The following is a 57,671-nucleotide window of genomic DNA, read 5'->3' on the forward strand; positions in this document are numbered from 1 at the left end:
CCGCGAGCACGGCCTGCGCCTGGTCATCGAGATCAAGAACGGCTTCAACCCGGAAGCCGTCCTGGAGCAGCTCTACAAGCTCACGGCCATGGAGGAGTCCTTCGGCATCAACAACGTCGCGCTGGTGGACGGCCAGCCGCTGACGCTGGGCCTCAAGGAGCTGCTGGAGGTCTACGTCGACCACCGCTTCGACGTGGTGCGCCGGCGCAGCGAGTTCCGGCGCGGCAAGAAGCGCGACCGCCTCCACCTGGTCGAGGGGCTGCTGACGGCCCTGATCGACATCGACGAGGTGATCCGCCTCATCCGCTCCAGCGAGAACAGCGCCCAGGCCAAGGAGCGGCTGATGGACCGCTTCGCGCTGAGCGACGTCCAGACGCAGTACATCCTCGACACGCCGCTGCGCCGCCTGACCAAGTTCGACCGCATCGAGCTGGAGTCGGAGCGCGACAAGCTCAAGGCGGAGATCGAGGAGCTGACCAAGATCCTCGAATCGGACGCCGAGCTGCGCAAGCTCGTCTCCGGCGAGCTGGCCGCGGTGGCCAAGAAGTACGGCACGGACCGCCGCACCGTCCTGCTGGAGTCGGCAGGCGCCCCGGTGGCCGCGCCGCTGGAGGTCGCCGACGACCCGTGCCGGGTACTGCTGTCCTCCACGGGCCTGCTGGCCCGTACGGCCAACGGCGAGGTGAACTTCGACGCGGAGGCCAAGCGCGTCAAGCACGACGTGATCGTCTCGGCGGTGCCGGCCACCACCCGCGGCGAGGTGGGCGCGGTGACCTCCGCAGGCCGGCTGCTGCGCCTCCAGGTGGTCGACCTGCCGCAGCTCCCGGACACCATCTCGGCGCCGACTTTGTCCGGCGGGGCGCCGGTCTCGGAGTTCCTCAGCCTCCAGGACGGCGAGCAGCTGATCTGCCTGATGACGCTCGACGAGTCCTCGCCGGGCCTGGCGCTCGGCACCCAGCAGGGCATCGTCAAGCGCGTGGTGCCGGACTACCCGTCCAACAAGGAGGAGTTGGAGGTCATCACCCTCAAGGAGGGCGACCGCATCGTGGGCGCCGCCGAGCTGCGTACGGGCGAGGAGGACCTGGTCTTCATCACCGACGAGGCCCAGCTGCTGCGCTACCCGGCGGGGCAGGTACGGCCGCAGGGCCGCCCCGCGGGCGGCATGACGGGCATCAAGCTGGGCCCGGACGCGAAGGTCATCTTCTTCTCGGCCGTCGACCCGGGCGCCGACGCCATGGTCTTCACCGTCTCCGGCTCGCACGGCACGCTCGACGACTCGGTCTCCACGGCCAAGCTCACCCCCTTCGACCAGTACCCGCGCAAGGGCCGGGCGACCGGCGGCGTGCGCTGCCAGCGGTTCCTGAAGGGCGAGGACTCCCTGTCCCTGGCCTGGGCCGGCGCCGCTCCGGTACGGGCGGCCGACGCCAAGGGCGCCCCGGTCGGCCTGCCGGAACCGGACCCGCGCCGGGACGGCTCGGGCGTACCGCTGACGAAGCGGGTCGCGGCGCTGGCGGGGCCGGTGTAGCGGGCCCGGTTCCACGCTGAGGACGACGACGCCCCCGGGACGGCTGCGGCCGGGCCGGGGGCGGTGTTGTGCTGGTGGAGGGCGGTGTCGTGCTGTCGGAGGGTGACGTCCTCGGAGGGCACGGTGCCGGGGACGGTTACTGGTCGTCGGGCTCTCCCGGCTGCTGCGGCTCCTCCGAAGCTGCGAAGCCACCGGGCTCACCGGGCTCACCGGGCTCACCGGGCTCACCGGTGGACGGTACGTACCGAAGCACGCCCCACATGCTGTTCACGTCACCGCGCTCCGGGCCCGTCTCCCGGCAGTCCGTCAGCTCCTTGCGTACCGCCGCCGCGTCGACCCCGCGGCCGATCAGGACGAGCTGGGTGCGGCGCCCCTCGTCCGGCTGCCACGGCGAGGGATAGAAGCGCAGGAAGTCGCCGACCGCGTGCACGGCGAACTTCTGGCGGTTCTCCGGTACGTCGAAGTGGACGAAGCCCTTGATCCGGTAGAGACCGGCGGGCCTGCTGTCCAGGAAGGCCATCAGCCGGCGCGGATTCATCGGATCGTCCGAGACGAACTCGACACTCTCGTACGCGGCGTGCAGGTGGCGGCCGGGCCCATGGCCGTGGCACCCCGGCCCGTGCTCGTCACACACGTGCTCCCCGGACACCTCCCCGCCCGCTTCGGCCTCCGCGTCCGCCTCCTCGCGGAACAGGTCCTCGAAGGACAGCTGACGGACCGCCTCGTCGTCCGCGTCGCGCGGTTTGCGGTCGAAGAACAGCTCCGGGTCGATCCGCCCGTACGTGGCGGGCACGACGGGCGTCCCCGGGCTCAGCTCGGCGAGGGTGCCCAGGAGCGAGCGCTGTTCCGCCTCCCCGATGCGGTCGGCCTTGTTGAGGACCACCAGGTCGGCGATGGCCACATGCCGGTCGATCTCCGGATGCCGGGCCCGGGTGGCCCCGAACTCCGCCGCGTCGACGACCTCGGCCAGCCCGCCGTAGACGATGCGGTCGTTCTCGCTGGCCAGGATCATGCGGATGAGTTCCTGCGGCTCGGCCAGCCCGCTCGCCTCGATGACGATGACGTCGATACGGGCCGACGGCCGGGCCAGCCGTTCCAGGTACTCGTCCAGTTCGCTGGTGTCGACGGCGCAGCACAAACAGCCGTTGCCCAGCGAGACCATCGAGTCGACCTGGCCGGCCACCGTCATGGCGTCAATCTCGATGCTGCCGAAGTCGTTGACGACCGCTCCGACACGGCTGCCGCCGCTGCGGCCCAGCAGATGGTTGAGCAGGGTCGTCTTGCCGGAACCGAGGAATCCGGCGAGCACGATGACCGGGATCTGTCGCGGGGCCTGCGGGGCCAAGGGGGCGCCTCCATCGTCGTACGTCGGTGCGGCGGCGCGCCGTCGGTCCGGCACGCCGTCAGTTCAGCGCGGCGGGCACCGGCTGCGGCGGGGGCGGACCCACATAGCGGGCCGCCGGGCGGATGATCTTCGAGTCGTCCGCCTGCTCCAGGATATTGGCGCTCCAGCCGACCACCCGGGCCGCGCAGAAGGTGGGGGTGAACATCTCACGCGGCAGGCCGCACAGCTCCATCACCACGCCCGCGTAGAACTCGACGTTGGTGTGCAGCTCCCGGCCGGGTTTGAGCTCGGCGAGCAGGGCCTCGACGCGCTCCTCCACCTGCACCGCGAAGTCCACGAGCGGTCCGCCGAAACCCCGGGCGATGTCGCGCAGCATCCGCGAACGCGGGTCCTCGGTCCGGTAGACGGGGTGTCCGAAGCCCATGATCCGCTCACCTGAGCGGACACGCTCGCGGATCCAGGCGTCGATACGGTCCGGGCCACCGATGGCGTCGAGGGCGTCCAGGGCCCGGCTGGGCGCGCCGCCGTGCAGCGGCCCGGAGAGCGCGCCGAGCGCGCCCGCCAGACAGGCCGCGAGGTCCGCGCCCGTGGAGGCGATGACGCGCGCGGTGAACGTCGAGGCGTTGAAGCCGTGGTCGATGGTGGAGATCAGATACCGCTCGATGGCACGGGTGCGCGCGGGGTCGGGCTCCTCACCGGTGAGCATGTACAGGTAATTGGCGGCGTACGGAAGGTCGTCCCGCGGCTCGACCGGCGCCAGACCGCGGCCGATACGGTGCAGCGCGGTGAGTACGGTGGGCACCGCGGCGCTCGCGGTGAGCGCGTCGGCGCCGCGCTGCCGGGAGTCGATGTCGTACAGAGGCTGGAAGCCCGCTGCGGCGCCGAGCAGGGAGAGCGCGGTGCGCAGGCCGGCGAGCGGGCCGCTGCGGGCGCTCGCGCGGGCGATACCGGGCAGCGCGTCCCGCACGGCATCGGGCAGGTGGCGCAGCGCCACGGTCTCCGCCTCGAAGGCCGCGCGCTGCTCCATGTCCGGCAGGCTGCCGCGAAGCATCAGGTGCCAGACATCTTCGAAGGTACGGCTCTGTGCGAGCTCCACGGCGGAGTACTGCCGGTAGTGGTAGAAACCCTCCCCACCCCGTACGTCCCCCAGCTCGGTCTCGGTGACGATCACTCCCGCGAGCCCGCGGGGCGCGTCGAACGTCGCGCCTGCCCCGGCAATCGACATGACGGTCCTCCCTCTCTCCCGAGCACTCACCATTGACTCGACTGTCTATTCTGGATGACTTAGCTGTCAATATTGATTGAATCAATGTGCAGGCAGGGTCAATCGATACGGTGGGCGTCATGGCAGATCACGAAACGGGTGGCGACGGGCACGGCGACGTCGGCTACGGCTACGGGGGTGGGACCGGCGGTGTTGGGGCCGACGGCGGCGAGGGCGGCGGGCGGCGGCTCACCACGCGGGAAGTGGCCGAACGGCTCGGCGTGAAACCCGAGACGATCTACGCCTACGTCAGCCGCGGCCAGCTGACCAGCCGACGGGCCCCGGGCGGCCGGGGCAGCACCTTCGACGCCACGGAAGTGGACGCCCTCGCCCGCCGCGGCGCCCGCCGCGAGCCGTCCCCTGCCGGCAGCGGTGACCTGGCACTCCGTACCGGCATCACCCTCATCGACGCAGACCGCTGCTACTTCCGTGGCGTGGACACGACCGAGCTGGCCGCCCATCACGGCTACGAAGAGGTCGCCGAGTGGCTCTGGACCGGCGTGCTGAGCCCCGGCGTCCGCTTCACCGCCCCGGCGGAAGCCCTCGCGGCCGCCCGCCGTGCCGTCGACGCGCTGCCCGCGCACAGCAGCCCGATGGACCGGCTGCGCGTCGCGGTGGTAGCGGCGGCCGCCGCCGACCCGCTGCGCTTCGACCTGTCCGAGGACGCCGTCCTGGGCACGGCACGCGCCCTGATCCCCGTCCTCGTGGACGCCCTGCCCCGCCTGGAGAGCGGCACCGACCCCGCCTCGGCTCCGATCCCCCGCCGCCTGTGGTCACGCCTCACGGAGCAGCCACCCGACGAGGCGTCACTGCGCGTACTGGACGCGGCACTTGTCCTCCTCATCGACCACGACCTCGCCGCCTCCACCCTGGCCGCCCGGGTGGCCGCCTCCGCGCGGGCCCATCCCTACACCGTCGTGTCGGCCGGTTTCGGCGCCCTGGACGGCCCCCTGCACGGCGCCGCGAGCAGCCTCACGCACCGCATGCTGCAAGAGGTACTGGAACGGGGCAGCGCGGCGGCCGTCGTGGCGGACCACCTGCGCGCCGGCCGCCGGGTACCCGGCCTCGGCCACCGGATCTACCGAGGCGAGGACCCGCGCGCCCGCGCCCTGTTCCGCCTCCTGGAGGACGTACCGCAGGCCGGCCCGGCGCTGCAGGCAGCACGCGAGGTGGCCGCGACGACCGCCCGCCACACCGCACTGCACGCCAACGTCGACCTCGCCCTGGGCGTACTGACCGTCACGGCAGACATGACCCCCGAGGCCGGCGAAACCGTCTTCGCGGTCGCCCGCACCGCCGGCTGGATCGCCCACGCCCTGGAGGAGTACGAGGAACGCCCCATGCGTCTGCGCCCCACCGGCCACTACACAGGCCTACGCCCGCCACAGCCCCTACCGTGAACCCACGGCCGGGGGCAGCCCCGGGGCGGCGCGCGCCGTGGCCCGCGTTCCCGTCGAGCCCCCACCACAGCCCTACCGTGAACCCGCGGGCGGGGATTCAGGCACCCCGGGGCGGCGCGTCAGACCCCACGTTCCCACCGAGCGGATGTCACTGAGCCCCAGTCGCCTCCCGACTGCCGCCCCAGCCCTCCCGAAGAGCCTCCTTTTCCCTCCCCCCACCCCCACCCCCTCCCCCTCCCTCTCCCTCCTCCTCCCGGATGCACTGCTCACCTCCCCGCACATGCACCGCTCGCCCCTCACCACCAAGCGCTCGGGCCTCCGAATGCCGATGGCGGCTCAGCGCGGGTCCCGGACGGCCCCCGGCCTTCGCGGCGCCATGAGCGGGCCGCTGACCTCCGAGCCCGGCATGGCCGTGTCCGTTCTGTCGAACGGGTGACCTGGGCGTGTCGCCGGTCCCGGGAAGTGTCGTCGGAGACGCCGATGAGAGGTCTGCCCGGTACCCACAACACCGCCGGAAGAGCGCGGTGTTCGCCCCTGGAGACGTGGGCGTGTTCTTCGGCCTGGAGGTCAGCCACACCACTCATTCACGGCCATGAACTCCCCCAGTCGGAAAGGCGCTCCTCAACAAGCTGCTGCTCAACAGCGAGCCGAACGCCACCTACCGGCCAGTCAAAGCGCCGGATCGCCGACCTGCGTGGGGCTCAACGAGGCCAGACCGACGCCAAGAACACCGCGGCGATCACGGACGCCGCCCGCACCACGCCGCACCCCCTGCGCTCGTTGAACACTGACCGCCAAGATCACCACCGTACTGGCCGTACTGGCCGTACTGGGCGGCTTCAACCAGTCCTCGCGGCCGACACAGCCCTCACCTCCAACTCGATACACGGCCTGCTCGCCCGATTCCCTCCTCACCGTGACGCGCCCCGGGGCCCGCGCCTGCATCACCCCTGGTCACGTGACTGCTGGGAGACCACCGCTCCCCGGCGGCCGCACTGCGGAAAGCCGGCCTGCGCAGACCCGTCGAAGCCATTCGGCCCAAGCCCCGCCAGAGGGCCACCCGCTTTCCCGTGCCCTTGACCTCGATGTCAGGGGGCGCGTTCAGGACCTCCGCAGTCCTGCCGTTCACCGCCGACGATGCCACCAGCTTCTCCAGCGCCGCTCACCTCACCTCCCATGTCCCATGCCAGGTTCACCCCGGCCACGAAGCCCCTCCTCGCCCACCAGCGCATCAGCGTCCTGTCCACGCCCAGATATCTGCGGCACCTCGCCGGACAGCTTCTTCCGGATCGCAGGCGAGCTTCCCGCAGGCCGCCGCAACGCCCAGCGCACCGCCCGGCTCCACGAAGGAGACAACGCCTCAGCCAAGGCCGCCTCCAACCCACTCGTCATCTCTGGCACGGCCAGACCGTCTCACTGCCCACGAAGAAGACCGGCCCCGGGGCGAGGCGGGCTTCACGGGCGCCCCCCGCGGGCCACCACGACAGGCGGTCCGGTGGCACCGTCAACCAGCCCTCCAATTCGGCTGCACACCCTCCCCGTTCGGCTCCGAGCCCTCCCTGTCAGCCTCCGCATCCGTACGTTTTCGGCCCCCGATTCGTGCGATTTCGGTTCGGGATTCCGGTCGCTCCGCGGCAGGTTAGGGTTACCTATGTGAGCACGTGCGCAACCGCTTCCCGCGATGCCGCCGAGCCCGTCGCGGGCACTTCGGCCACCGCCCGGACCTGGCTGCTCGTCGAGCAGACCGGCCCCTGGGGCACTGAAGCGCTGACCGAGAGCCGTCTCGATCCCCGCATCGGCCGGGCCTTGGAAGCGGCGGCGGACGGCACCGGCGTACGGGTGGCTCTCGTCCGCCGACCGGGCCGGCACCCGGACTGCCACGGAGCCCCTGCCCGCCGGGCCTTTCTCGCCCACACCGCGCCGAACCGCTCCTGGATCCGGACCTCCTCCGTCACCGACCCGGAAACACTGCTGCGCCTCGGCTTCGCCCGACTGGGCACAGGTGAGCACGACGGGCTCTGGGAGCCGTATGACGGCGAGCCGCTGGTCTTCGTCTGCACCAACGGCAGGCGGGACCGCTGTTGCGCCGTCCTCGGGCGTCCGCTGGCCGCCGAGCTCGCCGACAGTGGTGCCGAGGCGTGGGAGGTCACCCACATCGGCGGTCACCGCTTCTCCCCCACCCTCTTCGTCCTTCCGTACGGCTATGCCTACGGGCGGGCTTCCGCTCCGCTGGTCAAGGAGGCCGTGGCGTCGGCGCGGGACGGGCGGATCTTGCTGGACCACTGCCGCGGCCGTTCGGCCTGGGAGCGCCCGGCGCAGGCCGCCGACCTCGCCGTGCGCGAGCTGATCCGCGAGGACCGGGCGGACGCGATCGACGTGGTGGACAGCGCGTCCGTGCCGCCACCCGAGGACCGCGGACACGACGCGCCGGAGGGACCCGGAAGCAGCCCGTACCGCGAAGCCTCGACCTCGGCGCCCCCGGCGGCCGGCCATCGCGACGCTCCCGCCCCCGCCTGGGCCGTCACCGTCGCACACCGTGACGGCCGGTCCTGGCGGGTCACGGTCCAGCAGCGCACCGACGGTACTCCCGCGCCGGTCAGCTGCGGTTCTCCGCTCGGGAGGCCCGCCCGAATCGCCGTGCTTTCCGTCCACCCTCTCGACTGACCCGGCCGTGTGCTCGCACCTTCCGCGGCACCTGTCGGCTACACCTGCCACCTTTGACCGCATACGCCCCCTCCTTGAATTGCCTCGACCGCCCGACCCGACCCTCGGCCCGTCACGGACAGTGATGGACTATGACTCTGCGAGATTAGACGGGTGCGGAAGGTTCGCGAAAGCCCTGTGGAAAACCTCTTCGCCGCCTGTCCACAGGCGTTTCCGCAACCACGCTCCGTAGCCGTCCACCGCTCAGCGCCGAGATGACTACCTGACCGCGCTCGGCCCCGCTTACTGTTCGTCCGTATGGGCGTAAAGGGCGAGATCGACGCGCGGCCGGGTGCGGACCGGCCCGCCGGCAGCGGGATGCGAGCCGTGCGGTCCGGGCTGCGTCTGCGTGTGGGCTGGCCGCGCCGTGTCTTCGCGCAGGTGCTGTTGATGCAGTTGGCCATCGCCGCCGGCGTCACAGCGCTCGCCACCGGTCTCTTCCTCGCTCCGCTCGGCGCGCAGCTCGACGACCAGGCGATGCGGCGCGCCCTGGCCATCGCCCAGACCACCGCCGCGGAATCACGCCTCGACGACGCGCTGGAGAGCTCCCACCCCGGCCGCGGCAGCCCCGTGCAGAACGAGGCGGAGCGGATCCGCCGAGCCACCGGAGCGGAGTACGTCGTGATCATGGATACGCGCGGAGTGCGCTGGTCCCACACCGATCCGGACGAGATAGGGCGGCACGTCTCCACCGACCCCAGCGGCGTCCTGGCAGGCCGCGAGGTCATGCAGATCGACGAGGGCACCCTGGGCCGCTCCGCACGCGGGAAGGTGCCGCTGCGGGACGAGGAGGGGGACATCGTCGGCGCCGTCTCGGTCGGCATCGCGTACGAGAGCGTGCAGCAGCGGCTGCTGGGCACGGTGCCGCAACTGCTCGCCTACGCGGGCGGGGCACTCGCCGTCGGCGCGCTGGCCGCCTACCTGGTCGCCCGACGCCTCCAGCGCCGTACCCACGACCTGGCCTTCTCCGACATCTCCGCCCTGCTCACCGAGCGCGAGGCGATGCTGCACGGCATCCGGGAGGGCTTCGTCGCGCTCGACGCGCACGGCCGGATTCGTCTGCTGAACGACGAGGCGCAGCGCCTGCTGGATCTGCGTGCCGAGGACACCGGCCGCCCCCTGGAGGAAGCGCTGCCGCCCGGCCGTACCGCCGAGGTGCTCTCCGGCCGGGTCCGCGGCGCCGATCTGCTCACCGTCAGCGGGCAGCGTGTCCTGGTGGCCAACCGGATGTCGACCGACGACGGCGGGGCCGTGGTGACGTTGCGCGACCGTACCGAGCTGGAACGGCTGGGTCGCGAGCTGGACGGCACCCGCGGGCTCATCGACGCGCTGCGCGCCCAGGATCACGAGCACGCCAACCGCCTCCACACCCTGCTGGGCCTCCTTGAACTGGGCCTGCACGAGGAGGCCGTGGAATTCGTCACCCAAGCGGTGGGCGTGCACCGGGCGACCGCCGAGCAGGTCACCGAGCGGGTGCACGATCCTCTGTTGGCGTCCCTGCTGGTCGGCAAGGCGACGGTCGCCACGGAACGCGGTGTCTCGTTGAGCATCGCGCCCGACAGCCGTCTGCCGGACCGTGTGGTGGACCCGCACAGCCTGGTCACCGTCCTCGGCAACCTGGTCGACAACGCCCTGGACGCCACCGCCGGGAGCCCTGGGGCGCACGTCGAGGTCGAGATCCGCGCCGAGGGCCGTACCGCGGTCGTCCGGGTCCGCGACAACGGCCCCGGAGTGCCGGAGGGCCGGCGTGCCGAGATCTTCACCGAGGGCTGGACGACCAAGGAACCTCCTGCCCACGGGCAGCGCGGTATCGGCCTCGCGCTCGTACGTCGGCTGGCCGAACGGTACGGGGGCACCGCCGAAGTGGCCGAGAGTCCCGAAGGGGGCGCGGAGTTCACCGTCACGCTTCCTGACGCGCTGTCCGACGCGCTTTCGCAAGAGGTGGCGGAGGAACGGCCGGACGGTGTCTCCGCCGCGGACGCGAGCGTGGTCGACGGGGGCGCGCGGGGGCCGGAGGGGCGCGTGGCCGATGGTCGCGGCCCCGGAGACATGAGGGGAACCGCCCGATGATCGACGTACTGGTCGTGGACGATGACGTACGGGTCGCCGAGATCAACGCCGCGTATGTCGCGAAGATCCCGGGCTTTCGCGTCGGCCGCCTCGCCCACTCCGCCGCCGAGGCCCTGACCGCCCTGGAGACCACCGCCGCCGATCTCGTCCTGCTGGACCATTACCTGCCCGACGAGACCGGTCTGCAGCTCGTCTCGCGGCTGCGGCAGCGCGGCCTGCAGACCGACGTGATCATGGTGACCGCGGCCCGCGACATCGCGACGGTCCAGGCGGCCATGCGCCAGGGCGCGCTGCAGTACCTGGTCAAGCCGTTCACGTTCGCCGGGCTCCGTTCCAAGCTCGAAGGGTACGCGGCCCTCCACCGCACCTTCGAGGGCGGCGGCCAGGCCGAGCAGTCCGAGGTCGACCGGCTCTTCGGGGCACTGGGTTCCGCCAACGCCGGCCCCACCGAGCTGCCCAAGGGCCACTCGACGGCCACCGCCGACCGGGTCCGTTCCGTCCTGCGCTCGGCCGACGCGCCCCTGTCCGCCCAGGAAGTGGCCGGACAAGCAGGCGTGAGCCGGCAGACCGCGCAGCGCTACCTCAAGCTCCTCGAACGTGCCGGACGGGTCCGTCTCAGTCTCCGGTACGGGGAGACCGGCCGTCCCGAACACCGTTACGTCTGGGTCTGACGGCCGGGCGCCGCCCTGGAGGGCACTTCATCCCATCAGGTGATGGACGATCCGGGCAGTTGTGCGAGACCGTGCCGGTAGGCGTAGTGGATCGCCTGGGCCCGGTCCCGCAGCCCGGCCTTGGCGAAGAGGTTGTTGATGTGGGTCTTCACGGTGGCGTTCGAGACGTGCAGCGACCGGGCGATCTCCGGGTTGGACAGCCCCTCGGCGACCAGCCTCAGCACCTCCACCTCGCGCGCGGTCAGCCCGTCCGGGGGCTCGGCCGGCGCTGCCGAAGCGGCCTTCCGTACGGGCTCGGCGAACCGCTCCAGCAGCCGCCGCTGCACCTTCGGCGACAGTCCGGCCTCGCCCGACAGCACGTCCTCGATGGCCCGGACGATCTCGTCGCCGTCCGCGTCCTTCGTCAGGTAGCCCCGGGCGCCGGCTTCCAGCGCGGGGAAGAGGTGGTCGTCGTCCGCGTAGGTCGTCAGCACGACGATCTCGGTGCCGGGGTGCTCCGTCCGGATCCTCCGCGTGGCCTCGACGCCGTCGCAGCGGGGCATCCGGAGGTCCATCAGGACGACGTCAGGGGTCAGTTCGGCGGTGAGCCGTACCGCTTCCTCACCGTCCCCGGCCGAGCCCACGACCTCGATGCCCGGCAACAGTCCCAGCAGCATCACGATTCCCTCGCGCACCACCGTCTGATCATCGGCAACCACCACGCGCGCCGTCATACCGGCACCCTCAACCGGACCACGAAACCCTCCTCGGCAGGACCGGAATCCAGCGTTCCACCGAGGAGTTCGGCGCGCTCCCGCATCCCCAGCAGACCGTACCCGGAACCCGACGAGCCGAGATCGCCCAGGGCCCCCGGCCTGCCGCCACGGAGGTTCCTGCGCGCCCCGGAGTCCCGTACCTCCAGCTCCACTTCGTCCTCCGCGTAGGCGAGCCGTACCGTCACCTGCGCCCCCGGCGCGTGCTTGCGTACATTCGTGAGTGCTTCCTGGGCCACCCTGCGCAGTGCCAGGCCGGCTTCGGGCGACATTTCGCGCCGCTCCCCCGTCACCTCCAGGCGGGCGTTGTCAGCGGCTGTCAGGTGGCACAGAAAATCCTCCACCGGGGCCATCTCGCCACGCAGCGCCGACAGCGCCTGACGCGTGCCGTCCAGGCCCTCCCTGGCCATTCCGCGCGCCGCCACGACCCGCTCCAGGATCTGCTGCCGGTCCGCCTCCAGGTTCACACTGCGCTGGATCAGCAGCCGCGCCGCCTCCAGGTGCACCAGCTGCGCGCTCAGACTGTGCGCGAGGACGTCGTGGATCTCACGGGCGATGCGGCCCCGCTCGGCCAGCGCGGCCGTCTCGGCCTCAGCCTTACGGGCGGCCCGCTCCTGGGCCAGCAGCCGCTGCGCGTTGCCCCGCGCCTCGGAGTCCAGCCGTACGACGTACCCGGCCAGCCCGAGCCCCACGACGGTCGCCGTGATCGACAGCCAGCCGTCCGGGCTGCGCACGGCGTACGCCGTCAGGGACACGAGCGTGCACGGCATCGCCGCCGCCAGCGGAAGCTGAGCCATCGAGACGATGGCACTCGCACCCCACACCACGGCGGCCGGCACCCTCGCGCCTTCCATGTCGAACCAGAACGCGCCGCCCTCCAGAAGCGCCAGCAGACCGAGCGCCGGCCACAGCCGGCGCTGGAGCGTCGCCCGGAAGAACCTCCACAGGATTAGGCCGCAGAGCGCGACCGCGGCCAGTCCCAGCACCACTCCCGCGTTCTGGAACTGTCGGTTCGCCAGCGCGCTCCACAGCAGACCGGCCATGACCACAAGGCGGATGGTCCTGCCGACCCACACTCGTGTCCTGCTCGATCCTTCTCGGGTGAGCGCCTCCCGCGAGGGCCAGCTCGTCCAGAAACTCAGCGGCACAAACGATCCTTCCGGCACGGTGATCCCGGGGCTGGGCCACCGGCGCGTAGCGCCGGGAAGCGCCGTCGCGATCTCAGCCACCGACAGCAACACGGTACGTCGGACGCAGCGTCTGGGCGCGCCACACCATGGTGCCCGTACGGGCGAGCAGCGTGGCGGCCACGGACAGCATCGTGGCCTGGGTGCCCATGTGGACCCCCACCAGCACCGCGACCCCGTACAGCGCGAACCGCAGCCCCACGCCGAGGGCCCAGGCCGCGGCGGTCACCGCGCGGCCCGCGGACCAGACCTGCCCGTCCGCGTCGGTCCAGATCCGCATGGTCCACGCCCAGGCCGCGCCGGTGAGCAGGCCGAGGACCACGCCGACGGCCAGCAGGACGGCGGATCCGGTGGGATGCGCGTTGTCGATCAGGCCCGGTTCACGGACCGCCAGGACGGCGAGGACGGCGGGCAGCAGCCACCAGCGCTTGTTCTCCGCCGCGAGCCGCTGCGGCTTGAGCTGCCGCACGACCAGCAGAGCGGTGATCGCGACGATGACGAGAATGTTGAGCAAGCCGCTCATGACCTGGGCCTCCGTGGCACGGGAACAACAACCGTCCCGACGCTACGAAGCGGGCCCCACCGCCCGCATCGGCGTGCGGGTGGGCTCCGGGTGGAAAGGCGGTAGGCGGCCTCTCCACCCGCGGATGGAGAGGCGCCCGTACCAGCGCGCGCAGACGCATCACACGCCCCCGCGGCGGTTCGTCAGGTGTCGATGCGCGAGAGGTCCAGCGTGGAGGCGGAGCTGGTGATGAACTCCCGGCGCGGCGCGACCTCGTTGCCCATGAGCAGGTCGAAGGCCTTCTCGGCGGCCTCCAGGTCGCTGATGTTGATCCGGCGCAGGGTGCGGTGGCGGGGGTCCATCGTGGTCTCCGCGAGCTGGTCGGCGTCCATCTCGCCCAGACCCTTGTAGCGCTGGATGCTGTCCTTGTAACGGATGTTCTTGCGCTGCAGTTCCAGCAGGGTCTGGCGCAGCTCGTTGTCCGAGTACGTGTAGATGTACTTGTCCTGGCCCTTCTTGGGCTGGGTCAGCTCGACCCGGTGCAGCGGCGGCACGGCCGAGAAGACCCGGCCCTGCTCGACCATCGGGCGCATGTAGCGCTGGAAGAGCGTCAGCAGCAGGCACCGGATGTGCGCACCGTCGACATCGGCGTCCGCGAGGAAGATGACCTTGCCGTAACGGGCCGCGTCGATGTCGAAGGTGCGGCCGGAACCCGCTCCTATGACCTGGATGATCGCGCCGCACTCGGCGTTCTTGAGCATGTCCGAGACCGACGACTTCTGGACATTGAGGATCTTGCCGCGGATCGGCAGCAGCGCCTGGAACTCGGAGTTGCGCGCCAGCTTGGCGGTGCCCAGCGCCGAGTCGCCCTCGACGATGAACAGCTCGCTGCGCTCGACGTCGTCGCTGCGGCAGTCGGCCAGCTTGGCGGGCAGCGAGGAGGATTCCAGGGCCGTCTTACGGCGCTGAGCCTCCTTGTGCTGGCGGGCCGCGATGCGCGTACGGGCCGCCGCCACGATCTTGTCGAGGACGGCCCGGGCCTGCTGCTTGGCGTCCCGCTTCGTGGAGGTCAAGAACGCCTTGAGCTCCTTGGAGACGACCTGCGCGACGATCCGGGAGGCGGCCGAGGTGCCCAGCACCTCCTTGGTCTGCCCCTCGAACTGGGGCTCCGCGAGCCGTACGGTCACGACCGCGGTGAGCCCCTCCATGGCGTCGTCCTTGACGACGTCGTCCTCGGCGACGCGCAGGAGCTTGGACGATCGCAGGACCTCGTTGACGGTCTTGGTCACAGACCGTTCGAAACCGGACACGTGCGTGCCGCCCTTGGGGGTGGCGATGATGTTGACGAAGGACCGGACGGTGGAGTCGTAGCCGGTGCCCCAGCGCAGCGCGACATCGACGCCCAGCTCCCGGGTCACCTCGGTGGGCGTCATGTGACCGCGTTCGTCCAGGACCGGGACGGTCTCCTTGAAGCTGCCCTGCCCGGACAGCCGCAGCACGTCACAGACGGCCTTGTCCTGCGCGAGGTACTCGCAGAACTCGCTGATGCCGCCGTCGTACCGGAAGGTCTCCTCCGTCGGGCCCTCGCTCTCGACGCCGCGCTCGTCCCGTACGACGAGGGTCAGGCCGGGCACCAGGAAGGCCGTCTGGCGCGCCCGGGCGTGCAGCGTCTCCAGGGACAGCTTGGCGTCCTTGAGGAAGATCTGCCGGTCGGCCCAGTAGCGCACCCGCGTGCCGGTCCGGGTCTTGGGGATGCGCTTGCTCTTGAGCAGGCCGTTGGCCGGATCGAAGGGGGCGTCGGGGCCGGACTCGGTGAAGATGCCGGGCACCCCGCGGCGGAAACTGATCGAGTGGGTCTTGCTGTTGCGGTCCACCTCGACGTCCAGCCGGGCGGAGAGCGCGTTGACCACCGAGGCGCCGACGCCGTGCAGACCGCCGGAGGCCGCGTACGAGCCGCCGCCGAACTTGCCGCCGGCGTGCAGCTTGGTCATCACGACCTCGACGCCGCTCAGGCCGGTCTTGGGCTCCACGTCGACCGGGATGCCGCGGCCGTTGTCCCGGACCTCCACCGACCCGTCGTCGTGGAGGACGACGTCGATACGATCGCAGTAGCCGCCCAGCGCCTCGTCGACGGAGTTGTCGATGATCTCCCAGAGGCAGTGCATCAGGCCGCGGCTGTCCGTCGAGCCGATGTACATGCCCGGGCGCTTGCGGACGGCCTCCAGTCCCTCCAGGACGAGCAGATGCCGCGCGGTGTAGTTGGACCCGTCCCGGTCTGCCCCGGTCAGCACGGCGGTGGACGGCACGGACATCTCGGCGGTCACGCGGTTCGCTCCTCGCTGAATTACTGGTGGTCCGCATTCCGCGGACCCGGTCGTGGCGGTGTCGCCGGTGAGAGCGTACCGAGGCCCGGTAGAGCCGATGTGACGCCACCCGTGACGGTGTCCATGGTAGTAGACTTTCGTTCACGTGTTCGATCCCTCGAAGGAGTGAGAGCGCAGTGCCGCGCACATCACGTTCCCTTCGAGGCATGAACCATTTAGGCTCCGGGCACGTCCTCTTGAACAACCGGCAAGCCAGCCGGGAGGACAAAAGCCCAGCAACCAACGTGAATCAGACCACCACGCAATACGGCTCATTCGCCGCCACCCGGCAACACCCGGCCCCCTTGGAAAAAAATTTTCAGGGAATAAGGCACGAGCGGGAACGTTTTCGGCCTGGTTGGATGTTGACCCTGGTACGACAGCTCGTCGAGCTAGAGAAGAGGCGACGTGACTACTGTTCTGACCCCCGCGAGCCCGCTGACGGCCGCTGACCGCTGCGACCGCTGCGGCGCCCAGGCATACCTGCGCGTCGTCCTGATGTCCGGCGGCGAACTGCTCTTCTGCGCCCACCACGGCCGCAAGTTCGAGCCAGAACTCAAGAAGATCGCCGCGGAAATACAGGACGAGACGGAGCGGCTGACCGCCTCTCCCGCGTCTGCGTCCGATGAGGAACGCTGACACATCGCATCCGACGACGAGCGAGTAGCGGCCTAGGGCCGTGCGGCGGGCGGTCCCCCGGCACCACCGGGGGGCCGCCCGCACTCGTCTGCTCCCGCGCCCGCGACCCCTCTGCCCGCCACCACGTTACGGTTGCGCCTACAAGCGCCCCTCGTGGCGTCCTGAGGCTCCGCCGCCACACGCTCCGACCACAGGTCCGGGCGCCCGCCCCACGGCCCTCAGCCAGCGCCATGGGCGGTCACATGCTTGATCATCGCTGAGATGCGCGTATAGACGCCCGGCTTCCCCACCTTTCCGCAGCCCGTCCCCCAGGACACCAGCCCCACGAGACGGCCCCGCGCCACCAGCGGCCCCCCACTGTCACCCTGACAGGCATCCCGGCCGCCGGCCGAGGTGCCCGCACACAGCATGGAACCGGACAGATACCTGCCGTCCGCATCGCCCGGATACGCCCTGCTACAGGCCGCGTTCGAGAACATCTGGACCTGCGCCGAGCGGAGCGTGGCCGAATACGATCCGTTGCCCGTGGTGTCGCCCCAGCCGTACACGTTCGCCTTCGTACCCGCCTTGTACGCGGGGTCACCGGCCTTGGCCATCGGGAGCGCCCGCCCCTTCGGCATCTGCTTCCCGAGGGTGAGGACCGCAATGTCACCGGCGTTGCTGTAACTGTCGTACGACGGGTTCACCCAGACCCGCCGCGGCACCAGCTCCTCCCCGCCCCTGCCCCGCATGTCCTCGCGCCCCACGATGATCCGCAGGTCCTTGACCTGCTGCCACTCCACGCCCAGCACCGCACGGCTCAGGCAGTGCGCCGCCGTGACCACCGTCGCGCGGCCGACCAGCACACCGCCGCAGAACTGGCCGGAACGGTCGGAGCCGAAGCGCGAACGGGAAGCGACGGCCACCATCCACGGGTTGTCGGAGACCTTCACCTGCCGACCCCCGACCACCGACTCGTCCGCCTGCGCGGTGACCGGCACGACGAGAACCAGGACGAGGGCCCCGAAGGCGGCCCGGACGTAGGCACGCATACACGCTCCTGACTGTGCGGAAGTGTTCGCACACCCAGGGTGAGACAGTTGGGCGCATCACGCACCCGGACACACCGCGGGCCCGGCCCCCGCCGAGGGGGACCGGGCCCGCAATGCACTCGTACGGCCGTCCGGAGCGGCCGCTTCCGGATCAGTCCAGGTAGTCGCGAAGAACCTGCGAGCGCGACGGGTGGCGCAGCTTCGACATCGTCTTCGACTCGATCTGGCGGATCCGCTCACGCGTGACGCCGTAGACCTTGCCGATCTCGTCCAGCGTCTTGGGCTGGCCGTCGGTGAGACCGAAGCGCATGGAGACCACGCCCGCCTCCCGCTCGCTGAGCGTGTCCAGGACGGAGTGCAGCTGCTCCTGCAGGAGCGTGAAGCTGACCGCGTCGGCCGGCACGACCGCCTCGGAGTCCTCGATCAGGTCACCGAACTCACTGTCGCCGTCCTCACCCAACGGGGTGTGCAGCGAGATCGGCTCGCGACCGTACTTCTGGACCTCGATGACCTTCTCGGGGGTCATGTCCAGTTCCTTGGCCAGCTCCTCCGGGGTGGGCTCGCGGCCCAGGTCCTGGAGCATCTGGCGCTGCACACGGGCCAGCTTGTTGATGACCTCGACCATGTGGACGGGGATACGGATCGTCCGGGCCTGGTCGGCCATGGCGCGGGTGATCGCCTGGCGGATCCACCACGTCGCGTACGTGGAGAACTTGTAACCCTTCGTGTAGTCGAACTTCTCGACCGCACGGATCAGACCGAGGTTGCCCTCCTGGATCAGGTCCAGGAAGAGCATGCCGCGGCCGGTGTAGCGCTTGGCCAGCGAGACCACCAGACGGAGGTTGGCCTCCAGCAGGTGGTTCTTGGCGCGGCGGCCGTCCTCGGCGATGATTTCCAGCTCGCGCTTGAGCTTCGGCGCCAGCTTGTCGGAGTTGGCCAGCTTGTCCTCGGCGAACAGGCCCGCCTCGATGCGCTTGGCGAGTTCGACCTCCTGCTCGGCGTTGAGCAGCGGGACCTTACCGATCTGCTTGAGGTAGTCCTTGACCGGGTCGGCGGTGGCGCCGGCCGCGGCGACCTGCTGCGCGGGCGCGTCGTCCTCGTCGTCGTCGGACAGGACGAACCCGGCGTTCTCGGCACCCTCGGGCACCTCGGCCGGGGCCTCGCCGCCCTTGCCGGCGGGCGCCGCCTCCTCGATCGGCTCGTCCTCGAGGAGCTCGTCGACGTCCTTCTTGGCGGCGGTCTTCTTCGCCACGGTCTTCTTGGCGGCGGTCTTCTTCGCGACCGTCTTCTTGGCGGTGGCCTTCTTGGCGACCGTCTTCTTCTCGGGACCGCCCTCGGCCTCGCCGTACGCCGCGTCACCCATCGGGGCGGCCGCGGTGGTGGCCTTCTTCGCCGTGGCCGTCTTGGCCGCGACGGTCTTGGTGGCGGTGCGCTTCGCCGGACTCTTCGCTGCGACGCTCTTGCGGGTGCGCTTGGGCGCCTCTGCGGCACTGACCATCAGCGTCACACCCTCCTCGTCGAGGATCTGGTTGAGGCTGCGCAGAACGTTCTTCCACTGGGTTGGCGGAATCTGGTCAGCCTCGAAGGCCCGACGCACGTCATCGCCGGCGATCTGCCCATCAGCCTTTCCCCGCTCGATGAGCGCCATCACTGACTCGGACTCGGCGATCTCCGGCGGGAGCGTACGGGATGTGCTGGCCGACACGAACAACCTCTCGGAACGATGGAAACGGCTTCCGACCCCGTCCACGGTGGATCGGAGCCGACGACCGTCGGCGGGGATGGACCGACGGCGCAGGGGAAGCCGGGGAGTTGAACAGCGCCGAAAACGCCGCTCGCATTCCCTCCTCGGCTATCACCTCTTAAGTCATCGCGCCTCCCCGGCGAGCGTTACGCCCAATCTGCGTGGCCCGAGTCACACCACATAACGAGACATTCCCCCCTCTACGGTGCGCAATCCTCCCAAGCAAACGCCGGGCCCGGATCACGCTCCCGGGCCCGGCGGCCTGACGTACATCGGCCTGCGCTCGCCGCTCACTCACGACGGCGCACCTCACTCGCGGCGGCGCACCGCCGCGGGCCCCGCGCCCACGCCCGTGCACTCCGCCGGCGGCCGCACGCCCTGTGCGCCCCCATGCACTCTGCGCGCCTGGCGTCCACCCCTCGCGCCCCGGGTGGCCCGCACATTTTTCGACGTTCCGTCCCGTACGGTGGCGCCTCCCGTTCCGTACGGGCTCGCGCCCTCGGCCGGTTCCTCCCGGCCGTTACGGGCCTCCGGTGGGCGGGGGGTCTTCGGCGGCGCCGGTTCCTCAGTGCTCGCGGGGCGGCGGGACGGTGTGGTCCCCGGCCCCGCCGGCGCCCTGGCCGCCGGTCTCGCCGTGGGCGGTCAGCAGGGCGCGCATCGCGGCCTCGGCGCCCGCCGCGTCGCCGGCGCCGATCGCGTCGACGATCCGCATGTGCTGGCCCACGGTCTTCTCCGCGGGGCGCTCGCAGCCGCCGGACGGGCCGCCCGAGACGTGCAGGGCGGAGGAGACGATGCCGGAGAGGTGCTCCAGCATGCGGTTGCCGGCGAGCTGGAGCAGCAGGGCGTGGAACTCGGAGTCGGCACGGCCGAAGGTCAGCGTGTCACCCTGGGCGGCGGCGTGCCCCATGATCTCGACCATGTCGGCGAGACGCTGCTGGATGTCGTCGCGGCCGTGGCCGGCGGCGAGCCGGGCGGCGAGGGGTTCGATGGTCCAGCGCAGCTCGGACAGTTCACGGCGCTGGTCGTCGCGCTGCGGGCCGTACGCCCGCCACTCGATGATGTCGGGGTCGAGCAGATTCCAGTCGCTGACCGGCCGCACCCGGGTGCCCACGTTCGGCCGGGCGCTGACCAGGCCCTTGGCCTCCAGGACGCGCAGCGACTCGCGGACCACGGTGCGGGAGACCTCGAAGCGCTGGCCGATCTCCTCGGGCACGAGCGGACGGTCCGCCCCGAGGTCGCCGGAGACGATCATCTGGCCGAGCTGCTGGACGAGTTGGCCGTGCAGCCCGCGGCCGCGGTTGCCCGCCGCGCGGCGGCCGGCCCGGGCCATGTCCGCCTCGGGCCCGTCCCAGACGGGCGGCACGCGGTCGGCCCGCTCGGCGCCCGGAGCGTGGGCGACACCGCCGGCGCCGGGTGCGCCCGCGGCGGCGTAGGAGTAGCGGTCAAGCTCGCCCGGGCCGGCGAGGCCGGCGTCGGCGGGGCGAGCCGCGGTCATCATGGTGTGCGCAAGGGTACTCACGCATCATTTGTCGGCGACGCCCCGGGACCCCTTGAGGTCTTTGGTGAAAAGCACACGAAAGGGTGATCGCCCATCATTCCCCAATTGACGCTTTATCGGAAAGAAAGGTGCTCCCCACGGGAGGGCCCACGCGTCGCCGCACCAACTGCACTCGAAAGCGGGCCGTAAGGGTCAGCGGGACCGGCTTCGCAGGGCGGTCAGGGCATAGGCGAGGACCAGTGCCGTGAGCGACAACGACAGTGCGCCGCCCACTGGTTGGGCCGCCAGCCGCAGCGCCACCTCGACCGCCTGATCGAACCCGGACGGCCACTGCACCAGCGCCGCCGAACGCAGCCGCGCGGGGAGCCCGACCAGGGACCGGGCACCCGGTGCGGCCGACGCCCGTTGTACGAGGGGCAGAACGAGCACCGGCACAGCCAGGACCGCGGCCAACCCCGTCGCGGTGGACCGGAAGACACCCGCCGCCAGCACACCCGCCCACGCGCAACCGACCATGAGGGCCACCCAAGTGACGGCCAGCATCTTCACGTCGCCCCCGGCAGGCAGGCCCGCGGCACCGAACAGTCCACCCACCGCAACACCGTCGAGCAGCAGCGTAGCGATCGCGAGCAGCGCCGCCGCGGCACCGCTGACCAGCAGCTTGGCCGCCAGCAGGCCGAGGCGGCGGGGCACGGTGCCCTGGTCGGGGGCGAGCGCCGGGTAGCGGAACTCCTGACCGAAGGAGAGCGCCCCGATCAGCCCGGCCGCGAGCGCCACCGGAGGGAACGGAAGTTGACGCGGCCAGCCGGTGAGCACATGCACCCGCGAGCTGTCGCCGGACCGGGCCAGCACCAGCGCGAAGACCAGGGCCACCGCCAGCGCGAGCACGAAGACGATCGGACCGGCGGGGTCGGTCGTGGCACGGCGGAACTCGTAGAGCAGCGGCCATTCCGGGCCACGACCGGACAGGCGCAGACTGACGAGCTTCCGGGCCGCGTCTTCCGGCGAGGCCGGTGCGGGGCCGGGGGAGCCTGGGGGGAGGGAGTCGCGGAGGGGTTTGAGGGGTTTGTAGGTGGAGGGGACGGTCGGGGTGGGTGAGGGCGGGGGTGGGGAGGCCGGATTTGTTGGTGAGGTGTCCGAGGTCGACGGGGAGGCAGGGGTGGAAGTTTCAGTCGCGCCTTCCGGGCCGGGTGGAGTGGGCGAGGGCGAGGGGAATACGTACGCGGGAGGCGTCCCGTTGCACGGGGCGGACGATGGAGCGGGGGCTACCGAGGGCTCGGGGGCCGTTGACAGCGCGTGGTCGAGGGGCTGTGTGTGGCCGAGGGGCTGTGTGTGGGCGGTCGGTGCCGCGTGGTTGAGCAGTTCGGTGAGGTCGGCTGCCGGCGTGGGGCCGGCTGACGACGCACGCTCGACGAGTTGCCCTGTAAGGACATGCGGGGGACGGGCCGGGATCGCTCGATCACCGCTCTCCGGGTCGGTGGAGGCGGCGGAGGAGGCGGAGGCGGTGACACCGGTACCGGAGCCGGCAGACGCGCCCCTCACCGCATGGATCACAGGGGCCGCCGCATCGGCAGATGCGGCCGAATCCGGCGTGGCGGGCTCCGCGGCCGCCGACACGGCGCGTTTACGGGCACGACCGTCGGCGCGATGCAGCGGGGTGACCGGGCCGGTGTCCCCCACCTCATCGGCGAGACGGTGCACGAGAATGCCGTGCCGGAACGCCGTGTCCCCCACGGCCGCGCAGCTGCTGCCGTAGACAGCGATACGACTGCCGCTCTCCCGTACGACTTCGACCGCGCGGCCCGTGTGCGGATCCGCCCCCGGACGCACGCGCTGTGCCTCGTCGACGAGCAGCGACGCGAGCCGGTCGGCGTGCGGGGAACGGACGACGACGCGCGGGCGCAGCCGGGTCCGGGCGAAGTCGGCGACGTTCTGGTCCGCGACCAGCCTGCCGTCCTCGACGGTGACCACCCGGTGGCCGAGCCGGGCGGCCGCCCGCGCGTCGCTGGAGGTGACCAGTACGGTGCCACCCTGCGCCGCGTATCCCTGCAGCAGCCCGTGCAGCCAGGCCGCCTCGCGCAGGGACACCTCCCGGGAGGGCTCGTCGAGGAGGAGGGTGTGCGGGTCGCCGAGGAGAGCGGCGGCCAGACCGAGCCTGCGGTCCATGCCCCGCGAGAAGGCGCCGAGCTTTTCGTCGGCGAGGCCGCTGAGACCGACCACGTCCAGGACGTCGTCCGCGCGGGACGCCGGAACCCCCGCGGCGGCGCTGAGCATCCGCAGGTGCCCACGCGCCGTACGGGCGGGGTGCCCGGGGACGTCCCCGAAGACCACGCCGATCTCGCGAGCCGGGTTCGGGACGCGGTGCAGCGGGCGGCCACGGAAGAGCGCGACGCCGCGGCCGCTCTCCAACTGGAGCATGAGCCGCAGAGCGGTGGTCTTGCCGGCCCCCTCGTCGCCGAGCAGGACGGTGATCCGGCCGGCGGGGGCTTCGAAACTGAGGTCGTCGACGGCGGGGCGCCGCCCCTCGCGGGAGCCGCCGGTCAGCCCGATGGCCTGGATCATCGCGCCCCCCACGGGGTGCGGGACCTTGGGGAAGCGGTGCGGAGGAGGAGGTGGGGACTCACGCGGTCACGGTAACCCCATATGTCCGTTTTGTCGGCAATGACCCGCAGTTGGGGCCACGCGTGTCACACCTCACCGACCACGGCGCCGCGGCGCCGGGCCACCCACTCTCCATACCGCCGCCGAACGACCGCTGCCCACCGCGCCGCTACGGCGTTCCGAACCGCTGCCAGGCCCCGCGCGCCTGCGCCTCTCCCCCGGGCACCCGCGGCCCACCGACCTGTCGCTCAGACCTCCGGACGCAGCATCGGCGGATTGAGCAGGGTGGCACCGCCGGCTCTGAACAACTGGGCGGGGCGGCCCCCCTGACGGGTCGTCGTCCCACCCGTGGGGACCAGAAAGCCCGGTGTGCCGGTGACCTTGCGGTGGAAGTTCCGGGGGTCCAGTGCCACACCCCAGACCGCTTCGTAGACCCTGCGCAATTCCCCGACGGTGAACTCCTGCGGGCAGAAGGCGGTGGCGAGCGAGGAGTACTCGATCTTCGAACGGGCCCGCTCCACCCCGTCCGCGAGGATCCGGGCGTGATCGAAGGCGAGCGGAGCGGCCTGCTCGCCCTCACGGCCCAGGCCGCCGTCCTGGTCCAGAAGCGTGTCGACCGGGGCCCAGCGCGCACTGTGGGCGTCGCCACCCGCCGTCGGGGCGGGCAGGTCGGGGGCGAGCACCAGGTGGGCGACGCTGACCACGCGCATACGGGGGTCGCGCTTGGGATCGCCGTACGTGGCGAGCTGTTCCAGGTGCGCGCCGTAGGGCGGTGGCGGGCCCGCCGGGCAGTGGGCGTGCAGTCCGGTCTCCTCGGCCAGCTCCCGGGCGGCGGCCGCCTCCAGGTCCTCGTCGGCCCGTACGAACCCGCCCGGTAGGGCCCAGCGCCCCTGGAACGGCGGCTCGCCGCGGCGCACGGCCAGCGCGCACAGCGCGTGCCTGCGCACGGTGAGCACGACCAGGTCGACGGTAACGGCGAACGGGGGGAAGGCCGACGGGTCGTAGGGAGGCATGGCGCGATCATAGTCGTCCGCCTGACGATAATCAGGCCCTGGCGTATCTCAGGCCCCCAGTTGCAAGCCATTCGCGGCCTCCTCGACCAGGCCGAGACCGAGCCTGCTGATCCGTACGGCGAAAGGCTGCCCGGCGACGCTGAGCCCGGTGAACTGCATGGCGCCGAGCGGCGCGCTGCCGACCGGGCGGACCGCCACGGTCCCCGCCGGGACGTCGGGGCGCACCCCGGCCAGGGCGGTCAGGGCGTGCACCGCCCCCGCGGCGGCCACGGCAGCCGGGCGGCAGGCCGCGGGGTGCGGCACGGGTGCGCCGTCACGGGTGCGCTGCTCGCCCGCGTACATCTCCGGGAGCCGGTAGGCGAAGCTCTGCGCGGCGTCGAGGAGCCCGCGGACCAGGGAGGCGGCCTCCTTCTCGTGGCCCGCGGCGGCCAGGCCGGCGACGGCGACCGCCGTCTCGTGGACCCGTACGGCGCCGCTGCGGTGGCCGAAGGGGTTGTAGCCGCCCTCTTTGGCACCGAGCCCCCGCAGGCCCCACCCCGAGTCCATGGCCGGACTTCCCAAGAGGCGGGCGAGGCGCTCCGTGCGGGCCGGGTCGAGCAGGCCGACGGCTGTGCGTCCGCCGCCGAGCAGCCCGGTGTCCAGGAGGTGGACGGCCGCGGAACCGAAGTGCGGCAGCAGGCGACCGCCCGGGGTCCGCAGTACGGCGGGGCTGCCACCGCTGCGGTTCTCCACCCAGAACTCTTCACGGAACCGCGTCCGCAACCCGGCCGCCCACTCGCGCAGCGCGGCCGCCCCCGGTCTGCCGCAGCCGTCGAGGAGGTCGGCGCCGAGCAGCGCGGCGCGGTGTGCGTGGGCCTGGGTGGCGCAGCGGTACGGCCCTCCCGGCGCCGGATCGGGGACGTAGCCGCTGCCTCCGCTCAGGGCTCCGTCACCGGGCGCGTCTCCGTCGCTCGCAGCCGTACGCAGCCATCTCAGGCAGTTCTCCGCCGCCGGGAGCAATTGCTCGGTCTCGCGGTCGGGCAGCCCCCAGCGGCGGGCTTCGGCGAGGACCGTGGGGAACAGCAGCGTCGCCTCGACGCCTGTGCAACTGGGCGGTGCGTACGGACCCGCGTCCCGCAGCGCGCCCGGAATTCGGCCGGAATCCGCCCCCGAACCGGCCAGTTGGACATGTGCGAGTGTACGCAGGGTGTTGGCCGCGAGCCGGGTCCCCAGGGGCAGCAGCATGCGGGCGGCCCAGAGGGCCTCGGCCGGCGAGAGGCCGCAGCGCCAGGGGACGCCACCCGCGACGTACGTGTCCGTGGGAGCAGCTGGACCACGCATCAGGAGGCCGTGCAGGTCGTCGAGCCCGGCCGCCAGCAGCGCGTCGGCCCTGGGGTCGTCGCACTGGAGCCGCGCCGGCGACCACGGGCGAGGCGGCTGCTCACCGCCGCGGGTGGCCGGGAGCGGCGGGCCCGGTCTGCCGGCGAAGGTCCCCGTTGTCGCATGCTCCAGGCGGACCCGCACCTCGATGGTGTGCTGGCCACCGGGCGGCAGGTCCAGCTCCCAGCACAGCAGTCCGGCCGAGGCCATGACATCTGTGGGGGCCGGCGACGCGGCGATCACGGCATGGGCTCCCCCGGCGGACCAGCGCAGCCCTGACCCGTGCACACTGGCCGGCAGTTCGGGTCCGGCGACGCCGACGGCGATCGCGCCGAGATCGGCGAGGTCCGTGCCCAGTCGCAGCTCCACCGGCAGCCGCACCCGGCGCGGCGCGCTGCTGTGGAACGTGATCCGTTCGACGCCGTCGGCGGACCGCAGCCGTTCCACGCGGATCTCGGGGTCCGGGCCGCGGTCGACAGCCGTACGGACCGTTCCGACGAACCGCGCGCGGTCCGACGCGGTCAACCTGCCCTGCACGATGACGGGTTCGGCGCCGCCCGCGCTCAGCTGGCAGCGGGACAGGACGCGGCGCCCCGCGCGGTAGAAGCCGTCCGTACCCCGGCCGGTGAGCTGGCCCTGTTCGGAGGAGATGGCGAGGGCCGGAAGGGCCACGCAGATCAAGGTCCCGTGGACAGGCTGCGGTTCCGGTGGCCGGGGCACCCCGGAACGGTGATCTCCGGATGCCCGGCGGGCCGGCTGAGCGGTGGGGACCATGCCTGACACTCTCTGCGCTCCCTGCTGGGGTCTGGGATCCATACGGACTGCGCCACAGAGGTGAACGCCGGGGCCGGCGCCCAGGTCACGCCGGCGTCCCCGCACCAGCGGGCTCACGGCCGACTCCGGTCACCGTTGCGGGCGGAGCGCCGCCCGCCCCGGCCGGGTGTCGTACGCGAACCGGGGCGCGTACTGCCGCGCGGACCGCCCGGGCGGTCCGATCCGCCGCAACGTCCGCTCCCACCGGGGCGCCCCGGCCTGCCGGGACCGTCCGGTGCGGCAGGCCGCTCCACCCCACCACCGCGGCCGGTCTCACCCGACCGGATCACCCCCGGGGCGGAGCCGGGCACGGGCGGAGGACCGTCCACAAGCACCGGTACGGAGTCACGCCCGGACGCCAGTACGACATCGCCTCCTGGCGCGCCACCGGCACGCTCGTCCCGCTCCTCCCTCAGGCAGCGGCGCAGCGCTTCCGGGTCCAGCCCTTGGTTGATGCCGCTGTGCAGCAGCTGGGCGAAGAGACACTCGGGGTCCAGGGTCAGTGCGCGGCCGAGCGCGACGCGGGCGGACGGCTGGTCACCCGTCGCCCAGGCGACCCAGCCCGCCAGCGAGAGCGGCGCCACGGCGTACTCGGCGTACCCGCCGACGCAGCGGCGGGAGAGCGCCTGCCACAGGCGCAGCGAGGGCTCGGCATCGGGCCCCTCCATCCACTCCGCGGCGCGGTCCCGGGCGACGCGGTCCTGGAGCCCGATGATGAGACGGGCGGCCTCGGCATCGGTCAGGAGCGCGTCGTCGCAGGCGTCCCTGGCCCGCCGACTGCCCGTGGGCGGGTCCTCGCGGAACCGGCGGACCAGGTCGCTCGCCCGCGCCAGAGTCTCCGCCCGCATGGGCGCCGCCGTCCCTTCCTTGATCATGCGCGGGACGAGCGCGTGGGCCTCGGCGTCCAACGCGCTGGTCTGCCCCGCCGCGCGCGGTCCGGTCCACGCGGCCAGCCGGGATTCCAATTCACGCAATGACCCGCGCACTTGGATGCCGGCGTAGGCAGCGGCAGCGGCCATCACCGACGTACCCGGCGGGGTCAGGGGCGTGCCCTCGGCGGGACAGCAGCGGAAGTCGGGACAGCAGTAGGACCAGAAGCGGCCGTCGGAGATGCACAAGGCGTCGAGCACCGGGACGTCCAGCGCCCCGCAGGCGGTGCGCAGCCGCTGCGCGAGCGGGCGGAGGCGCTCCTTCACCTCCCAGCCGCTCTCTCCCGTCGCCGGTTCCTGACAGAGATAGACGATGATCCCTTCGGGGCGGGAGCGGCGTTCCTCGCCGAGCGTCACGAGCGAGCCCGCGAGCTGGTCGGACACGTACGCCCACTGGGACCGGTCGGTCGGGATGCCGAGGCGGGCCCGGCTGCCGAAGCGCCCCCGCTCGCCGTGCAGGCCGACGAGGACGATGCTGTCGTCCGGGAAGAACCCGAGCAGATACGGCAGCGCGTCGGCCAGCTCGGCCGGCCCGCGCAGGGTGACCTTGGGCCCTTCGGCCTCCTCGTCGCCCTCGGTCCCTTTCGCCGCGGCTGCGGCTGTAGCTGAGGCCGCGGCTTCGGTCGGAGCCGGGATGGGCGGCATGGGCGGGCGCGCTCGGTCGGTCTTGGTGGCCTGGTCGAGCCTCGTGGGACAGCCCGGCAGGTCGGGCTGCTCGGGCTGCTCGGACTGGCCGGACTGGCCGGACTGGCCGGACTGGCCGACCTGGTCGGAGCGACCGGAATGGCCGGAATGGCCGGGTCGGCTGAGTCGGTCATCCTGGACGGACTGACCGAGTCGATCGAGCTGATCTGCCCGGTCGGACTGATCGGTCCGATCCGGCTGATCGCTCCGGTCCGGCTGATCGCTCCGATCCGGTCGGTCGTTCCGATCCGGCTGACCGGGCCGACGGGGCCGATCGGACCGACCCAGGCGGTCGGGCTGTTCAGGCTGGCTGGGCGTTTCGCTGTGCTGGTTCATGGCTCGAAGATCCCGCGGAACGCCACGCCGCCGCGACCCCTGTGGATAACTCGCGGGTGACGGAAGTTGTCCACAGCATCGGGCGGCGGTTCGCGCGTTGTCAGTGGCATCGGGTTGCATGGAGCCATGAGCAACGAAGACCTGCGCGCCTCGGCCGATGCCGTCCTCTCCCGCCTCGTCGGGGACCCCGGCGGTACGGCCCGGCTGCGCGAGGACCAGTGGCGGGCGATCGAGGCGCTGGTCGCCGAGCACCGCCGTGCGCTGGTGGTGCAGCGCACGGGCTGGGGCAAGTCGGCGGTCTACTTCGTCGCGACCGCGCTGCTGCGCGAGCGCGGCAGCGGACCGACCGTGATCGTCTCGCCGCTGCTCGCGCTGATGCGCAACCAGGTCGAGGCGGCGGCCCGGGCCGGAATCCGCGCGCGCACGATCAACTCGTCCAACACCGAGGACTGGGACACGATCCAGGCCGAGGTGGCGGCGGGCGAGGTCGACGTCCTGCTCGTGTCGCCGGAGCGTCTCAACAACCCCGACTTCCGCGACCAGGTGCTCCCCAAGCTGGCCGCCGCCACCGGCCTGCTGGTGGTCGACGAGGCGCACTGCATCTCCGACTGGGGCCACGACTTCCGGCCCGACTACCGGAGGCTGCGCACGATGCTCGCCGACCTCCCGCCCGGCGTGCCCGTGCTCGCCACCACGGCGACCGCCAACGCGCGGGTCACGGCCGACGTGGCGGAGCAGCTGGGGACGGGCGAGGGGGCCGCCGAGGCACTCGTCCTGCGGGGTCCGCTGGACCGGGAGAGCCTGAGCCTTGGTGTGCTCCCCCTGCCGGATGCCGCGCACCGGCTGGCCTGGCTGGCCGACCATCTGCACGAGCTGCCGGGGTCCGGGATCATCTACACGCTGACGGTCGCCGCGGCCGAGGAGGTCACCGCCTTCCTGCGGCAACGCGGCCACACGGTCGCCTCGTACACGGGGAAGACCGAGAACGCGGACCGCCAGCAGGCCGAGGACGACCTGCTCGGCAACCGCGTCAAGGCGCTGGTCGCCACCTCCGCGCTGGGTATGGGCTTCGACAAGCCCGACCTCGGGTTCGTGGTGCACCTCGGTTCGCCGTCCTCGCCCATCGCCTATTACCAGCAGGTCGGCCGGGCCGGGCGCGGTGTCGAGCACGCCGAGGTGCTGCTGCTGCCCGGCCGCGAGGACGAGGCGATCTGGAAGTACTTCGCTTCGCTGGCGTTCCCGCCCGAGGAGCAGGTGCGCCGGACGCTGGACGTCCTGGCGGGCTCGGACCGGCCGCTGTCACTGCCGGCCCTGGAGCCTCTGGTGGAGCTGCGCCGTTCGCGTCTGGAGACCATGCTGAAGGTGCTCGACGTGGACGGTGCGGTGCACCGCGTCAAGGGCGGGTGGACCGCGACCGGCCGTCCGTGGACGTACGACGCCGAGCGTTACGCCTGGGTGGCGCGGCAGCGCGAGGCCGAGCAGCAGGCCATGCGGGACTACGCCACGACCACGGGCTGCCGGATGGAGTTCCTGCGACGGCAGTTGGACGACGAGGCCGCGGCGCCGTGCGGGCGCTGCGACAACTGCGCGGGGGCGCGTTTCACGGCGGAGGTGTCCACCGCCTCGCTGGACGCGGCGCGCGGCGAGCTGGGGCGGCCTGGCGTGGAGGTCGAGCCGCGGCGGATGTGGCCGACGGGGCTGCCCGCCATCGGTGTCGATCTCAAGGGCCGCATCCCGGCGGGTGAGCAGGCGGCCACCGGGCGCGCGCTGGGCCGGCTGTCCGACATCGGGTGGGGCAACCGGCTGCGCCCGATGCTCACCGCGCAGGCTCCCGACGGGCCGGTTCCGGACGATGTCGCGTCCGCGGTGGTGACGGTGCTCGCCGACTGGGCGAAGGGTCCCGGCGGCTGGGCCTCGGGGGCTCCGGACGCCCCGGCGCGTCCGGTGGGGGTCGTGACGCTCGACTCCCGTACCCGTCCGCAGCTGGTGCGTTCCCTGGGAGAGCGCATCGCCGCCGTCGGGCGGATGCCGTTCCTGGGGACGGTGACGTACGGGGAGAACGGGCCGGACCCCCGGATTCCGCGCAGCAACAGCGCGCAGCGACTGCGGGCGCTGCACGGGGCGTTGAGTGTGCCGCCGGAGTTGGCGCAGGCTCTGGCGTCGGCGGGCGGGCCGGTGTTGCTGGTGGACGATTACGCGGACACCGGCTGGACGTTGGCCGTGGCCGCTCGGCTGCTGCGCAAGGCGGGAGCCTCCGGAGTGTTTCCGCTGGTCCTTGCCGTACAAGGGTGAGGTGAAGGGGGTGGTCGGGCGTCAGGGGCCGGTGCGGCGGGCATGAATACAGCAGGCGCTCGCCCGATTCCGGCTTTGCGCGCGCCGAGTTCATTGCCGCATGTCTGTACGAACGTAAGAATTGGACCCTCGCTTCCCCGTACCCGTCGTCCGCGGCCCGGTACGGCGGTACCGAACCGTGCCCGCACGGCCGACCGCCGTCCGGAGTGCGGACGCGCAGACGAAGGGAGGACCGTGACCTTCGGCTTCGCCCAGCCCCCGGACGTTTCCCTGCCCACGTCCGCCGATTCCGCCGCCCGGCTGAGCCGCATGCTGGAGCCTTCCGAGTGGGCGTCGGCCGGTATTCCCCTGCTGCGCAACCCGCGTGAGGTCGTCACCGGCCTGCACGACCGTCATCTGCCCGGGCTCTCGACGGCCGTCGTGGCGGTGCTCGGCCCGGAGGAACGCATCGTCGCCAGTGCGTCGTTCGTCCAGCACGCCTCGGCGCCGGACGGCTGGGAGTTTCGCAACGCGCTCCTGGCCCAGCTGCGCCGGGTCGTCCCGCACGACCTGCGGCTGCGGGTGCCGGTTCGCACGGCCGTCCTGCTCTACTGCCGTGAGGGCGACCCGCGTTGGACGGAGGCGGACGGCGCCTGGATGTGGGGACTGCGCGACGCGTGCACCTTGCACGGACTGCGCTGCGGCGCGTACATCACGCTGACCCGCAGCGGCTGGCAGGTACTGGGCGAAGGCCGCGGCGGCCGGCGGCCGCGCTCTGCCACGCGCCCCGATCGCCCTCGCGGTACGGAACGACCGCCGCACCGCTATGTACCGGAACAGTCCGGGCCGGCCGAGCGGCGAGAAGCGGCAGGACAGGCCCCGCCAGGGGCCTCGGGGCAGGCCGAGGGCGCCGCACTGCCCGGGATGTCCGAGCACACCGGCGAAGCGCAGCGGTCCGGATCACCGCCACCGCCCGGCTCGCCGGAACGGCTCGCTCCGGCGGAGCGGTCCCGCTCCGTGGAACGGACGCGTACGCCGACCCCGCAGCCGTACGCCGAGGGACCGCGGTCCCCTTCGGAACCGCCGTACGACGACGGACGACGCGCACCGCGACGCGGCACGGCCGGCACACGGGAAGCGCGACGACGGGCCGCGGCCCACTGACGGTCCGCGGGTGCCCGGCGCGAGACGCCCGGACGGCCCGTGGCCGCCGGGCCCCCCTGACAGCGCCCGTCAGGCGTTGACGCCCAGCAGGGCGTTGATCCGCTGCGGGTCACCGCAGACGACCAGGAGCGCACCGGCCCGGGTCATCGCGGCGGGCAGGGCCCGGGCGACGGTCTGCTCGGTGCCACCGTTGACCGCGACGACCACGACGGGCCGTCCGGTCGCACGCTCGGCGGTGGCGTCCGCATAGAACACGTCGTCCGCGGCGTCCTGCTGCGCCCAGTAGGCCGCTTCGCCGAAGGACAGTTCGTGGGCGGCCCACGGGTGCATCTCACCGGTGGTGAGCACCAGGATGTCGCCCGGCGCGCGCCCGGAGTCCAGCAACAGGTCGACGGCCTCCTCGGCGGCGTCGAGCGCGCCGGACTGCGAGGCCGGGATCAGCTGGATCTGCGTTCCGGGAGCGGCGCCGGCGGCACCGGCGGTCGCGGTGGGCTGCTTGGGGCCCGGGCGCTGCGCCGGAGGAGCGCCGGCCGGCCCGCGGGACGGCGTGGCGGGTCCGGGCTTGCCGGGGCGGGCGCTGGCCGCGGGGGCGCCGCGCGGAGGCGCGGGGCGGGGACCGGGGCCAGGAACAGGACGGGGGGTCGACGCGGTGCGGCCGGCGGCCGGAGTTGCGCGGGGACCCGGGACACTCTCGTGAATCTGAGGCTCCTCGGGGATGAGAGGCATAAAAGGATGTCTATCAAACGTAGGTGCGGAACATGTCATCGGGTACCGAATTCATGCCCGCACCGCTCAGAAGTCGAAGCCGAGTTGGCCACCGGCCTCCAGAGCGGCTGCTTCGGGGGTGCTGCGCACCTTCTTCAGGTAGCGCCAGCGGGGCAGGGCGTCCATGTAGGACCACGACACCCGGTGGTACGCCGTGGGGCCGTACTCCTCGAGCGCCGTACGGTGCGCGGGCGACGGGTAACCGGCGTTCTCCGCGAAGGCGAAGTCGGCGTGCACGCCGGCCAGTTCACCCATCATCGCGTCACGGCGGACCTTGGCGAGCACGGACGCCGCGGCCACCGCGATGCAGGACTGGTCGCCCTTGATGACCGTACGGACCTTCCAGGGGCCACCGAGGTAGTCGTGCTTGCCGTCGAGGATGACCGCGTCCGGACGGACCGGCAGCGCTTCCAGGGCGCGTACGGCCGCGAGCCGCAGCGCCGCGGTCATGCCCAGGTCGTCGATCTCCTCCGGAGAGGCGTGCCCCAGGGCGTGCGCCGTGACCCAGCCGTCGAGCACTTCGGCGAGTTCGGTGCGTCGCTTGGGTGTCAGCAGCTTGGAATCGGTGAGTCCGTCCGGCGGGCGGCGCAGTCCGGTGACGGCTGCGCAGACGCTGACCGGACCGGCCCAGGCGCCGCGCCCGACTTCGTCCACCCCAGCGATGATCTTGGCGCCCGTGGTGGCGCGAAGCGATCGCTCGACGGTGTGGGTTGGGGGCTCGTACGGCATGGCGCCAGCAAGCGTACGCCTAATCGTGGTGGTCGTGTGCACCGGGTACCGCCTGAGCGCCCCACCCCCGGAGCCGATCATCGCCGACGCCCCTGGGGGCGATGGCGCGGAGGACTGACCAGCGGGTTTACGATCAGGCACTTCTAGGGGCGGAAGCCCGGCGCGGCCAGCCCCCCTCCCCCTGGGGGGATAGATCAACTACGCGCTCGAAGAGCGTTCTTGGGCCTCCGCCCCGCTCTCCCGGCCCCGCCCTCCGACCGGTGCCTTCTCCATTGCCCCCACTACGGCTCAGCCGGAGAGCTTCGGCATCCAGCCCGGGAGCGGTTCCGTGCGGTCCAGCCAGTCCTGGGGCGGCGCGGCGCCCCCTGCCGCGACGATTCCGCCGACGATGGCGCACGTCGTGTCCACGTCACCGCCTGCCTGGGCCGTGACCCAGAGCGCCTGCTCGAAGTCGCCGAGGTGGCGCGCGGCGGCCCACAGCGTGAACGGGACGGTGTCGTGGGCGCTGGTCCGGCGACCGCAGCCCAGGACCGCGGCGACCGTGCCGGCGTTGCCGTAGTCGAGCATGTCCCGGGCCCGCCGCAGACCTGCCTGTACGGCGCTGCGCGGGATCAGCGCCAGCACGTCGTCCAGCAGCGCCTCGGGGCCGCCCGTACGGCCGGGGGCGGCGGCCAGCGCGGCCGCGGCGGCCACCGCCATGGCTCCGACCACCGCTTCGCGGTGCTGGTGGGTGGTGTAGGCCGAGATCTCGGCCTGGTGCGTCGCCTGCTCGGGGTCGTCCGCGTACCAGGCGCCGAGCGGGGCGATGCGCATGGCCGCGCCGTTGCCCCAGGAGCCCTGGCCGTTGAAGAGCGCCGAGGCCAGCTCGCGCCAGTCGCCACCCTCCCGGATCAGCCGGAGCATACGGTTGACCGCCGGACCGTAGCCCCGGTCGAAGTCGTGGTGATCGGCGAAGGACCGGGCGAGTGCGTCCTGGTCGATGCGGCCGTGGTCCGCGAGCACGGCGACGACCGAACAGGCCATCTCCGTGTCGTCGGTCCACTGCCACGGCGACGGCGGCAGCTCGCGGCGCTTGAGGTGGGGGTAGTTGGCGGGAACGAAGAACTGGGAGCCGAGGGCATCGCCCAGGGAAAGTCCGCGCAGGCTGCTGAGAGCCCGCTCGAAGCGGTCTGCGTCACGGTGGTCGGCGCTCATCGGTGTGCACTCTAACCGGTGATGCCGTACGACTCCGGTTCACACCAGCGCTCGAACGGCCGGTCCAGCGTGTACCGGCTGTCCGGGCCCAGGAGCAGTGAGCGCCACTCCGCGTTCCCCGGATTGGACAGACACTCGAACTCCGCCACGGTCCAGTGGAACCACCGCATGCAGAAGAGCCGCATGGTCAGGCCGTGCGTGACGATCAGGACATTGGGCGGGTGGTCCGGGCTCTCGAAGCTGCGCCACAGGCTCTCCAGGAACGCGCCGACGCGGTCGTACACGTCGGCGCCGGACTCCCCCTGCGCGAAACGGTAGAAGAAGTGGCCGTAGGCGTCGCGGTAGACCTTCTGCAGGCGTACGTCCTCGCGGTCCTGCCAGTTGCCCCAGTCCTGCTCACGCAGCCGCGGCTCCTCACGGACCCGGACCCGGTCCATGTCGAGACCGAGCGCCTGGAAGGTCTGGTGCGTGCGGCGGTACGGCGACACGTACGCGGAGATGCCCTCGTCGCCGAACATCGCGCGCAGCGAGCCGCCGGCCTCCTCCGCCTGCCGCAGCCCGTCCTTCGTGAGGCTCAGCGCGTGGTCGGGCTCCCGCTCGTAGACCGTGTCGTCGGTGTTCCCCTCCGATTCTCCGTGCCGGATGAGGACGATGCGTCGGGGCCGTGCCATGCCGCCACCCTAAAACGGTTGCTCTGTACATGCCTCATGCTCCCGGTACCCCGTCCTCACCGGGACAGCCGCACCGTCGCAGCCCGCTCACCCCGTCCTCGCCCTCGGTCACCGGACCTCGCACATCGGCCGCCCGGCCCGTATCTCGTACCGGCGGCCGCCGAAACGACGGCCGAGCAGCCGGTCGTGCGAGACGACGACCAGAGCGCCCGGCCAGACGGCGAGCGCCGCGTCCAGCTCCTCCACCAGGCCGAGCGCCAGGTGATTGGTCGGCTCGTCCAGAAGCAGGAGATCGGCTGGACGGGCCAGCAGGCGGGCCAGGGCCAGTCGGCGCCGCTGCCCCGCCGAGAGGGCTCCCACCGGTACCCGCAAGTCACCTTCCCGGAACAGTCCGAACGACAGCAGAAGTCCGGCCAGCTCTTCCTGGCCCCCGGAGAGGCCGCGGCAGAAGGCCGACAGCAGCCGCTCCCGGGGCCGGGACACCGGTACCTCCTGAGCCAGGTAGCCGATGCGTCCCCGCCGCACGACCGTGCCCGCATCGGGCTGCTGCACCCCCGCCAGCACCCGCAGCAGCGTGCTCTTCCCCGCGCCGTTGGCTCCGTGGACCAGCAGCCGCTCCCCCGCGGCGACGGTCAGTGCGTCCACGGCCAGCCGGTCCCCCACGCGTACGCCGTCCAGCTCGACGAGCGTGCCCTCGGTGTCCCCGGCCGTCGGCCCGGCGCGGAAGCGGAGGGGCTCCGGCGGCTTGGGCACCGGGGCCGCACTCAACCGGCGGAGCCGCTCCTGGGCATTGCGCACCCGGCCGGCCACCGAAGCCTGGACGCGGCCGCCGGCCCGGTCGTACGCCATCTTGTTGTTGTCCTTGATCGCCCGACCCTGGGCAACGGCATGGGCGGCGCCCGCCGCGAACTCCGTCAGCCGCGCGGTCTCGGCGCTCCACTGCTCGTACTCCTGCTCCCAGCGGCGGCGGGCCGCGGTCTTGGCGGCGGTGAACGTGCCGTACCCGCCGCCGTACCGGACGACGGTCCGGCGGTCGGCGTCGACCTCGACGATCGTGCCGGCCACGCGCTGCAGGAAGAGCCGGTCGTGCGAGACCGCGACGATCGTGCCGCGGTGGGCCGTCAACGCGCCCTCCAGCCAGTCCAGCGCCTCCGCGTCGAGGTGGTTGGTCGGCTCATCGAGCAGCATCACCTCCGGTGACGCGGCGATCAGGCAGGCGATCCCCAGCCGGGCCTGCTCCCCGCCGGAGAGGCTGCCGAAGGGCCGGTCCCGCTCCAGGTCTCGCAACCCGAGCCCGTACAGCGCCTTGTCGACCCGCGCGTCGGCTTCGTAGCCACCGCGCAGCTCGAAGATGCCGAGCAGCCGGCCGTACTCCTCCACGTCCTCCGGTCTGCCGGCACCCAGGCGCGCCTCCAGCGTGCGCAGCCGGCCTTCCATGTCGCGCAGCTCCGCCAGGGCCGCGTCCACCGCCTGGCCGACCGTGCAGTCGGCCGGCAGGTCGGGCGTCTGGCCCAGGTAGCCCATACCTCCGTCGGCGATCAGTACGGCGCGGCCCTCGTCCGGCCGCTCCAGGCCCGCCACGATCCGCAGCACGGTCGACTTGCCCGCTCCGTTCTCCCCCACGATGCCGACCCGGTCGCCGGGGCGCACCGACAGGGAGACACCGTCCAGCAGGAGCCGGTCGCCGTAGGACTTGGACACGCCGTGCAGCGCGATCTGGGTGGTCATGCGGGCCCCCTGACTCGACGGTGCGGCACCGCACCCCGAACTCAAACGCTACGCTTGTAGCGTTACGCCGATGATGGCACACCCCGCCGAACTAACGCAACAGGAGTTGCAGTTGTCTGAGGATCCGGAGTCTTCCGCCCCGCGCCCCGGCACCCGCCGCCCGGGCGGCCGCACCGCCCGCACCCGCGCCGCCGTCCGCGACGCCGTGCTGGCCGGCCTGGTCGAACACGGCTACCCCGGCCTGTCCGTCGAGTACGTCGCGGAGCATTCGGGCGTGCACAAGACGACGCTCTACCGCCGCTGGGGCAGCCTCGAAGGGCTGCTGGCCGACGCCCTCGACCTGGCCGGCGAAGACAGCTGGACGCCCCCCGACACGGGGTCGCTGGAAGGCGATCTGCGCGCGCTCGCCCACGAGGTGGTGGAGTCGTTCGCCGACCCGGCCACGTCGGCCTCCGGATCCGCGATCATCGCGGCCGCCTTCCAGTCACAGCAGGCCGCCGAAGCGCTGAGCGCCTATTACGGGGAGCGCTTCAAGCGCTGCGAGCCCTTGGTGCGGCGCGCGGTCGAACGTGGCGAGCTCCCGGCCGCGTGGAAGGACGGCATCGACCCCGGAGCGCTCGCGCGCGCCGCGTGCGCGCCACTCTTCTTCCGCCTTTTCATCACCCGCGAACCGGTCGACGGACACATCGCCGACCAGGCCGCCGCGGCGGCGATGGCAGCCGCCCGCGCCGGAGTCTTCACCCCGTCGAGGGGCAGCACAACCACCGCTTCAGGTGGCGACATGGCCGCACCGAAGGAGATCGACGCGCCCACGTAGCCGTTCGCCGGGCGCCCACCCCTACGGCCGGGCGCCCGCGCAAATGCGCCGCAAGGGCACCCGCACACCCGTGCCCCAGGCCGCCCGCACAGACGGAACCAGCTCCGGTCACACTGTCCACGACGGCTCAAGATCGGCCACATCGCCCGTCACGGCCCGCACATCGGCCTCCGTCTGCGCGCGGAGGCCGAGCCGCTCCACCCGTTCCGGCCGGTATTTCCCCCGCTCGGCCGCCGACTCCCACATCGACAGGATCAGGAACTCCTCCCCAGGAGCGCGCCCCATCAGCCCGCGCAGCATTCCCGGAGAGCCGGCCATGGCCGGATTCCACACCTTCTCCTGCATCAGCATGAAGTGCTCGACCCGGTCGGCACGCACCTGGCAGTGGGCTATCCGCAGCACGTCGGCATCGGCGAACACCGGCCGGAAGCCCACCTTCACATCGAGTTCGTACTCGAACAGGCGCACCCGGGAGTCCTTGAACGTGCCGACCTGGGCCGCGGCCAGCCGGTCGTGCGAGCGCGCCATGAAGGAGTCGTAGAACGCCCTGCTCTCCCAGAAGGCGACCAGATGCGCGACCGACGGCCGTGTCCGGCTCCATCCGCCGCCCTGCCCCCGGAAGCCCGGTTCGCCGAGCAGCCCCGCCCATTTCCGCTGCCCCCTCTCGAACCCCCGGCGGTCCACGACCGTGCATCTAATCCACTTGACCAGCACCGCGCCATCGTACGGCCCGCAGGGGCCCGGCATCACCGCGTGTCACGCTCCCACCACACCGAACTCCCCTACGAGCGCGGGTCGATGGGAGTGATCACTCCGAGCCTCCGCTCCACGGCCTCGGCCGCCTCCAGGCACAGGTCCTCCCGGTAGGCGCGGCCGATGAGCTGCACGCCGTACGGGAGCCCCTCCGTCACCCCGGTCGGCACGGCCACCGCCGGTACGCCCACGAAGCTCGTGGCCGTGCACAGGCGCATCGCCCGCTGGACGCGCGCGTGTCCCTCCTGGTCGCGCACCTCCAGCCCCGGTTCGAAGGGCGGCTCGGTGAAGACGGGGCCCAGCACCAGCGGGTAGGTGTCCAGGAATTCGGCCCACGCCCTCTGGATGCCGAGCCGCGCGCCTGTCAGTCGCAGGTATTCCGGCACGTCCACCGGTACGGCGTCGCGCGCCTCCATCGACATCTCGATGTAGCGATGCCCTTCCTTGCCCAGGAAGTTCCGCACCACGGGCCAGGTAGGGGCGAATTCGGCCAGCGTCATACGGCCGTACACCTCCAGCGCCTCGTCCAGGCGCGGTACGTCCGGGACTTCGCACACCTCGTACCCGGCGTCGCGCAGCGCGTCAGCGGCGTCTTCGACGGCCTTACGGACCGAGGGGTGCACGCCTTTGCCGCCCGGGTCGGTGACCATGGCGACCTTCGTCGGCCGCGGCGCCTGCGCACCGTACAGGGGTACCGGCACAGCCCTCGGGTCCCGCGGATCCGTACCCGCGAGCGCCTCGTAGGCCAGACGCAGGTCACCGACCGTACGAGCCATCGGCCCGTCGACCACCAGCACCTGAGTGGCCAGCGCCGGATCCTCCGGACCGAGACGGTGGTCGGCGGGGAAGCGCCCGTAGGTGGGCTTGAGGCCCGCCACGCCACAGAAGGACGCCGGCAACCGCACCGATCCGCCGGAGTCGTTGCCCAGCCCGATGGCGGCCATGCCGCTGGCCACCGCAGCCCCGTCGCCACCGCTGCTCCCGCCCGGCGTCACGTCCGGCGCCCAGGGGTTGGCGGTGTCCCCGTACAGCTCGCTGCGGGTGTGGATGCCCGCGAGGATGAGCGTGGGCATGTTGCTGTGGCCGATCGGCACGGCGCCCGCGGCACGCAAGCGCGCCACCGGGGGCGCATCGGAGTGGGCGACATGGTGACGGAAGCGTTCCGCGCCGTACGTCGTCGGTACGCCCTCGATGGCGGTGGTCTCCTTGACCGTGAAGGGCACACCGGCGAGCGGCCCCGGGTCCTCGCCCGCGGCGCGGCGCTGGTCCACCGCTGCCGCGTCCGCGCGCGCCCGGTCCGCGAGGAGCTGGGTGACGGCGTTGACGGCCGGGTTGACCTCGGCGATCCGTTCCAGGTGGTGCTCGACCACCTCGACGGCGGTGACCTCTCCGCTCCGTACGGCGGCCGCCTGGGCCCCGGCCGACAGCTTCCACAGCGCCTGCTGCGCTCCCACTTCGTACTCCTTCGTCTTCAGATGCCCCATGACGGGTGCGGGCCCACCGCCCACACGTTCCGATGCAAGTGCATCACATCGTACCCTTGTCATCGATACACACGCATCGCATTACCGGGAGCGCCGCATGCCCAAGCAGGTGGACCACGAGAGCCGCCGCCGGCAGATCGCCGAGGCCGTCTGCCGTCTCGCCGACGAGCACGGCCTGGAGGGCGTCACCCTGCGGGACGTGGCGGCGCGCGCCGACGTGTCCATGGGGGCGGTCCAGCGCTGCTTCCGCACCAAGGAGGAGATGCTGGTCTTCGCGCTCGGCCACATCGGCGCGCGGATCTCCGCGCGGGTGGTGGCGCGGCTCACCGAGTCCCCCGCGCAGTCGGCCCGTACGGCACTCGGGCACGCGACCACCGAAATCTCCCTGCTGCACCCCGAGCACCGGGCCGAGGCACGCGTCTGGCTCGCCTTCGTCGCCCAGGCCGCGGTCAGCCCCGCGCTCGCCGAGATCCTGCGTCGCAACTACGCCGACCTGCACGGCCTGTTCACGCGCCTGATCACCGAGGCCACCGCGTCGCCCGACGCGGAGCGCGAGGCGCGCACCCTGCTGGCCCTCACCGACGGCCTGACCACCCATGCCCTGATCGGTCACCTCTCTCCGGAAGCGGCGCTCGACGCCCTGGACAGCCACTTGGCGCGCCTCTGGGGCGACCTGGCCACCTGACCGCGCCGGCCCGTGAGCAGGCTCCCGGTCAAGGACGCTCCCCCTCCCCGCCTCCTCGTGGAGCGCTGCAACCGCCGTGCGCTACCGGGAAGGCTCCCTGAGCATCCCTCTGGGCATCGAGCCCCTCAAGGCCATCACGCAGGCGAGGTACTCCGATCGGGACCTCAGCGGCCAGGCCCTACTGACACTCCAGTCGCGCACGACCATGACGCAGACCGTCGGCACGGACACGCTGCCGCCCCGGCCGACGGGCCAGGACGCGACCTTGCCGGCACTGCGCATGCCTGGGGTGGACGACGCCACTCGTCAACTTGCCGCCCACGGCGCCAAGATCGCGGCGCAGCCGCAGGACCGCCCTGACCTGGACCTCAACCTGCGTACGCCCCACCCTCATACCCCGGACGGGGGACTGATGGAACTCCAGTCGTACTGAAAACGTCGGAGGAGCAGTACGCGTACCAGTCCTGGCGACCGGACAGCGTCGCCCCGACCGCCGGGGCAGGGCGTGCGGAGCGTGACACCATTGGTGGAACGCCTTGCACAGCCCGGGAGTTGCAACACCGGAAGGGATCTCTGTGAGCAGCCTCAACAAAGGGATCGGCAAAGTCGAAGTGACCCTCAAGTGGGACCCGAGCCCCGCGGGCACGCCGGCCCACGACCTGGACCTCATCGCCGCGACCTACACGACGGACGACCCGCGCGGAACGCCCGGCTACCTCGTGCACTTCGACAGCCGCTCGCCCGACGGCACCATCGTCCTCAGCCGCGACAGCCGCACCGGCCTGGGCCTCGGCACCGACGAGGCCATGGTGCTGGAGCTGAACCGGCTGGCGGACATCTACGCACGCGTGGTCGTCGGCGTGGCCATTCAGCAGCGTGGCGGGCGCAAGACGTTCGGGGAGGTGGCCAATACCGCCTTCCGCGTCAACGAGGGTTACGACGAGCTGGCAGCAGGCGACTTTGCGGCGGTCGCCGGGACCACCGCGGCGGTGATAGCGGAATTCGACCGTGACGCGTCGGGCAAATGGCGGTTCCACCCCTCCGTACGGGGCTTCGACACCGACCCGGAAACCTTCGTCACCGTCATGGGCGCCTGAAAGACATCACACACTGACTCCGCGGAGGAAACGCCGTCGGACGCATCTCTCCGCCTTGCCTTCAGGTAGGCCGACGGGCCTCGCACACGAACGCAGGGTGGGGAGCCGGAATTCCGGCTCCCCACCCTGGTCACTCAGTCACCCCGAGGGCGTCCGACCTCAGCTGCACCCGCTGGTCGAGCCGCAGCCCTCGCACAGGTAGCAGCTGCCCGCGCGCTGCATCTTCGTGCCGCAGGAGAAGCACAGTGGAGCGTCGGCGTTGATGCCGAGCTGCATCTCCACCAGTTCCGCGTTGGTGTGCGCCTGCTTGGGGGCCGGAGCCGCGGTCTCCTCGACGATCTCGTTCGTCGAGGCCTCCTTCGCGGACTCCAGGCGGCGCGGCGCCGACTGGGCCAGGCTCTCGACGTCCAGCTCCTCCTCCTCGACCGGCTCGTACGAACCGGTCTCCAGGTGGCGCTGGCGCTCCTCGACGGAGTGGATGCCGAGCGCGGAGCGGGTCTCGAAGGGCAGGAAGTCCAGCGCCAGGCGGCGGAAGATGTAGTCGACGATCGACTGCGCCATCCGCACGTCCGGGTCGTCCGTCATGCCGGCCGGCTCGAAGCGCATGTTGGTGAACTTCGAGACGTACGTCTCCAGCGGCACGCCGTACTGGAGGCCCACCGAGACGGCGATGGAGAAGGCGTCCATCATGCCCGCCAGGGTCGAGCCCTGCTTGGACATCTTCAGGAAGACCTCGCCCAGACCGTCGTCCGGGTAGGAGTTGGCGGTCATGTAGCCCTCGGCGCCGCCGACCGTGAACGAGGTGGTGATGCCGGGACGGCCCTTGGGCAGACGCTTGCGGACCGGACGGTACTCGACGACCTTCTCGGCCGGCTTCTCCTCGGCCTTCTTCTCCTCCTCCTTCTTCTTGGCGGAGAGCGGCTGGCCGACCTTGCAGTTGTCGCGGTAGATCGCCAGCGCCTTCAGGCCGAGCTTCCAGCCCTCGAAGTAGACCTCCTCGACCTCCTCGACGGTGGCCGACTCGGGCAGGTTGACGGTCTTGGAGATCGCGCCGGACAGGAACGGCTGGGCCGCCGCCATCATCCGTACGTGGCCCATGGCCGAGATGGAGCGCTCGCCCATGGCGCAGTCGAAGACCTCGTAGTGGGCGGGGTCCAGGCCGGGGGCGTCGATCACGTTGCCGTTCTCGGCGATGTGGGCGACGATCGCCTCGACCTGCTCCGGCTGGTAGCCGAGCCGCTTGAGCGCCTTGGGGACCGTGTTGTTCACGATCTGCATGGAGCCGCCGCCGACCAGCTTCTTGAACTTGACCAGGGCCAGGTCCGGCTCGACGCCCGTGGTGTCGCAGTCCATCATCAGGCCGATGGTGCCGGTCGGCGCGAGCACCGACGCCTGCGCGTTGCGGAAGCCGTTCTTGTCGCCGAGGCGGATGACGTCCTGCCACGCCTCGGTGGCCGCGGCCCAGACCGGGGTGTCCAGGTCGTCCATGCGCTTGGCGGCGCCGTTGGCGTCCGAGTGCTGCTTCATGACGCGCTTGTGGGCGTCGGCGTTGCGGGCGTAACCGTCGTACGGGCCGACGACCGCGGCCAGCTCGGCGGAGCGCTTGTAGGAGGTGCCGGTCATCAGGGAGGTGATGGCACCGGCCAGGGCGCGGCCGCCGTCCGAGTCGTACGCGTGGCCGGTGGCCATCAGCAGGGCGCCGAGGTTGGCGTAGCCGATGCCCAGCTGGCGGAAGGCGCGGGTGGTCTCACCGATCTTCTCGGTGGGGAAGTCCGCGAAGCAGATGGAGATGTCCATCGCGGTGATGACCAGCTCGACGACCTTCGCGAAGCGCTCGGCGTCGAACGACTGGTTGCCCTTGTCGTCGTCGCGCAGGAACTTCATCAGGTTCAGCGAGGCCAGGTTGCACGAGGAGTTGTCCAGGTGCATGTACTCGCTGCACGGGTTCGAGGCGGTGATCCGGCCCGACTCCGGCGAGGTGTGCCAGTGGTTGATCGTGTCGTCGTACTGGATGCCGGGGTCGGCGCACGCCCAGGCGGCCTCCGCCATCTTGCGGAACAGGCCCTTGGCGTCGATCTCCTCGATGACCTCGCCGTTCATCCGGCCGCGCAGGCCGAACTTCGAGCCGGTCTCGACGGCCTTCATGAACTCGTCGTTCACGCGGACGGAGTTGTTGGCGTTCTGGTACTGGACGGACGTGATGTCGTCGCCGCCCAGGTCCATGTCGAAGCCCGCGTCACGCAGGGCGCGGACCTTCTCCTCCTCCTTCACCTTGGTGTCGATGAAGGCCTCGACGTCCGGGTGGTCCACGTCCAGGACGACCATCTTGGCGGCGCGGCGGGTGGCGCCGCCCGACTTGATCGTTCCGGCGGACGCGTCGGCGCCGCGCATGAAGGAGACCGGACCCGAGGCGTTGCCGCCGGAGGACAGCAGTTCCTTGGAGGAGCGGATGCGAGAGAGGTTCAGGCCGGCGCCGGAGCCGCCCTTGAAGATCATCCCCTCTTCCTTGTACCAGTCCAGGATCGAGTCCATGGAGTCGTCGACGGAGAGGATGAAGCACGCGCTGACCTGCTGCGGCTGCTTCGTGCCGACGTTGAACCACACCGGGGAGTTGAAGCTGAAGACCTGGTGGAGCAGGGCGTACGCCAGCTCGTGCTCGAAGATCTCGGCGTCCGCCGGGGAGGCGAAGTAGCCGTTGTCCTCGCCGGCCTTCGTGTAGGTCTTGACGACCCGGTCGATGAGCTGCTTGAGGCTCGATTCCCGGGTGTCGGAGCCCACCGCGCCGCGGAAGTACTTGCTCGTGACGATGTTGACCGCGTTCACCGACCAGAAGTCGGGGAACTCGACGCCACGCTGCTCGAAGTTGACCGAGCCGTCGCGCCAGTTGGTCATGACGACGTCACGGCGCTCCCACGTCACCTCGTCGTACGGATGCACGCCGGGAGTGGTGTGGATGCGCTCGATGCGCAGACCCTTGCTCGCCTTGCTGCCCTTGGCGCGGGAGCCTCGTGCCGGGCCGCTCGTCGTCTCTGTCATTCCGCCTCCCTGTACGGGCAAACGCCCATATGTGCGCACATTCTTCCCGTGGCACGGTGTGTGTCTGTCTGCAACCAGGACTCCTGCATATGCCCTGGTCAGGTCTGTGGTGCGCCGATCTCAGTCGGCGGCGGTGGCAGGCACCGGGACCGCCGGCTGCCCGGCGCCCCCTTCGCATCCGCACTCCCGCGCGGGCGGCTCCTGATCGCGCTGCTCCCGCAGCTCGGCGATGGCCGCCTCGAAGTCCTCCAGCGAATCGAAGGCCCGGTAGACGCTCGCGAAGCGCAGGTACGCGACGAGGTCGAGTTCCTGCAGCGGGCCCAGTATGGCCAGCCCGACGTCGTGGGTGGACAGCTCGGCGCTGCCGGTGGCGCGTACCGCCTCCTCGACCCGCTGCCCCAGCTTGGCGAGGGCGTCCTCGGTGACCGGCCGGCCCTGGCATGCCTTGCGCACGCCGGCGATGACCTTGTTACGACTGAAGGGCTCGGTGACCCCGCTCCGCTTGATCACCATGAGTGACGCCGTCTCGATGGTCGTGAAGCGGCGGGAGCAGTCCGGGCACTGGCGGCGCCGGCGGATCGAAGTGCCGTCGTCGGTGGTGCGGCTGTCGACCACCCGGCTGTCGGGGTGCCTGCAGAAGGGGCAATGCATGAATTCACCCTCCTCACCCTCGAAAAATTACGGTCGTACGCCCATGGTCCCGGCGTACGGCTGATGACCTCCGGGCCGCCCTCACGGGCCCCTCGGAGCGACCCCAAGCATAGGCGATCCCCAGAGCCTCGAAAGACACCGGCACCACAACTTGTAGGCGGTCGTAGTCATCAAAGCACTACATGTGGTGTCGGTGGATCATCCGCACCCACAGCGTGTCGAGGCGGGGCGGGCCGTCTGCGGCCGCTCACAGGGCCGCCGACGAGGGTACGGGACGGGCCCCGGGGACGCCTCCGGCGGGGCGGGGATGGCAGAATCGGCATGTCGCGGCACCCGGACCGGACCCGGCGGGACGGCGCGCGCCCCCTGCTATCAGCTCGGGGCGAAGAGTACCGCAATGACCCGAATTGCCTTTCGGCTATACACCTAAGCCCGTGATCAGGTCAGCTAATCCGGAAATTTTCACTCGAACGTGTGTTTGGCGCAACCTTTCGAAAGCAACTACCGTTGGCTAACTAGGGAGCACATTCCGAGAGGGGCCGACGTGACCACCACCGCAGACAGCGCCACCATCACCGCCCAGAGCCACTCCCAGAGCCGATTCGATCCGACCCGGAAACCGCCGATGGACGACGCGATGAATCCCGAGGGGCAGAAGCCAGCCCGCTCACTGCCCGGCCGTCCTCCAGGCATCCGCGCCGACAGTTCGGGACTCACCGACCGCCAGCGCCGGGTCATCGAGGTCATCCGGGATTCCGTCCAGCGCCGCGGCTATCCGCCGTCCATGCGCGAGATCGGCCAGGCGGTCGGGCTGTCCAGCACCTCGTCCGTCGCCCACCAGCTCATGGCTCTGGAGCGCAAGGGATTCCTGCGCCGCGACCCGCACCGCCCCCGGGCGTACGAGGTCCGCGGCTCCGACCAGCCGAGCAGCGCACCCACCGACACGACCGGCAAACCCGCCGCATCCTACGTCCCGCTCGTCGGCCGGATCGCCGCCGGCGGCCCCATCCTCGCCGAGGAGTCGGTCGAGGACGTCTTCCCGCTGCCCCGGCAGCTGGTCGGCGACGGCGAACTGTTCGTGCTGAAGGTCGTCGGCGACTCGATGGTCGAGGCCGCGATCTGCGACGGCGACTGGGTCACGGTCCGCCGCCAGCCCGTCGCGGAGAACGGCGACATCGTCGCGGCCATGCTCGACGGCGAGGCCACGGTCAAGCGCTTCAAGCGCGAGGACGGCCACGTATGGCTGCTCCCGCACAACTCCGCGTACCAGCCCATCCCCGGTGACGAGGCCACCATCCTCGGCAAGGTGGTGGCAGTGCTGCGGCGGGTCTGACCCACCCCTCGACCGAGCCCCGGGACCACTGCGCCGGTCCCGGGGCTCGGTTTTGCGCGCAGGTCGCCCTTGCGCCTAAACCGGCGCCGCTTTCGCGGAGGGGATTGCTCGGGGTGGGGGGTGCTCAATTGATGGCGGGGTTTAATGCGGGGCGGCGTGGGCGCGAGGTGGTTGTGCGTTCGCCCGAGAGTTTCCGACCGTCTCGGTGACGGATGCTTGGGGCTCGCGGGGCCCGTATGCACGAGGGAGGGTGACGGGTGGGCTGGGCGTGGCTGCGGGAGATCGACGGGGTATGGGCGAGTGCTCGTTCCGTCGAGGTGTGTTCGATGCGGCCCGAAGCCGTTCAGCGGGATGTGCTGGTGGGCAATGCGGCAGACATCGCCGAGCTGGCCGGTCTGCTGGAAGTCGTCCCGACACGCTCCGCCTTCGTGTGCATGTGCCCGGGCGACCTGCGGTTCACCGTTCGCGGGGAGATGGGGAAGGACCTCGGTGTACTGACCCACCACCTTGGCGGAGGGCTGGAGTGGGAGCGATGGGGCGGCGAGCGTCCCCTCGTCCATCCTCGGGGGCTGGCGCGGTGGCTGGCCGAACACGGGGTGGTCGGCATGTTTCCGGCGCAGGCCCGGTGAGGTGGGCACGTCGGCCCGTTGCGTCGCATTGCTGTGGGGCGGGTGGGTGGGCTGGTACCGGGGACTGAATACGGCTGCTGGAGGGCCTGTGCTGCCGTTTCCGCCCCCGGGCGAGGCCTTGGCCCGCCTCCCAGGCCATGAGCCCGCTACAGACTCCGGCCCCGCTCTTACGCCTCTTCCGCGGCCTTGGCCGCCGCGTCGATGGCGGCCAGGGAGCGGCGGACCTGGTTGCGGTCGGTGGTGTACCAGAATTCGGGCATGGACTTGCGCAGGAAGGAGCCGTAGCGGGCGCGCTCGACGCGTGGGTCCAGTACTGCGACGACGCCGCGGTCGCCCGTGGCGCGTACGAGGCGGCCCGCTCCCTGCGCCATGAGGAGGGCGGCGTGGGTCGCCGCCACCGCCATGAAGCCGTTGCCGCCGGCCTCCTCCACGGCCTTCTGCCGGGCGCTCATCAGGGGGTCGTCGGGGCGCGGGAAGGGCACCCGGTCCATGACCACGAGCTGGCAGTTCGGGCCCGGCACGTCGACGCCCTGCCACAGGGAGAGCGTCCCGAACAAGCACGTACGGGCGTCCGCGGCGAAGGTGCGGATCAGTTCGCCGAGGGTCTCCTCGCCCTGGAGGAGGATCGGCATGTCCAGCCGTCCGCGGAGGTTCTCGGCGGCGGCCTGGGCCGCGCGCATGGAGGAGAACAGGCCGAGGGTGCGGCCGCCGGCGGCCTCGATCAGTTCGGCCAGCTCGTCGAGCATGTCCGTACGGCTGCCCTCGCGGCCCGGCTGGGCCAGGTGCTTGGCGACGTACAGGATGCCCTGCTTGCCGTAATCGAACGGCGAGCCGACGTCCAGGCCCTTCCACTGCGGGACGTCCTCGCCCTCCGTGCCCTCCGGGGCGAGCCCCAGGGAGGCGCCGACCCCGTTGAAGTCCCCCCCCAGCTTGAGCGTGGCTGACGTGAGCACGACAGAGCGGTCCGCGAAGAGCTTCTCGCGCAGCAGACCGGAGACCGACAGGGGCGCGACGCGCAGGGAGGCGCCGAAGCGGTCATGGCGCTCGTACCAGACGACGTCGTACTCGGAACCGTTGGCGATGCGCTCGGCGACCGCGTGCACGTTCTCCACGGAGGCCAGGGCCTGCTTGCGGACGGCGTCCTCGTCCTGAACGGACTTGTCGCGGGTCGCGCCGAGGGCCGAGATCACCGTACGGGCCGCGTCCCGCAGCGCCATCAGGCAGTAGCCCAGGTCCTCGGGGATCTCCTCCAGGCGGCCGGGCAGGGCCAGCTCCATCAGGCGCTCGAAGGTCTCCGAGGCGGTCTGGAGCTGGTCGGCGGCCTTCTCGTTGACCAGCTTGGCTGCACGCTTGACCGCCCGGTTGACCTGGCCGGGGGTGAGCTCCCCGGTGGCCACGCCGGTGACACGGGAGACCAGCTCGTGGGCCTCGTCGACGATCAGTACGTCGTGCTGCGGCAGCACCGGAGCGCCCTCGATGGCGTCGATGGCCAGGAGGGCATGGTTGGTGACGATCACATCGGCGAGCTTGGCGCGCTCGCGGGCGGCCTCGGCGAAGCACTCCGCGCCGTACGCGCACTTCGAGGCGCCCAGACACTCCCGCGAGGAGACCGACACCTGGCCCCAGGCGCGGTCGGAGACGCCGGGGGTGAGATCGTCGCGGTCACCGGTCTCGGTCTCGTCCGCCCAGTCGCGCAGCCGCAGCAGGTCCTTGCCCAGCTTGCTGGTGGGCGTCGCGTTCTCGAAGGGGTCGAAGAGGCCCTCCTCCTCTTCCTGCGGGACGCCTTCGTGCAGCCGGTGCAGGCAGACGTAGTTCGAGCGGCCCTTGAGCATGGCGAACTGCGGTCGGCGGCGCAGCTGCGGGTGCAGGGCCTCGACCGTACGCGGCAGGTCGCGCTCGACCAGCTGGCGCTGGAGCGCGAGGGTCGCTGTGGCGACGACCACACGGTCGCCGTGGGCCAGCGCCGGCACCAGATAGCCGAGCGACTTTCCGGTGCCGGTACCGGCCTGTACGAGCAGGTGGGAACCGTCGTCGACCGCTTCGGCGACGGCTTCGGCCATGGCGATCTGGCCGGGGCGCTCGGTGCCGCCGACAGCGGTGACGGCGGCGTGCAGCAGATCGGGGAGGGAGGGCTTCGTCATAGCGCTGCCACCCTACGCGGGCCCACTGACAATCTGCTCGGTCACGGGTGGTGGAGGGGGTTCGGCACGGTGCCGTGGACGGCGGCGTGCGGGCGCTGGGCACGGTCGCGGTATCCGTCGAGGTGGAGCCGGTTGCGGTTCAGGCACAGCCGGGCGATGCGGGGGGTGAGCAGGTCGAAGGTCTCGTGGCGTTTCTTCAGGTGCGGGAAACGTCCTTGGTGGCGCAGGATCTCCGCCCGTACGAGGGACCAGAACTCGGCCTCCGGCACGGCGAGTTGCTGCTCACACAGCGGGGCCAGGTAGCGGAACACCCCGACGAAGAGACCGGAGTGGATGAACTGGGTGAGGAAGTCCGGCGGTTCGGCGAGCAGCACCGCACGGACGTCGGCGGGCATCGCGGCGTGCTCCGGCAGCGGCTCGGCGCTGGTGTTGACGTCGTCGACGAAGTCCTTGACCGCGAGGCGGGTGGGGACGTCCTGCTCGTCGAAGACGACGATGGCGTTCTCGCCGTGCGGGGAGAAGACCGTGCCGTACTGGTAGAGGAAGTGCAGCAGGGGCGGCAGCAGGGCGGCGAAGAGGTGGCGCAGCCAGACGCGGGGGGCCAGGCCCGAGCGGTGCACCAGCTCGGCCGTTAAGGCCCGCCCGTGCGGGTCGGTCTGCAGGAGCGCGGCCAGGGTACGGGCCCGCTCCCCCGGGTCCAGGTAGCGGCTGATCGGCTCACGCCAGATGCAGCCCAGCAGTTCCTTGTACTGGTACGGGACGCCGGGCAGCCGGTCGTACAGGGGGTGCTCGACGGTGACGGACGCGGTCTCGCCGAGCAGGATCACCCGGGTCTCGTCGCGCAGGTACGGATCGGCGTCGCGCAGGCCTTGGACCCAGGCGGTGACGGCGGGGGCGGCGATGGTGCGTTCGGTCGGCAGGCCGCGCCAGACGAGGGTGTTGAGGACGGAGAGCGGCAGCTTGACCGTACGGGCCCGGGGGCGGCTGGTGTTGAGGAAGGTGCGGATGGACTGCTGGGGCAGTCGCAGGTCGTTGTCAGTGGTGAGTGGGACGATGGATTTGTCGGCGAGTTGGGGGGCGAAGAGGGGTGCGACGGTCTCGTCCCACTGCCAGGGATGGACGGGGAGGTAGAGGTAGTCGGCGGGGTCGAGGCCCTGCGAGGAGAGGGTGCGGGCGAAGGCGGCACGGACCTCGGGGGTGAGTTCATCGGCGTAGAGACGATCAGGGGTGGCCAGGGCCGGGACACCCCGGTAGACGGCCAGCCGGCGGTGCGCGGCGATCCAGGGCAGCCGCTGCGGGGTGCGGGCCTCGGGTGACCAGACGGCCGCGTCGGTCGCCGAGAAGCCCAGCCGCCCCTTGTTGGCGACGAGCCATGGATGGCCGGTCTGGTGGCCTTCCAGGGTGGCGTAATCGAGGTCGGCGAGCTCCGCCGCGCCGAGGGCCGTGGCGTCCAGACGGGTGTCGGCGGCGAGGGTGGCGGTCAGCTCGCGGACGAGGTGGCCGGTGGTGTCACCGGACAGGCCCAGGACGGTGTCGTGGGCATGGAAGAGGAAGTGAAGGGGGTCGCCTGTGGGGGTGATGGAGTCGGGGTCGACACGCCAGTGTCCGTACGCGCCGCGCCGGGCCCGGAAGCGGTAGGTGACGTCGTCGCTCAGGCGCAGACGGTAGGGGCGGGATCCGTCGGCGGTACGGGCGCTGTCGGCGTGGCGGCCGGCGGTGCGGTCGGTGTCGCGACCGGGGGCGTCTTCGGGGCCGTTGACGGGATCGCTGCCGGGGGCATCGGCGGGACCGTGGACGGGATCGCTGTCCGGGCCGCTGCCGGGGGCACCTTGGCCGTCGCGTGGGCCGGGGACGGAGGCGGTACTCGGGTCGGGTTCGGGAGTGATGACCTCCTCGTACGCGAATTCCGCCAGGATCTTGGCGAGCAGCCGGCGGGCGGCTCTCTGCCACGCATGGTGGCTGTCCGTCTCCCTGCCGGGGGGCTCGTGTCCGGGCGCCGCGGCAGTTGTGGGAGCCATGGAGGCCTCGGGCGCCGCGGAGGCGGGGAAAGCGTGGCCGGTGGCGATGGGAGCCCCGGGGGCAGGGGCGACATGACCGGCAGCGGGGGTGTCGGCGGTGGGGGCGGCGTCGCCCGGGCGGCTGCCCGGGCTGCTGAGGTCGGTTACGCCGGGGCGGCCGGGGTGGGCGGCGCCGGGAGCGGTGGCCTCGGGGCTGTCGGCGCCGCGGCCGCGGGGGTCCGGGCTGTCGCTGCCGGGATCGCCGGCGCCGGACGCGGGGCTATGGAGAGGTTCGGAAGAAGGACGCAAGGCGGGACTCCTGGGGACGAGACCTGAGCGACACGGACAGTGCGCGAAGAAAGGGGGTCAGGTGTGGAGACGCGGACAGTGCGAAGGGGGCGGGCGGACGAGTCGTACGGGACCGGCGGGTATGGCTGGGCTGGCGGGCGCGGCCAGGCTGGCGGAGGCGTCGGGACCGGCGGACGTGACCAGACCAGCGGACGTGATCGAACCGGCGGGCATGGCTGGACCGAGCGGCCGGGCGGGGCCGGTGGGTGGGGTGGGGCTGAGGAAATGGGTGCGGCAGGGAGGCCTGAGGACGGTGGGGAGGGTAGGACCGGTGGGACGGGCGGGGCAGCTGGCACGAGCAAGGCGGGTAGGCCGGGCGGGGGCAGTGGGGCGATAGGGACGGGAGGGGTTGGGGGCGCGGTGGGGGCACTGGGGGTGGAGCAGGACAGGCGGGAGCCACCGGCGGGGGAACGTCGGCGGCGAGCGCGCGCAGTGCGGGTGGTCACAGGAGGTGGCGGTGGACGCGGTCGCGGACCATGAGGGCCGCGCGTTTGGCGGGCAGGTCGATCTCGTCGGCGTAGCGGAATCCTGCGCCGAGGAAGGCGGCGACGGACGGGACGTTGCGCAGGTCGGGTTCGGCGATGACCCGGCCGCAGGGCGGGCGGTGGTCCAGGACGAGGTCGGCGGCGGCCCGCAGCAGCGCGGTCCCGATGCCGCGTCCCCGGTCGGCGACGCCCCCGATCAGCAGGTGCAGCCCCGTGTCGTGCGGCCGGGCCGGGTAGTGACGGGCGATCGGGTCGAGGTCGGCGCGGTAGACCTCCCAGTAGCTCATGGGGACACCGCTCAGTACGCCGAGGCAGGGAACGCTGCGTCCGTCGCCGTCGAGCTGGGTGCGCAGGTGGGCGGCAGTGATCTCCTGGGACCCGGCCAGTTCCCAGAATTCCGCGACGGCCGGGTCGTTCATCCAGGCGGAGATCAGCGGCAGGTCGCGCTCGATGCGTACCGGTACGAGCTGGAACGGTCCGGCGGCCGTGGCTGCCGGGCCCCAGCCGGCGACGTGGTCGAGCAGATCTTCACCGCCCGGGCTGTCGGCCGGGGCGGCGGTGAGGGGCGCCGCGCTGAACAGCGCCGTGATGTCGGGCGGCAGGTGCAGGTCGAGGGTGTCGTCGAGCGCGTCGTCCGGAGAGGCTTCGAAAGGTGCGAAGGGGCGGTCGAAGGTTTCGTCGGATCCTGGGTCGATGCCGGATTCGGTGGGGGGCACGATGGCGCTCTCTCCTTTCCGGGCCTCCTCACGAGGTCACGGGGCGGGCGGGCAGGGGGTCGGGGGACACAGTCGGGTTGGGGGCCGGGGCCGGGGACAGGAAAGGAGCGGGGAGGGGGACGGTGGGGACGGTGGGGACGGGTGGCAGGGGGTCAGGGGTGCAGAGGATTGGGGATGGTGACGTAGACGGACTGGGTGTCGACGGGGCCGACGAGTTCGTCGAGGCCGCGCAGCCGGGTCAGCAGGTTGGCCTTGCAGCGCAGGGTGCTGGCTTCCAGAAGCCGGCCGGGCAGCGGTGAACGGTGTTCCGCGGGCCCGGTGGCGGCATCGGTGAGGAACCGCCGGAAGGCCGCGAGGAGCACCTTCTCCCCGGCCAGGCGCTGGGATCCGAAGGCACCGATGAGGCCGAGGACGTTGTTGATGCCGAGGTAGTAGGCGAAGCGTTCGTCGGTGACCTCGTCGGAGACGAAGGTGTCGCTGGTGGCGCCGATGCCGGGCAGCCGCCGTGCCAGCTCCGTACGGCGTGACTCGCGGAAGTAGTAGCCCTGGTTGTCCCGGTAGCGGCCGCCGGCGGGCCAGCCGTCCCGGTCCAGCAGGACGAGGGTGTTCTGCTGATGCGCTTCGAGGGCGACCCCCGCGGTGCCGTCGAGCCAGAGGACGGGCCGCACCACCGCTTCGAGGTAGCGCAGGAACCACTCGGTGGCGACGGCGCCCGCGGGCCGTCCGGTGCGGGCGGTGAGCCTGCCGATGATGTCGGCGAGGCGGGAGCGCAGGCCGGTGTGGCCCGGCCAGGGGCGGGGCGAGGTGAGGGCGGCGATGCACACGGCGTCGTCGGTGGCGGCGAAGGGATTGTGCCGGACGACCACGTCCAGCCCGCGCACCGGCTCGCCGTCCGCTCCGGTGACACCGAACCAGGCCGGGTCGCGGACGATGTCGAAGCCCGGCGAGCCGGGGAAGGCGGCCCGCCACTGCGCGGCCAGGCCGGTACGGAGCAGCCGGTGCGCCTCGACGCCGCGTTCCAGTTCCTTGCGGAGGTTGTCGCGGCGGGAGTTGGTGATGCGTACGCCCAGGGAGAGCTTGAGCATGGCGTCGCAGCCGGGGCGGAAGACGGTGCGTACGGAGGAGGTGGGGTGCCAGACGGGGCCGCCGGGGCCCAGGTCGTGGAGGAGGCCCGCCTCGTACAGGGCGGCGATGTCCGGACGATGGCCGAGCTGGCGGGCCTGCCACGGGTGCATCGGCAGCGGCAGGGTGCCGGCGGGCGCCTGGGGCGCGCCCGCGGCGAGGCGGGCGGCCAGCTGCTCGGCGGGAACGGTCCGGCCGCGCTCGGTCCAGGCCGAGGCGGCGGTGAACACGTCCCGGTGGACGGCCGTCCAGTGGAGGCGGAACGCGCCGCGCAGCTCCGGGGAGTAGGCGCGCGTCTCGGCGTCGGTCAGCCCCTCCCGGCTCTTGGGGGTCGGGTGCATGGGGTGGCCGAAGAGCAGGGCTTGTTCGGCGGCGAGGAAGCGTGAGCCGCCGGGGTCGTCGGCCGGGGTGGCGCGCCGGTCGGTGAGGAAGGCCGCGGTGTGCCGTACGGAGTCGGCTACGCGGCCGACGAGGTCGGTGCTCTCGCTGTCCGGCGTTCCGGAGGGGTGGGCGGTCGGGCGCGCGGTGGTACCGATACCGGCGCTGCCCGTACTGCCACTGCCCGTGCCACCGCTGCCCGTACCGGCGCGTACGGCCTCGCGGCGCAGCAGGGCGGCGAGGGTCACCGCGTCCAGGGGCGCCGCGTCGGCGGGGGCGCCTTCCAGTACGGGCGCGCCGAGACGGTGCCAGCCGGTGTCCGACCAGTACAGGACGGGTACATGCAGGACCGTCGCGCTGGCTTCGAGGGGGATGCGCAGCCGGTCGCCGGCCGGGCGGGGCGTACCGCTCTCCCGGATCCAGCAACGGAGCAGGCTCTCGGCGCCGGCCGCGTCGGCGGCGACGGCCGGGTCCTGGTGCTCCAGCCGGTCCTGCGCGGGGGCCTGCGTCAGGTCTTGTGCGGAATCCCGTACGGCGTCCTGTCCAGGAACTTGTACGGGGTCTTCGGCCAGGTGGGCGTCCCCGGCCGGGGGCTCGGCCTCGACTTCGGCTTCGGCTTCGTCGTCCGCGTACACGGTGACGACCCGGGTCGCCCCCAGCCCGTGGCAGTCCTCGTGACCGTGCCGCTCGTAATGGCCGAGCCGTACGGAGCAGCCGGTGTGACCGCCGTGCTCACCGCCCTCCCCGGTGTCGTGGGCGCCGGTGCGCCGGTTCTGGCGCGGCACGGCGGGTTCCCGCAGCCGGGCCAGGGGTTCACGGGACAGACGGCGCTCGTCGGCCGGAGTCCCGTCGGGGCCAGGGCGTTCGTTCATCGGGGTGTGCCTCGCAGGGTCGGCGCGGTCGACGCGGTCTGGAATGTGGTGGGGCGATGAGGGCGCGTGAGGCGGTGGGCGAGCGGGCGCCCGCGAAGAATCGCGCGGCCGTGAGGAGCAGCGGAGACGTGCGGAACAGTGCAGACGCGAGGAACCGTGCAGCCGTGAGGAACGGCGCTGCCGGGCTGAACCGCGCAGCCGCGAGGACCAGTACGTCCATGAAGACCGGTGCACGCGGAAGGACCGGTACATCCATAAGAACCGGTACATCCGCAAGAACCGGTGCTTCCGGAAAGACCGGTCCCCCCACGAGAACCCCCGCCCCCGTAAAAACGTACGGCGCAGCAAAGGCGCACGAGCCGGAGCGACGCCGCACAGCGGAGCACTGGACGCCGCACCCCCATACGCCTGGCGCAGCGCGCCCCCCCTGCTCATGGCGTCACCCCGAGGGGCGGCTCCTGCCGCGATACCGCACAGTCCTGTCCGGCCGACGCGGACCCCACATCCGCCCCGGCACCCTCACGAGACCCGGCAGTTCCCCCGCCCGCCCCCGTCCGCGCCGCGGCCCCCAGCGCGTCGGCGAGGCGGTCGAGGATCGCGTCCGCCTGTTCGTCGGTGATGGTGAGCGGGGGCAGCAGCCGGACCACCGAGCTGCGGCGGCCGCCCAGCTCGACGATCAGGCCCCGGTCGAGGCACTCCTGCTGGACGGCCGCGGCCAGCGCGGGGGCGGCCGGGCGGGCACCCGCCGGGTCCGGGGCGGCGTCCGGGTCGACCAGTTCCAGGCCGAGCATCAGGCCCCGGCCCCGGACGTCCCCGACACAGCCGTGCTCGGCGGCGAGCCCGCTCAGCCGGGACATCATGCGGGCGCCCAGCTCGCCGGCGCGGCGCGCCAGGTCGTTCTTCCGGACGTACGCGAGGGTGGCCGCGCCGGCGGCCATCGCGAGCTGGTTGCCGCGGAAGGTGCCCGCGTGCGCGCCGGGCCGCCAGGTGTCCAGTTCCTCGCGGTAGACGATGACGGCGAGCGGCAGGCTGCCGCCGATCGCCTTCGACAGGACCAGGACGTCGGGCACCACGCCGCTGTGCTCGACGGCCCAGAAGGCGCCGGTGCGGCCGACGCCGGTCTGCACCTCGTCCACGATGAGGGGGATGCCGCGCGCCGCCGTGATCTCGCGCATCCGGCGCAGCCAGCTGTCGGGCGCAGGGATCACCCCGCCCTCGCCCTGGACCGGTTCGAGGATCATTCCGGCCGGTCCGGCGATGCCGCTCTTGTCGTCGTCGAGTACGTTCTCGGTCCAGCGCGCGGACAGTTCGGCGCCGCGCTCGCCGCCCGTACCGAAGGGGCAGCGGTAGGCGTACGGATACGGGAGGCGGGTCACGGAGGTGTCGCGCGCGCCCCCGGACGCCGCGAGCGCCCCCGCCGTCATGCCGTGGTACGCGCCGGTGAAGGCCGCGAGCCCGTCCCGGCCGGTCGCGGTCCGCACCAGTGTGAAGGCGGCTTCGACGGCGTCCGTGCCGGCCGGGCCGCAGAACTGGATGCGGCCGTGGGCGGCCAGTTCGGGAGGCAGGGTGGCGAACAGTTCGGTGACGAACGCGTCCTTGACCGGCGTGGCCAGGTCGAGGACGTGCAGCGGGGCGCCGGAGTCCAGGACGGAGCGGATCGCCTCCAGGACGACGGGGTGGTTGTGGCCGAGCGCCAGAGTGCCCGCCCCGGAGAGGCAGTCCAGGTAGCGGCGGCCGTCGGCGCCCTCGATGGTCAGTCCGCGGGCCCGCACCGGGACGATGGGAAGCGAGCGCGCGTACGTACGGGCGGCGGACTCGCGGAGCGACTGCCGTCGCAGGATGCCCTCGTGGGCGGGAGGGGGTGACATCGGCAGAGGCTGGGTCAAGGCCACGGCGGTTCGGTCCTCCTGCTGCTGGGCTCTTCTGTTGAACTGCGGGCGGGCCCGCCACGCGTCGGCCGCGCCCCGTCGGGCCGCTTCCGTCGCGCACCGGGCCTGGTCCGCTGTCGGCAGGTCGCCGGGCCTGGCCGGCGGACCGCTTCCCTTGCCGCCGGACACGGCTCAGCCGCCCCCGTACGTGTCAACGACGCCGCCGTCGGGAGAGCACGGCCTTCCGCAAGATCCTTGTCGGACGCGGGGCGTGGGTGGGGGCCCGACGGCGCGCCACCCGCGCTCTC

The 57,671-nt window shown here is 72.0% G+C and carries 41 protein-coding genes and 1 pseudogene (1 of these 42 running past the window's edge); 15 read left to right on the plus strand and 27 right to left on the minus strand.

All coding sequences use genetic code 11. From position 1 onward, the window contains the following. A protein-coding gene (locus ACZ4Z1_RS24455) for a DNA gyrase/topoisomerase IV subunit A (protein ID WP_468488740.1) crosses the window boundary here: on the plus strand, nucleotides 1-1,525 show its 3' portion. Its footprint begins 920 nt before the window's first position; only the last 1,525 of its 2,445 coding nucleotides appear in the window; its start codon lies off the left edge, out of view; the stop codon is at nucleotides 1,523-1,525. 136 nt (nucleotides 1,526-1,661) lie between these two features. On the opposite strand, the gene ACZ4Z1_RS24460 is transcribed toward ACZ4Z1_RS24455, so the two are convergent. Both ACZ4Z1_RS24460 and ACZ4Z1_RS24465 read right to left on the minus strand, forming a co-directional pair. Then, on the minus strand, nucleotides 1,662-2,870 hold the full coding sequence (locus ACZ4Z1_RS24460; RefSeq protein WP_468488828.1) for a CobW family GTP-binding protein: 1,209 nt from the start codon (nucleotides 2,868-2,870) through the stop codon (nucleotides 1,662-1,664). Nucleotides 2,871-2,928: 58 nt separating this feature from the next. Next, nucleotides 2,929-4,095 (minus strand): citrate synthase, encoded by a 1,167-nt coding sequence (locus ACZ4Z1_RS24465; protein ID WP_468488741.1) that lies wholly within the window; start codon nucleotides 4,093-4,095, stop codon nucleotides 2,929-2,931. A gap of 110 nt (nucleotides 4,096-4,205) precedes the next feature. Here ACZ4Z1_RS24465 and ACZ4Z1_RS24470 point away from each other — a divergent pair, with 110 nt between their 5' ends. The 4 genes from ACZ4Z1_RS24470 to ACZ4Z1_RS24485 all read left to right on the plus strand — a co-directional run bounded on the left by ACZ4Z1_RS24470 (nucleotide 4,206) and on the right by ACZ4Z1_RS24485 (nucleotide 10,978). Next, nucleotides 4,206-5,534, plus strand: coding sequence for a citrate/2-methylcitrate synthase (locus tag ACZ4Z1_RS24470; protein ID WP_468488742.1), 1,329 nt, complete (start codon nucleotides 4,206-4,208; stop codon nucleotides 5,532-5,534). A 1,653-nt stretch (nucleotides 5,535-7,187) separates the two neighbouring features. Continuing rightward, entirely contained in the window at nucleotides 7,188-8,198 is a 1,011-nt protein-coding gene (locus ACZ4Z1_RS24475) for a sucrase ferredoxin (RefSeq protein WP_468488743.1), read from the plus strand. Nucleotides 8,199-8,555: 357 nt separating this feature from the next. Further along, a complete protein-coding gene (locus ACZ4Z1_RS24480; protein ID WP_468488829.1) occupies nucleotides 8,556-10,307 on the plus strand; it encodes an ATP-binding protein in 1,752 nt (583 codons plus the stop codon). Beyond that, nucleotides 10,304-10,978, plus strand: a complete 675-nt coding sequence (locus ACZ4Z1_RS24485) for a DUF7342 family protein (protein WP_468488744.1) — start codon at nucleotides 10,304-10,306, stop codon at nucleotides 10,976-10,978. The genes ACZ4Z1_RS24480 and ACZ4Z1_RS24485 overlap by 4 nt, the downstream gene beginning before the upstream one ends. Nucleotides 10,979-11,013: 35 nt before the next feature. Here ACZ4Z1_RS24485 and ACZ4Z1_RS24490 read toward each other — a convergent pair whose 3' ends face one another. The 4 genes from ACZ4Z1_RS24490 to ACZ4Z1_RS24505 form a co-directional block, all read right to left on the minus strand. Next, nucleotides 11,014-11,691: a response regulator transcription factor gene (locus ACZ4Z1_RS24490; RefSeq protein ID WP_468488745.1), complete on the minus strand. Its 678-nt coding sequence runs from the start codon at nucleotides 11,689-11,691 to the stop codon at nucleotides 11,014-11,016. After that, nucleotides 11,688-12,878, minus strand: a complete 1,191-nt coding sequence (locus ACZ4Z1_RS24495; RefSeq protein WP_468488746.1) for a sensor histidine kinase — start codon at nucleotides 12,876-12,878, stop codon at nucleotides 11,688-11,690. Before ACZ4Z1_RS24495 ends, ACZ4Z1_RS24490 begins: the two co-directional genes overlap by 4 nt. Nucleotides 12,879-12,951: 73 nt before the next feature. After that, nucleotides 12,952-13,440, minus strand: coding sequence for a DUF1453 domain-containing protein (locus ACZ4Z1_RS24500; RefSeq protein ID WP_468488747.1), 489 nt, complete (start codon nucleotides 13,438-13,440; stop codon nucleotides 12,952-12,954). 182 nt (nucleotides 13,441-13,622) lie between these two features. Next, nucleotides 13,623-15,743, minus strand: coding sequence for a DNA gyrase/topoisomerase IV subunit B (locus ACZ4Z1_RS24505; protein ID WP_468488748.1), 2,121 nt, complete (start codon nucleotides 15,741-15,743; stop codon nucleotides 13,623-13,625). A 447-nt stretch (nucleotides 15,744-16,190) separates the two neighbouring features. Here ACZ4Z1_RS24505 and ACZ4Z1_RS24510 point away from each other — a divergent pair, with 447 nt between their 5' ends. Beyond that, nucleotides 16,191-16,421, plus strand: coding sequence for a DUF7455 domain-containing protein (locus ACZ4Z1_RS24510; RefSeq protein ID WP_003981845.1), 231 nt, complete (start codon nucleotides 16,191-16,193; stop codon nucleotides 16,419-16,421). A 218-nt stretch (nucleotides 16,422-16,639) separates the two neighbouring features. On the opposite strand, the gene ACZ4Z1_RS24515 is transcribed toward ACZ4Z1_RS24510, so the two are convergent. The 7 genes from ACZ4Z1_RS24515 to ACZ4Z1_RS24545 all read right to left on the minus strand — a co-directional run bounded on the left by ACZ4Z1_RS24515 (nucleotide 16,640) and on the right by ACZ4Z1_RS24545 (nucleotide 28,054). Then, nucleotides 16,640-17,452, minus strand: coding sequence for a S1 family peptidase (locus tag ACZ4Z1_RS24515; RefSeq protein ID WP_468488749.1), 813 nt, complete (start codon nucleotides 17,450-17,452; stop codon nucleotides 16,640-16,642). A gap of 151 nt (nucleotides 17,453-17,603) precedes the next feature. Continuing rightward, entirely contained in the window at nucleotides 17,604-19,157 is a 1,554-nt protein-coding gene (locus tag ACZ4Z1_RS24520; protein WP_468488750.1) for an RNA polymerase sigma factor, read from the minus strand. Between the two features lie 604 nt (nucleotides 19,158-19,761). Further along, complete coding sequence (locus tag ACZ4Z1_RS24525) at nucleotides 19,762-20,694, minus strand: FadR/GntR family transcriptional regulator (RefSeq protein ID WP_468488830.1); 933 nt, start codon at nucleotides 20,692-20,694, stop codon at nucleotides 19,762-19,764. A 192-nt stretch (nucleotides 20,695-20,886) separates the two neighbouring features. Then, nucleotides 20,887-23,256, minus strand: a complete 2,370-nt coding sequence (locus tag ACZ4Z1_RS24530) for an ABC transporter ATP-binding protein (RefSeq protein ID WP_468488751.1) — start codon at nucleotides 23,254-23,256, stop codon at nucleotides 20,887-20,889. 287 nt (nucleotides 23,257-23,543) lie between these two features. After that, entirely contained in the window at nucleotides 23,544-24,308 is a 765-nt protein-coding gene (locus tag ACZ4Z1_RS24535; protein ID WP_468488752.1) for an NUDIX hydrolase, read from the minus strand. A 48-nt stretch (nucleotides 24,309-24,356) separates the two neighbouring features. Beyond that, nucleotides 24,357-26,339 (minus strand): glycogen debranching N-terminal domain-containing protein, encoded by a 1,983-nt coding sequence (locus ACZ4Z1_RS24540; RefSeq protein WP_468488753.1) that lies wholly within the window; start codon nucleotides 26,337-26,339, stop codon nucleotides 24,357-24,359. Nucleotides 26,340-26,554: 215 nt separating this feature from the next. Then, nucleotides 26,555-28,054, minus strand: a complete 1,500-nt coding sequence (locus tag ACZ4Z1_RS24545) for a DUF4192 domain-containing protein (RefSeq protein WP_468488754.1) — start codon at nucleotides 28,052-28,054, stop codon at nucleotides 26,555-26,557. Nucleotides 28,055-28,192: 138 nt separating this feature from the next. Between ACZ4Z1_RS24545 and ACZ4Z1_RS24550 the strand changes: the two genes are divergently transcribed. The 3 genes and pseudogenes from ACZ4Z1_RS24550 to ACZ4Z1_RS24560 form a co-directional block, all read left to right on the plus strand. Then, nucleotides 28,193-28,489: a hypothetical protein gene (locus ACZ4Z1_RS24550; RefSeq protein WP_468488755.1), complete on the plus strand. Its 297-nt coding sequence runs from the start codon at nucleotides 28,193-28,195 to the stop codon at nucleotides 28,487-28,489. A 66-nt stretch (nucleotides 28,490-28,555) separates the two neighbouring features. Further along, nucleotides 28,556-30,721: a RecQ family ATP-dependent DNA helicase gene (locus ACZ4Z1_RS24555; RefSeq protein WP_468488756.1), complete on the plus strand. Its 2,166-nt coding sequence runs from the start codon at nucleotides 28,556-28,558 to the stop codon at nucleotides 30,719-30,721. A 234-nt stretch (nucleotides 30,722-30,955) separates the two neighbouring features. Beyond that, nucleotides 30,956-31,573 (plus strand): annotated as a pseudogene (locus ACZ4Z1_RS24560) (hypothetical protein); the annotation flags it as partial. Between the two features lie 360 nt (nucleotides 31,574-31,933). Here ACZ4Z1_RS24560 and ACZ4Z1_RS24565 read toward each other — a convergent pair. The 5 genes from ACZ4Z1_RS24565 to ACZ4Z1_RS24585 all read right to left on the minus strand — a co-directional run bounded on the left by ACZ4Z1_RS24565 (nucleotide 31,934) and on the right by ACZ4Z1_RS24585 (nucleotide 36,951). After that, nucleotides 31,934-32,590, minus strand: a complete 657-nt coding sequence (locus ACZ4Z1_RS24565) for a hypothetical protein (RefSeq protein ID WP_468488757.1) — start codon at nucleotides 32,588-32,590, stop codon at nucleotides 31,934-31,936. A gap of 66 nt (nucleotides 32,591-32,656) precedes the next feature. After that, complete coding sequence (locus ACZ4Z1_RS24570; RefSeq protein WP_468488758.1) at nucleotides 32,657-33,358, minus strand: ribonuclease HII; 702 nt, start codon at nucleotides 33,356-33,358, stop codon at nucleotides 32,657-32,659. Between the two features lie 288 nt (nucleotides 33,359-33,646). Next, nucleotides 33,647-34,552 (minus strand): ADP-ribosylglycohydrolase family protein, encoded by a 906-nt coding sequence (locus ACZ4Z1_RS24575; RefSeq protein WP_468488759.1) that lies wholly within the window; start codon nucleotides 34,550-34,552, stop codon nucleotides 33,647-33,649. Between the two features lie 11 nt (nucleotides 34,553-34,563). Continuing rightward, nucleotides 34,564-35,223 carry a histidine phosphatase family protein gene (locus tag ACZ4Z1_RS24580; protein WP_468488760.1) on the minus strand — a complete coding sequence of 220 codons (660 nt, stop codon included), beginning with the start codon at nucleotides 35,221-35,223 and terminating at the stop codon, nucleotides 34,564-34,566. Nucleotides 35,224-35,331: 108 nt separating this feature from the next. Beyond that, nucleotides 35,332-36,951 (minus strand): ABC-F family ATP-binding cassette domain-containing protein, encoded by a 1,620-nt coding sequence (locus ACZ4Z1_RS24585; protein ID WP_468488761.1) that lies wholly within the window; start codon nucleotides 36,949-36,951, stop codon nucleotides 35,332-35,334. A gap of 73 nt (nucleotides 36,952-37,024) precedes the next feature. On the opposite strand from ACZ4Z1_RS24585, the gene ACZ4Z1_RS24590 reads away from it, so the two are divergent. Then, nucleotides 37,025-37,768: a TetR/AcrR family transcriptional regulator gene (locus tag ACZ4Z1_RS24590; protein ID WP_468488831.1), complete on the plus strand. Its 744-nt coding sequence runs from the start codon at nucleotides 37,025-37,027 to the stop codon at nucleotides 37,766-37,768. A gap of 108 nt (nucleotides 37,769-37,876) precedes the next feature. Here the strand turns inward: ACZ4Z1_RS24590 and ACZ4Z1_RS24595 are convergent, their stop codons facing one another. Both ACZ4Z1_RS24595 and ACZ4Z1_RS24600 read right to left on the minus strand, forming a co-directional pair. Next, entirely contained in the window at nucleotides 37,877-38,482 is a 606-nt protein-coding gene (locus ACZ4Z1_RS24595) for a YdbC family protein (RefSeq protein WP_385234997.1), read from the minus strand. A 68-nt stretch (nucleotides 38,483-38,550) separates the two neighbouring features. Further along, nucleotides 38,551-40,005: an amidase gene (locus ACZ4Z1_RS24600; RefSeq protein ID WP_468488762.1), complete on the minus strand. Its 1,455-nt coding sequence runs from the start codon at nucleotides 40,003-40,005 to the stop codon at nucleotides 38,551-38,553. Between the two features lie 97 nt (nucleotides 40,006-40,102). Here ACZ4Z1_RS24600 and ACZ4Z1_RS24605 point away from each other — a divergent pair, with 97 nt between their 5' ends. From ACZ4Z1_RS24605 to ACZ4Z1_RS24615, 3 genes are all read left to right on the plus strand, one after another. Continuing rightward, complete coding sequence (locus tag ACZ4Z1_RS24605; protein WP_468488763.1) at nucleotides 40,103-40,690, plus strand: TetR/AcrR family transcriptional regulator; 588 nt, start codon at nucleotides 40,103-40,105, stop codon at nucleotides 40,688-40,690. 76 nt (nucleotides 40,691-40,766) lie between these two features. Beyond that, entirely contained in the window at nucleotides 40,767-41,123 is a 357-nt protein-coding gene (locus tag ACZ4Z1_RS24610) for a glyoxalase/bleomycin resistance/extradiol dioxygenase family protein (protein WP_468488764.1), read from the plus strand. Between the two features lie 142 nt (nucleotides 41,124-41,265). Next, complete coding sequence (locus ACZ4Z1_RS24615) at nucleotides 41,266-41,787, plus strand: TerD family protein (protein ID WP_468488765.1); 522 nt, start codon at nucleotides 41,266-41,268, stop codon at nucleotides 41,785-41,787. Between the two features lie 159 nt (nucleotides 41,788-41,946). On the opposite strand, the gene ACZ4Z1_RS24620 is transcribed toward ACZ4Z1_RS24615, so the two are convergent. Next, the gene (locus ACZ4Z1_RS24620) at nucleotides 41,947-44,823 is read right to left on the minus strand and encodes a vitamin B12-dependent ribonucleotide reductase (protein WP_468488766.1); all 2,877 of its coding nucleotides are present in this window, start codon (nucleotides 44,821-44,823) and stop codon (nucleotides 41,947-41,949) included. A gap of 120 nt (nucleotides 44,824-44,943) precedes the next feature. Then, nucleotides 44,944-45,474, minus strand: coding sequence for a transcriptional regulator NrdR (nrdR, locus tag ACZ4Z1_RS24625; RefSeq protein WP_468488767.1), 531 nt, complete (start codon nucleotides 45,472-45,474; stop codon nucleotides 44,944-44,946). Between the two features lie 544 nt (nucleotides 45,475-46,018). Between nrdR and lexA the strand changes: the two genes are divergently transcribed. Next, entirely contained in the window at nucleotides 46,019-46,807 is a 789-nt protein-coding gene (lexA, locus tag ACZ4Z1_RS24630) for a transcriptional repressor LexA (RefSeq protein ID WP_365845266.1), read from the plus strand. A 257-nt stretch (nucleotides 46,808-47,064) separates the two neighbouring features. Beyond that, a complete protein-coding gene (locus ACZ4Z1_RS24635; protein WP_468488768.1) occupies nucleotides 47,065-47,436 on the plus strand; it encodes a hypothetical protein in 372 nt (123 codons plus the stop codon). A gap of 167 nt (nucleotides 47,437-47,603) precedes the next feature. Here the strand turns inward: ACZ4Z1_RS24635 and ACZ4Z1_RS24640 are convergent, their stop codons facing one another. From ACZ4Z1_RS24640 to ACZ4Z1_RS24660, 5 genes are all read right to left on the minus strand, one after another. Beyond that, nucleotides 47,604-49,577 (minus strand): ATP-dependent DNA helicase, encoded by a 1,974-nt coding sequence (locus ACZ4Z1_RS24640; protein ID WP_468488769.1) that lies wholly within the window; start codon nucleotides 49,575-49,577, stop codon nucleotides 47,604-47,606. Nucleotides 49,578-49,618: 41 nt separating this feature from the next. Then, complete coding sequence (locus ACZ4Z1_RS24645) at nucleotides 49,619-51,595, minus strand: IucA/IucC family protein (protein WP_468488832.1); 1,977 nt, start codon at nucleotides 51,593-51,595, stop codon at nucleotides 49,619-49,621. A gap of 769 nt (nucleotides 51,596-52,364) precedes the next feature. Next, nucleotides 52,365-53,123, minus strand: coding sequence for a GNAT family N-acetyltransferase (locus tag ACZ4Z1_RS24650; RefSeq protein ID WP_468488770.1), 759 nt, complete (start codon nucleotides 53,121-53,123; stop codon nucleotides 52,365-52,367). 152 nt (nucleotides 53,124-53,275) lie between these two features. Further along, nucleotides 53,276-55,495, minus strand: a complete 2,220-nt coding sequence (locus ACZ4Z1_RS24655; protein WP_468488771.1) for an IucA/IucC family protein — start codon at nucleotides 55,493-55,495, stop codon at nucleotides 53,276-53,278. 431 nt (nucleotides 55,496-55,926) lie between these two features. Next, the gene (locus ACZ4Z1_RS24660) at nucleotides 55,927-57,363 is read right to left on the minus strand and encodes a diaminobutyrate--2-oxoglutarate transaminase family protein (RefSeq protein ID WP_468488772.1); all 1,437 of its coding nucleotides are present in this window, start codon (nucleotides 57,361-57,363) and stop codon (nucleotides 55,927-55,929) included. Between the last annotated feature and the right edge of the window lie 308 nt (nucleotides 57,364-57,671).

It is taken from the genome of Streptomyces sp. NPDC030165 (assembly GCF_055573595.1).

Coding starts and splice junctions, on each gene's coding strand:
- ACZ4Z1_RS24660 (WP_468488772.1), bottom strand. CDS start 57,363: ATGTCACCCCCTCCCGCCCACGAGGGCATCCTGCGACGGCAGTCGCTC.
- ACZ4Z1_RS24490 (WP_468488745.1), bottom strand. CDS start 11,691: ATGACGGCGCGCGTGGTGGTTGCCGATGATCAGACGGTGGTGCGCGAG.
- ACZ4Z1_RS24565 (WP_468488757.1), bottom strand. CDS start 32,590: ATGCCTCTCATCCCCGAGGAGCCTCAGATTCACGAGAGTGTCCCGGGT.
- nrdR (WP_468488767.1), bottom strand. CDS start 45,474: ATGCATTGCCCCTTCTGCAGGCACCCCGACAGCCGGGTGGTCGACAGC.
- ACZ4Z1_RS24545 (WP_468488754.1), bottom strand. CDS start 28,054: ATGCCGCCCATCCCGGCTCCGACCGAAGCCGCGGCCTCAGCTACAGCC.
- ACZ4Z1_RS24600 (WP_468488762.1), bottom strand. CDS start 40,005: ATGGGGCATCTGAAGACGAAGGAGTACGAAGTGGGAGCGCAGCAGGCG.
- ACZ4Z1_RS24515 (WP_468488749.1), bottom strand. CDS start 17,452: ATGCGTGCCTACGTCCGGGCCGCCTTCGGGGCCCTCGTCCTGGTTCTC.
- ACZ4Z1_RS24525 (WP_468488830.1), bottom strand. CDS start 20,694: ATGATGACCGCGGCTCGCCCCGCCGACGCCGGCCTCGCCGGCCCGGGC.
- ACZ4Z1_RS24570 (WP_468488758.1), bottom strand. CDS start 33,358: ATGCCGTACGAGCCCCCAACCCACACCGTCGAGCGATCGCTTCGCGCC.
- ACZ4Z1_RS24620 (WP_468488766.1), bottom strand. CDS start 44,823: ATGACAGAGACGACGAGCGGCCCGGCACGAGGCTCCCGCGCCAAGGGC.
- ACZ4Z1_RS24655 (WP_468488771.1), bottom strand. CDS start 55,495: ATGAACGAACGCCCTGGCCCCGACGGGACTCCGGCCGACGAGCGCCGT.
- ACZ4Z1_RS24535 (WP_468488752.1), bottom strand. CDS start 24,308: ATGCCTCCCTACGACCCGTCGGCCTTCCCCCCGTTCGCCGTTACCGTC.
- ACZ4Z1_RS24575 (WP_468488759.1), bottom strand. CDS start 34,552: ATGAGCGCCGACCACCGTGACGCAGACCGCTTCGAGCGGGCTCTCAGC.
- ACZ4Z1_RS24465 (WP_468488741.1), bottom strand. CDS start 4,095: ATGTCGATTGCCGGGGCAGGCGCGACGTTCGACGCGCCCCGCGGGCTC.
- ACZ4Z1_RS24640 (WP_468488769.1), bottom strand. CDS start 49,577: ATGACGAAGCCCTCCCTCCCCGATCTGCTGCACGCCGCCGTCACCGCT.
- ACZ4Z1_RS24530 (WP_468488751.1), bottom strand. CDS start 23,256: ATGATCCAGGCCATCGGGCTGACCGGCGGCTCCCGCGAGGGGCGGCGC.
- ACZ4Z1_RS24485 (WP_468488744.1), top strand. CDS start 10,304: ATGATCGACGTACTGGTCGTGGACGATGACGTACGGGTCGCCGAGATC.
- ACZ4Z1_RS24645 (WP_468488832.1), bottom strand. CDS start 51,595: ATGGCTCCCACAACTGCCGCGGCGCCCGGACACGAGCCCCCCGGCAGG.
- ACZ4Z1_RS24580 (WP_468488760.1), bottom strand. CDS start 35,223: ATGGCACGGCCCCGACGCATCGTCCTCATCCGGCACGGAGAATCGGAG.
- ACZ4Z1_RS24605 (WP_468488763.1), top strand. CDS start 40,103: ATGCCCAAGCAGGTGGACCACGAGAGCCGCCGCCGGCAGATCGCCGAG.
- ACZ4Z1_RS24550 (WP_468488755.1), top strand. CDS start 28,193: ATGGCCGGAATGGCCGGGTCGGCTGAGTCGGTCATCCTGGACGGACTG.
- ACZ4Z1_RS24500 (WP_468488747.1), bottom strand. CDS start 13,440: ATGAGCGGCTTGCTCAACATTCTCGTCATCGTCGCGATCACCGCTCTG.
- ACZ4Z1_RS24480 (WP_468488829.1), top strand. CDS start 8,556: ATGCGAGCCGTGCGGTCCGGGCTGCGTCTGCGTGTGGGCTGGCCGCGC.
- ACZ4Z1_RS24555 (WP_468488756.1), top strand. CDS start 28,556: ATGAGCAACGAAGACCTGCGCGCCTCGGCCGATGCCGTCCTCTCCCGC.
- ACZ4Z1_RS24585 (WP_468488761.1), bottom strand. CDS start 36,951: ATGACCACCCAGATCGCGCTGCACGGCGTGTCCAAGTCCTACGGCGAC.
- ACZ4Z1_RS24590 (WP_468488831.1), top strand. CDS start 37,025: ATGGCACACCCCGCCGAACTAACGCAACAGGAGTTGCAGTTGTCTGAG.